46 protein-coding genes, 7 tRNA genes and 1 riboswitch (1 of these 54 running past the window's edge) are annotated in these 57,671 nt (G+C 49.1%); of the genes, 17 read left to right on the top strand and 36 right to left on the bottom strand.

Annotated elements, in window-relative coordinates:
* Positions 1 to 2,388, bottom strand: the 5' portion of a protein-coding gene (locus ACO6V1_RS01850) for a PAS domain-containing hybrid sensor histidine kinase/response regulator (protein WP_422465571.1). The gene continues 1,116 nt to the left of window position 1, outside the view; the window shows 2,388 of its 3,504 coding nt (coding positions 1–2,388); its start codon is at positions 2,386 to 2,388; the stop codon falls past the left edge of the window.
* 363 nt (positions 2,389 to 2,751) lie between these two features.
* On the opposite strand from ACO6V1_RS01850, the gene acs reads away from it, so the two are divergent.
* The 9 genes from acs (at position 2,752) to ACO6V1_RS01805 (ending at position 7,738) form a co-directional block, all read left to right on the top strand.
* A complete protein-coding gene (acs, locus tag ACO6V1_RS01845; protein ID WP_422465569.1) occupies positions 2,752 to 4,701 on the top strand; it encodes an acetate--CoA ligase in 1,950 nt (649 codons plus the stop codon).
* A gap of 124 nt (positions 4,702 to 4,825) precedes the next feature.
* Positions 4,826 to 4,902, top strand: a tRNA-Met gene (locus ACO6V1_RS01840).
* Positions 4,903 to 4,952: 50 nt separating this feature from the next.
* A tRNA-Met gene (locus ACO6V1_RS01835) sits at positions 4,953 to 5,029 on the top strand.
* A gap of 57 nt (positions 5,030 to 5,086) precedes the next feature.
* Positions 5,087 to 5,163, top strand: a tRNA-Met gene (locus ACO6V1_RS01830).
* A gap of 57 nt (positions 5,164 to 5,220) precedes the next feature.
* A tRNA-Met gene (locus tag ACO6V1_RS01825) sits at positions 5,221 to 5,297 on the top strand.
* 58 nt (positions 5,298 to 5,355) lie between these two features.
* Positions 5,356 to 5,432, top strand: a tRNA-Met gene (locus tag ACO6V1_RS01820).
* Between the two features lie 34 nt (positions 5,433 to 5,466).
* Positions 5,467 to 6,348: a patatin-like phospholipase family protein gene (locus tag ACO6V1_RS01815; RefSeq protein WP_422448420.1), complete on the top strand. Its 882-nt coding sequence runs from the start codon at positions 5,467 to 5,469 to the stop codon at positions 6,346 to 6,348.
* A 278-nt stretch (positions 6,349 to 6,626) separates the two neighbouring features.
* Positions 6,627 to 7,205: a DJ-1 family glyoxalase III gene (locus ACO6V1_RS01810; RefSeq protein WP_422448422.1), complete on the top strand. Its 579-nt coding sequence runs from the start codon at positions 6,627 to 6,629 to the stop codon at positions 7,203 to 7,205.
* A gap of 134 nt (positions 7,206 to 7,339) precedes the next feature.
* Positions 7,340 to 7,738 carry a hypothetical protein gene (locus tag ACO6V1_RS01805; protein ID WP_209275073.1) on the top strand — a complete coding sequence of 133 codons (399 nt, stop codon included), beginning with the start codon at positions 7,340 to 7,342 and terminating at the stop codon, positions 7,736 to 7,738.
* Between the two features lie 148 nt (positions 7,739 to 7,886).
* Here the strand turns inward: ACO6V1_RS01805 and ACO6V1_RS01800 are convergent, their stop codons facing one another.
* Positions 7,887 to 9,569: an AMP-binding protein gene (locus ACO6V1_RS01800; protein WP_422448425.1), complete on the bottom strand. Its 1,683-nt coding sequence runs from the start codon at positions 9,567 to 9,569 to the stop codon at positions 7,887 to 7,889.
* 306 nt (positions 9,570 to 9,875) lie between these two features.
* Here ACO6V1_RS01800 and sctD point away from each other — a divergent pair, with 306 nt between their 5' ends.
* Genes sctD through ACO6V1_RS01780 form a run of 4 tightly spaced genes read left to right on the top strand, consistent with a single transcriptional unit; the run spans position 9,876 to position 12,238 of the window.
* Positions 9,876 to 11,312 carry a type III secretion system inner membrane ring subunit SctD gene (gene sctD / locus ACO6V1_RS01795; protein WP_422462220.1) on the top strand — a complete coding sequence of 479 codons (1,437 nt, stop codon included), beginning with the start codon at positions 9,876 to 9,878 and terminating at the stop codon, positions 11,310 to 11,312.
* Entirely contained in the window at positions 11,278 to 11,550 is a 273-nt protein-coding gene (locus ACO6V1_RS01790; RefSeq protein ID WP_163371874.1) for a hypothetical protein, read from the top strand. Before sctD ends, ACO6V1_RS01790 begins: the two co-directional genes overlap by 35 nt.
* A gap of 14 nt (positions 11,551 to 11,564) precedes the next feature.
* The gene (locus ACO6V1_RS01785; RefSeq protein WP_101746242.1) at positions 11,565 to 11,834 is read left to right on the top strand and encodes an EscF/YscF/HrpA family type III secretion system needle major subunit; all 270 of its coding nucleotides are present in this window, start codon (positions 11,565 to 11,567) and stop codon (positions 11,832 to 11,834) included.
* A 29-nt stretch (positions 11,835 to 11,863) separates the two neighbouring features.
* On the top strand, positions 11,864 to 12,238 hold the full coding sequence (locus ACO6V1_RS01780; RefSeq protein ID WP_101746243.1) for a tetratricopeptide repeat protein: 375 nt from the start codon (positions 11,864 to 11,866) through the stop codon (positions 12,236 to 12,238).
* Position 12,239: 1 nt separating this feature from the next.
* On the opposite strand, the gene ACO6V1_RS01775 is transcribed toward ACO6V1_RS01780, so the two are convergent.
* The 5 genes from ACO6V1_RS01775 to guaB all read right to left on the bottom strand — a co-directional run bounded on the left by ACO6V1_RS01775 (position 12,240) and on the right by guaB (position 21,420).
* Positions 12,240 to 15,644, bottom strand: coding sequence for a glycosyltransferase (locus ACO6V1_RS01775; protein ID WP_422448429.1), 3,405 nt, complete (start codon positions 15,642 to 15,644; stop codon positions 12,240 to 12,242).
* Positions 15,645 to 15,700: 56 nt separating this feature from the next.
* Positions 15,701 to 16,123: a CesT family type III secretion system chaperone gene (locus tag ACO6V1_RS01770; protein WP_422448431.1), complete on the bottom strand. Its 423-nt coding sequence runs from the start codon at positions 16,121 to 16,123 to the stop codon at positions 15,701 to 15,703.
* Between the two features lie 72 nt (positions 16,124 to 16,195).
* Positions 16,196 to 17,788, bottom strand: a complete 1,593-nt coding sequence (locus ACO6V1_RS01765; protein WP_422448433.1) for a Na+/H+ antiporter NhaC family protein — start codon at positions 17,786 to 17,788, stop codon at positions 16,196 to 16,198.
* 139 nt (positions 17,789 to 17,927) lie between these two features.
* Positions 17,928 to 18,098: riboswitch (Lysine riboswitch) on the bottom strand.
* 144 nt (positions 18,099 to 18,242) lie between these two features.
* On the bottom strand, positions 18,243 to 19,820 hold the full coding sequence (gene guaA / locus ACO6V1_RS01760) for a glutamine-hydrolyzing GMP synthase (protein ID WP_422462224.1): 1,578 nt from the start codon (positions 19,818 to 19,820) through the stop codon (positions 18,243 to 18,245).
* Between the two features lie 130 nt (positions 19,821 to 19,950).
* Positions 19,951 to 21,420, bottom strand: coding sequence for an IMP dehydrogenase (guaB, locus tag ACO6V1_RS01755; protein WP_422448437.1), 1,470 nt, complete (start codon positions 21,418 to 21,420; stop codon positions 19,951 to 19,953).
* Positions 21,421 to 21,551: 131 nt separating this feature from the next.
* Between guaB and xseA the strand changes: the two genes are divergently transcribed.
* On the top strand, positions 21,552 to 22,913 hold the full coding sequence (xseA, locus tag ACO6V1_RS01750) for an exodeoxyribonuclease VII large subunit (protein WP_422465567.1): 1,362 nt from the start codon (positions 21,552 to 21,554) through the stop codon (positions 22,911 to 22,913).
* Here xseA and ACO6V1_RS01745 read toward each other — a convergent pair.
* The 17 genes from ACO6V1_RS01745 to iscR all read right to left on the bottom strand — a co-directional run bounded on the left by ACO6V1_RS01745 (position 22,903) and on the right by iscR (position 38,029).
* Positions 22,903 to 23,226, bottom strand: a complete 324-nt coding sequence (locus tag ACO6V1_RS01745) for a cupin domain-containing protein (RefSeq protein ID WP_422448441.1) — start codon at positions 23,224 to 23,226, stop codon at positions 22,903 to 22,905. The genes xseA and ACO6V1_RS01745 overlap by 11 nt on opposite strands.
* A gap of 20 nt (positions 23,227 to 23,246) precedes the next feature.
* The gene (gene der, locus ACO6V1_RS01740) at positions 23,247 to 24,671 is read right to left on the bottom strand and encodes a ribosome biogenesis GTPase Der (RefSeq protein ID WP_422448443.1); all 1,425 of its coding nucleotides are present in this window, start codon (positions 24,669 to 24,671) and stop codon (positions 23,247 to 23,249) included.
* 152 nt (positions 24,672 to 24,823) lie between these two features.
* Positions 24,824 to 25,990: an outer membrane protein assembly factor BamB gene (gene bamB, locus ACO6V1_RS01735; protein WP_422462228.1), complete on the bottom strand. Its 1,167-nt coding sequence runs from the start codon at positions 25,988 to 25,990 to the stop codon at positions 24,824 to 24,826.
* A 4-nt stretch (positions 25,991 to 25,994) separates the two neighbouring features.
* Positions 25,995 to 26,696, bottom strand: coding sequence for a YfgM family protein (locus ACO6V1_RS01730; protein ID WP_422465565.1), 702 nt, complete (start codon positions 26,694 to 26,696; stop codon positions 25,995 to 25,997).
* A gap of 77 nt (positions 26,697 to 26,773) precedes the next feature.
* Positions 26,774 to 28,051 (bottom strand): histidine--tRNA ligase, encoded by a 1,278-nt coding sequence (gene hisS / locus ACO6V1_RS01725; RefSeq protein ID WP_422465563.1) that lies wholly within the window; start codon positions 28,049 to 28,051, stop codon positions 26,774 to 26,776.
* Between the two features lie 201 nt (positions 28,052 to 28,252).
* Positions 28,253 to 29,218: a helix-turn-helix domain-containing protein gene (locus ACO6V1_RS01720; protein ID WP_422448451.1), complete on the bottom strand. Its 966-nt coding sequence runs from the start codon at positions 29,216 to 29,218 to the stop codon at positions 28,253 to 28,255.
* Complete coding sequence (pilW, locus tag ACO6V1_RS01715) at positions 29,211 to 29,972, bottom strand: type IV pilus biogenesis/stability protein PilW (RefSeq protein WP_163371854.1); 762 nt, start codon at positions 29,970 to 29,972, stop codon at positions 29,211 to 29,213. Before pilW ends, ACO6V1_RS01720 begins: the two co-directional genes overlap by 8 nt.
* Before the next feature lie 98 nt (positions 29,973 to 30,070).
* Positions 30,071 to 31,234, bottom strand: coding sequence for a 23S rRNA (adenine(2503)-C(2))-methyltransferase RlmN (gene rlmN / locus ACO6V1_RS01710; RefSeq protein ID WP_422465561.1), 1,164 nt, complete (start codon positions 31,232 to 31,234; stop codon positions 30,071 to 30,073).
* 117 nt (positions 31,235 to 31,351) lie between these two features.
* Entirely contained in the window at positions 31,352 to 31,783 is a 432-nt protein-coding gene (ndk, locus tag ACO6V1_RS01705) for a nucleoside-diphosphate kinase (protein WP_101746258.1), read from the bottom strand.
* 339 nt (positions 31,784 to 32,122) lie between these two features.
* On the bottom strand, positions 32,123 to 32,326 hold the full coding sequence (iscX, locus tag ACO6V1_RS01700) for a Fe-S cluster assembly protein IscX (RefSeq protein ID WP_209199592.1): 204 nt from the start codon (positions 32,324 to 32,326) through the stop codon (positions 32,123 to 32,125).
* A 65-nt stretch (positions 32,327 to 32,391) separates the two neighbouring features.
* Positions 32,392 to 32,730 carry an ISC system 2Fe-2S type ferredoxin gene (fdx, locus tag ACO6V1_RS01695; RefSeq protein ID WP_101746260.1) on the bottom strand — a complete coding sequence of 113 codons (339 nt, stop codon included), beginning with the start codon at positions 32,728 to 32,730 and terminating at the stop codon, positions 32,392 to 32,394.
* Positions 32,731 to 34,608: a Fe-S protein assembly chaperone HscA gene (gene hscA / locus ACO6V1_RS01690; protein WP_422465559.1), complete on the bottom strand. Its 1,878-nt coding sequence runs from the start codon at positions 34,606 to 34,608 to the stop codon at positions 32,731 to 32,733.
* A gap of 21 nt (positions 34,609 to 34,629) precedes the next feature.
* Positions 34,630 to 35,172, bottom strand: a complete 543-nt coding sequence (gene hscB / locus ACO6V1_RS01685; RefSeq protein WP_422465557.1) for a Fe-S protein assembly co-chaperone HscB — start codon at positions 35,170 to 35,172, stop codon at positions 34,630 to 34,632.
* 178 nt (positions 35,173 to 35,350) lie between these two features.
* On the bottom strand, positions 35,351 to 35,686 hold the full coding sequence (iscA, locus tag ACO6V1_RS01680; RefSeq protein WP_422448461.1) for an iron-sulfur cluster assembly protein IscA: 336 nt from the start codon (positions 35,684 to 35,686) through the stop codon (positions 35,351 to 35,353).
* A 100-nt stretch (positions 35,687 to 35,786) separates the two neighbouring features.
* Positions 35,787 to 36,191, bottom strand: a complete 405-nt coding sequence (gene iscU / locus ACO6V1_RS01675; RefSeq protein WP_066016291.1) for a Fe-S cluster assembly scaffold IscU — start codon at positions 36,189 to 36,191, stop codon at positions 35,787 to 35,789.
* 46 nt (positions 36,192 to 36,237) lie between these two features.
* Positions 36,238 to 37,452, bottom strand: coding sequence for an IscS subfamily cysteine desulfurase (locus ACO6V1_RS01670; RefSeq protein WP_422448463.1), 1,215 nt, complete (start codon positions 37,450 to 37,452; stop codon positions 36,238 to 36,240).
* A gap of 106 nt (positions 37,453 to 37,558) precedes the next feature.
* The gene (gene iscR / locus ACO6V1_RS01665) at positions 37,559 to 38,029 is read right to left on the bottom strand and encodes a Fe-S cluster assembly transcriptional regulator IscR (protein WP_269673865.1); all 471 of its coding nucleotides are present in this window, start codon (positions 38,027 to 38,029) and stop codon (positions 37,559 to 37,561) included.
* 451 nt (positions 38,030 to 38,480) lie between these two features.
* Here iscR and ACO6V1_RS01660 point away from each other — a divergent pair, with 451 nt between their 5' ends.
* Positions 38,481 to 40,445, top strand: a complete 1,965-nt coding sequence (locus ACO6V1_RS01660; RefSeq protein WP_422465555.1) for a hypothetical protein — start codon at positions 38,481 to 38,483, stop codon at positions 40,443 to 40,445.
* A gap of 92 nt (positions 40,446 to 40,537) precedes the next feature.
* Here the strand turns inward: ACO6V1_RS01660 and ACO6V1_RS01655 are convergent.
* The 3 genes from ACO6V1_RS01655 to ACO6V1_RS01645 form a co-directional block, all read right to left on the bottom strand.
* Positions 40,538 to 40,613: transfer RNA gene (locus ACO6V1_RS01655), tRNA-Val, on the bottom strand.
* Between the two features lie 210 nt (positions 40,614 to 40,823).
* A complete protein-coding gene (cysE, locus tag ACO6V1_RS01650; protein WP_422448469.1) occupies positions 40,824 to 41,669 on the bottom strand; it encodes a serine O-acetyltransferase in 846 nt (281 codons plus the stop codon).
* A 7-nt stretch (positions 41,670 to 41,676) separates the two neighbouring features.
* Positions 41,677 to 42,450: an RNA methyltransferase gene (locus tag ACO6V1_RS01645; protein WP_422465553.1), complete on the bottom strand. Its 774-nt coding sequence runs from the start codon at positions 42,448 to 42,450 to the stop codon at positions 41,677 to 41,679.
* Between the two features lie 466 nt (positions 42,451 to 42,916).
* Here ACO6V1_RS01645 and ACO6V1_RS01640 point away from each other — a divergent pair, with 466 nt between their 5' ends.
* A complete protein-coding gene (locus ACO6V1_RS01640) occupies positions 42,917 to 43,735 on the top strand; it encodes an inositol monophosphatase family protein (RefSeq protein ID WP_269673861.1) in 819 nt (272 codons plus the stop codon).
* Positions 43,736 to 43,778: 43 nt separating this feature from the next.
* Here the strand turns inward: ACO6V1_RS01640 and ACO6V1_RS01635 are convergent, their stop codons facing one another.
* The 6 genes from ACO6V1_RS01635 to queA form a co-directional block, all read right to left on the bottom strand.
* Positions 43,779 to 46,172, bottom strand: coding sequence for an AAA family ATPase (locus ACO6V1_RS01635; protein ID WP_422465551.1), 2,394 nt, complete (start codon positions 46,170 to 46,172; stop codon positions 43,779 to 43,781).
* Positions 46,173 to 46,282: 110 nt separating this feature from the next.
* Entirely contained in the window at positions 46,283 to 47,200 is a 918-nt protein-coding gene (gene secF / locus ACO6V1_RS01630) for a protein translocase subunit SecF (RefSeq protein WP_101746270.1), read from the bottom strand.
* Between the two features lie 10 nt (positions 47,201 to 47,210).
* The gene (gene secD, locus ACO6V1_RS01625) at positions 47,211 to 49,079 is read right to left on the bottom strand and encodes a protein translocase subunit SecD (protein ID WP_422465549.1); all 1,869 of its coding nucleotides are present in this window, start codon (positions 49,077 to 49,079) and stop codon (positions 47,211 to 47,213) included.
* 145 nt (positions 49,080 to 49,224) lie between these two features.
* Positions 49,225 to 49,572, bottom strand: coding sequence for a preprotein translocase subunit YajC (gene yajC, locus ACO6V1_RS01620; RefSeq protein ID WP_101746272.1), 348 nt, complete (start codon positions 49,570 to 49,572; stop codon positions 49,225 to 49,227).
* 187 nt (positions 49,573 to 49,759) lie between these two features.
* On the bottom strand, positions 49,760 to 50,893 hold the full coding sequence (gene tgt, locus ACO6V1_RS01615) for a tRNA guanosine(34) transglycosylase Tgt (RefSeq protein ID WP_194246433.1): 1,134 nt from the start codon (positions 50,891 to 50,893) through the stop codon (positions 49,760 to 49,762).
* Between the two features lie 69 nt (positions 50,894 to 50,962).
* On the bottom strand, positions 50,963 to 51,991 hold the full coding sequence (queA, locus tag ACO6V1_RS01610; protein ID WP_422465590.1) for a tRNA preQ1(34) S-adenosylmethionine ribosyltransferase-isomerase QueA: 1,029 nt from the start codon (positions 51,989 to 51,991) through the stop codon (positions 50,963 to 50,965).
* Between the two features lie 328 nt (positions 51,992 to 52,319).
* Here queA and ACO6V1_RS01605 point away from each other — a divergent pair.
* Positions 52,320 to 52,406, top strand: a tRNA-Leu gene (locus tag ACO6V1_RS01605).
* Positions 52,407 to 52,763: 357 nt separating this feature from the next.
* Here the strand turns inward: ACO6V1_RS01605 and ACO6V1_RS01600 are convergent.
* The 3 genes from ACO6V1_RS01600 to ACO6V1_RS01590 all read right to left on the bottom strand — a co-directional run.
* Positions 52,764 to 54,065 (bottom strand): TniQ family protein, encoded by a 1,302-nt coding sequence (locus tag ACO6V1_RS01600; protein ID WP_422465547.1) that lies wholly within the window; start codon positions 54,063 to 54,065, stop codon positions 52,764 to 52,766.
* Positions 54,062 to 55,192, bottom strand: a complete 1,131-nt coding sequence (locus ACO6V1_RS01595; RefSeq protein ID WP_422448481.1) for a TniB family NTP-binding protein — start codon at positions 55,190 to 55,192, stop codon at positions 54,062 to 54,064. The genes ACO6V1_RS01600 and ACO6V1_RS01595 overlap by 4 nt, the downstream gene beginning before the upstream one ends.
* A gap of 146 nt (positions 55,193 to 55,338) precedes the next feature.
* On the bottom strand, positions 55,339 to 57,671 hold a 2,333-nt coding region (locus ACO6V1_RS01590; protein WP_422465545.1), incomplete at its 5' end, for a hypothetical protein.

Below are 57,671 nucleotides of genomic sequence, written 5' to 3'. Positions count from 1 at the left end.
CTCTGCCTGTGACTTTGCCCCTAAAAGTTGCACATTTAACAATGACAGCTCTTTTGTCCGCTCCTGCACCCGATGCTCCAGGCTTTCATTTGCTTCTTTCAGGGCCTGCTCAACCTGACGGAACCCGGTGATATCGGTGAAAGCCATAACAAATCCACCACCGGGCATGGGATTCCCCTGAATCTGAATCACCCTGCCATCCTGTCGCCGCCTTTCTGAGCGATGGGCCGTCCCATTCCTCATATATGACAGTCGTTTATTGACGTGATGGTCTACATCACCGACTCCGCAAAGTCCATTCAGGGCATTATGCCGAATAACATCTGCAATGGGACGACCCACCTTAATCAGGTCATTCGGGTAGTCAAACAACTGCAGATATTGCTGATTCCAGGCAACTAACTCCAGGTTACGATCAACCACACTGATCCCCATGCTGATATGCTCAATCGCTCCCTGCAGCAGTTCCCGGTTGAACTGAAAGACTTCCGAGGCCTCATCCACCATAGCCTGAACTTCTTCAAGCGCGACATTCCCATGTGCCAGAGACTTCATCACAATACGGGCCGATGACGCCCCCAGCGTTCCTGCAAGCAACCGTTCAATCGCGGCCACCAGTTCTGGCCCTGCCTGCTTATGACCATTCAGCGCTCCGAATAGCAGCCCTCTATCCCCGGACTCAAAGCGTTGAATAACACCCTGCACCCGGTTTTTACTGACAAAGCGGCTGGCCAGCTGTTCAAGCTCTTCTACCGTAATGGCTGCATTCGGGAAAACACCATCTTCAGACAGGACCGCATCAACAAACTTCCGGGACTGCCTTCTCTCTTCAATACCCGGCCTCAGGTAAAGACAGCCACAAAGATAGACAAAGGTATTCAGCGACAGCGCAACCAGTGTTGCTCCGGTGACCGTACCGGTAATACCCAGACCAAAAAGATTATCCGGCTTAAGCCACTCATAACCAAAAACACCTTGCTGAACAACACTGGTACCCAGCCATGAAACATCAACCAGCACAGGTACTATCAGGCAGAAAAGCCAGACCATAAAACCCACTAACAGGCCACCGGCGGCTGCCCGGGCATTGCTTTCCCTGATGTAGAGACTACCCAGCAACACCGGGGCGAGTTGAGCAACGGCCGAAAATGACATCTGACCGATAGCAGCCAGAGAACCAGCGCCTTCCAGCAGTCGATAAACAACCCATGACAACATCAATAAAATGACAATCGTCGTACGTCTTACCGTCAGCAACAGGCCACTGAACCGGTAAAAGTCATTACTGTCGCGGTAACTGTGATTATTTCTGCGCAGCAGTAATGGCATTAAAATTTCGTTGGATACCATGGTGGTCAAAGCCAGTGTTGCCACAATCACCATGCTGATGGCAGCAGACACGCCCCCCAGAAAAGCCAGCACAGCCATGGGTAAGTTGCCCATCAGTTTTGGCAGTTCAATCAAATAGGCATCACCGGGCACAGTGCTGCCCAATAGCTGATTGCCAGCCAGCGCCAGTGGTATCACAAACAGAGCCAGTAACAACAAATAGGCAGGAAACAGCCATCGAGCCTTATGGAAATCATCAATGCTGCTGTTTTCTACCACCGTGACATGAAATTGTCGGGGCAGACACAGTATGGCTGCCATGGCCATTACCGTAGGCATGATAATACTATCAAACCAGCTGACCCCGGCATTCCCGTCACCCGGCTGGATGATGGCATCAAGATTAATATGATCCACAGCAGCCCACGAAACCCAGATTCCCACCAGCAGGAAAACCGAGAGCTTAACCAGAGACTCAAAGGCAATAGCCGTCATAATGCCATTCTGGTGCTCGGTAGCATCCAGCTTTCGGGTACCAAACATAATGACAAAAACACTCAGGGTTAAGGTGATGGCTAATGCCAGATCTTCCCGAGACCATCGGCCAGACTCTGGACTGTCATCCGTCAGCTGAGCAAAGCCCATCACAATAGCTTTTAGCTGCAGCGCTATATAGGGAAGCACACCAATGACCAGAATGAGGGTCACCAGAATTGCCATAAAGTGGGAGCGACCATGCCGGGAAGCGATAAAGTCGGCAATTGACGTAATGTTCTCCTGTTTACTGACAGTAATCAGCTTGACCAGAAGCTTCCAGAAAAGAACAAAAACCAGGATGGGACCAAGATAGATGGGAATAAATGACCACAGGTTTTCACTGGCCTGCCCCACGGCACCGAAAAAAGTCCAGGAAGTACAGTAAACAGCCAGAGAAAGGCTGTAAATCAAGGGCTGCCAGCGCTTCCTGAAAGTAGCCCCCCGATAATCACCAAACCAGGCAGCAACAAAAAGGCAGGCGACGTACACTGTGGCAATAAGTGCCAGTATCCATCCAGACATAGCTATTATTCTTATAAGTCATTCCGCCGAAGCAGAATTTTCTGTGGCGTTTCTCAGCGAAATATACACCGGTGCCCGTGGAATGTCGCCCTTGATCGTACGTTAGTCAGAAGGCTGATACTTTCGATATCAGTCAAAATAGTGATAGGGTTATTAAATGCACAAAACCGGGACCAGATACTTTATCTGATAGAAGTTAAGACCAAAGTCTAATACCAGAAATCCCTGCAAATCCTAAACTGAGAACACTTCAATAAATACGTTCACAGTCGTTTTATTGAGCAATCACTCAACCTCAACAAAATAACAACCGCCCTGAGTCATTTTGAACTAAATAATAATAACAACACTAAGGGAAGTGATATGTCTGACACCTCCGTTTATCCAGTTAAACCTGCTGCTCTTGAGAACACACTGGTTAACAACGACCAGTATCTGGAAATGTATCAGCAATCCATCATTAATCCTGAAGGCTTCTGGCGCAAACACGGTCAACGCATCCACTGGTTCCAGCCGTTCTCCAAAGTGAGAAAAGTCTCTTTTGACGACCACTTCGTCAGTATCAACTGGTTTTATGATGGTACCACCAATGCGTCCTACAACTGCCTTGACCGGCACCTGGAAGAGCGAGGTGACCAACTGGCCATTATCTGGGAGCCGGATGATGAAGGTGAAGCCAGAAAGGTGACCTACCGGGAACTGCATGAACTGGTATGCCGCTTCGCCAATGCATTGAAGAGTCAGGGTGTTCGCAAAGGTGATGTGGTAGCGATCTATATGCCCATGGTCATCGAAGCCACCGTCGCCATGCTGGCCTGCAGCCGTATCGGGGCCATTCATTCCGTGGTGTTTGGCGGATTCTCACCGGAAGCACTGGCAGGAAGAATCATTGACTCAAAAGCAAAGATTGTCGTGACTGCCGATGAAGGTGTTCGAGGCGGGCGCACAGTCCCTCTTAAAAGCAACGTCGATGAAGCACTGACACACCCCGACACACACACCATTGAGAAGGTCATTGTTCTCAAACACACAGGCGCTGATATTGCCTGGCATCGTCACCGTGACGTCTGGTGGCAGGAGCTAACCGCACTCACTTCGCCACACTGCGAAGCCAGGGAGATGAATGCCGAGGATCCACTCTTTATCCTCTATACCTCAGGCTCTACCGGAAAGCCAAAGGGTGTCATGCATACCACAGGTGGCTACCTGGTATACGCTTCCATGACCCATCAATATGTATTTGACTATCAACCCGGTGAAGTCTTCTGGTGCAATGCTGACGTTGGCTGGATTACCGGACACTCATACGTCACCTATGGCCCTCTGTTGAATGGCGCAACCATTGTGATGCACGAGGGTGTGCCTAATTATCCTGAAACCAATCGCATCAGCAAAATCATCGATAAACACGCTGTGAATATTCTTTATATTGCACCAACAGCTATCCGCTCATTAATGGCCGAAGGCGATGCGGTGGTCAAAGACACTCATCGAAACTCACTGAGATTGCTGGGCTCTGTCGGGGAGCCCATTAACCCGGAGGCCTGGAGCTGGTACTACTCAACCATTGGTGAGCAGCGCTGCCCTATCGTCGACACCTGGTGGCAGACCGAAACAGGCGCTGCGATGCTGACTCCACTTCCGGGAGCCACTGACCTTAAGCCAGGTTCAGCCACGCGACCATTCTTTGGTGTACAACCTGCCCTGGTAGATAACATGGGTCGTCTGATCCATGGCCCCGGAGAAGGCAATCTTGTCATCCTGGATAGCTGGCCCGGACAAGCGAGAACCGTCTATGGAGATCATGAACGGTTTGTTCAAACCTACTTCTCATCGTTTAAAGGTATGTATACAACAGGTGACGGAGCCCGAAGGGATGAAGATGGCTATTACTGGATCACCGGTCGTGTGGATGATGTCATTAATGTTTCCGGCCACCGTATGGGAACGGCAGAAATAGAATCGGCAATGGTAGCCCATCAGCAGGTGGCGGAAGCTGCGGTTGTCGGTTTCCCACACCATATCAAGGGCCAGGGGATCTATGTTTATGTCACGCTCAATAGCGGGACAGACAGCAGTGAAGACCTGAAAAAGAACCTGAAGGAATGGGTAAGGAAAGAAATAGGGCCAATTGCTACCCCGGATATTATTCAGTGGGCCCCGGGACTTCCCAAGACCCGGTCTGGAAAAATCATGAGGCGGATTCTTCGGAAAATAGCTGCTGACGAGTTCGAAAACCTTGGCGACACATCAACGCTGGCAGATCCTGAAGTCGTGAACCAGTTGATCGCGAATAAAGCGGTGGCCAGCTAATAATTGTCAATTGTCGTGCGGTATCCGTGCATAACCAATACCGCACTCACTTTCACCCTCTCCTTTTGCCGCAGGTAATCCTTGACATTATAACCAGCGTCCCTATAATTCGCCTCTCTTTCGACGCGGGATGGAGCAGTCTGGTAGCTCGTCGGGCTCATAACCCGAAGGTCGTTGGTTCGAATCCAGCTCCCGCAACCACTTTTGTAAAGCAGTTGATGTTTTTTAAAGAATCAGCTGAACAGTTTTGTCGCGGGATGGAGCAGTCTGGTAGCTCGTCGGGCTCATAACCCGAAGGTCGTTGGTTCGAATCCGGCTCCCGCAACCACTATTGTAAAGCAGTTGATGCTTCTTTATTTTTAAAGAATCAGCTGAACAGTTTTGTCGCGGGATGGAGCAGTCTGGTAGCTCGTCGGGCTCATAACCCGAAGGTCGTTGGTTCGAATCCGGCTCCCGCAACCACTTTTGTAAAGCAGTTGATGCTTCTTTATTTTTAAAGAATCAGCTGAACAGTTTTGTCGCGGGATGGAGCAGTCTGGTAGCTCGTCGGGCTCATAACCCGAAGGTCGTTGGTTCGAATCCAGCTCCCGCAACCACTTTCATAAAGCAGTTGATGTTTCTTTATTTTTTAAAGAATCAGCTGAGCAGTTTTGTCGCGGGATGGAGCAGTCTGGTAGCTCGTCGGGCTCATAACCCGAAGGTCGTTGGTTCGAATCCAGCTCCCGCAACCATCTTATCTCAATTAAGAACCTCATCACTCCAACCATGCAACACATCGCCCCCTCCTCATCCATAAAAAGAGCGCTGGTTGTTGAAGGTGGAGGTATGCGTGGCATTTTCACCGCTGGTATTCTGGACGCTTTTCTTGATAAACGAGTCCAAGCTTTCGATGGCTACTATGGCGTCTCGTCTGGCGCGCTGAATCTCAGTTCATTTATTGCGGGTCAACGTGGACGCAATCTTGATATCTATACCAAGCTATGCCTTGACTCTGAGTTTATCAGTATTCTGCGCCACATCAGGGGTGGGGATCTGTTTGATCTTGACTGGTTTTTCCAAAAGCTTTCACAACAAAACGCTTTAAACTTTGACCGTTTCAGAAAGAGGCTGAACACTCAACGCTTTACCGTTGTCAGCACATGTATTGAAAGTGGAAAACCCGTTTATCACAGCATTGACAGCAACACACCAAATGAGGTCATCAACGACACATTGAAGGCAAGCAGCGCCTTACCCATGATTTATCGAAAGCCGGTATTGGTTAATGACCACGCCCTGACCGATGGCAGTTTATCAGACCCCTTGCCAATACAAAAAGCGATTGATGACGGCCATAATCAGATTGTTGTACTTAGAACCAGGCAAGCAAACTTTCGTAAAAGCTCAGCGACCGGGTCAAAAATTTATGCCTGGCAAAATCGTCAAATGCCAGCCGTGTCAACGCTGATAAAAGATCAGAACATCATTTACAACCAGGCGGCAGATCTTGCGGAATCAGTTGCACAAGACTCAAGCGTACATCTGGTTCATATCTCGCCACTGAAGCCACTGAACACCTCCAGAGGAACAAGACACAGAAACCACCTTGTGTCTGATTACCACAGTGGCTACACCCTCGGCTATAACCTTGCCGGGCAACTGGCATAATACCAATTCATTATCAAATTTATCTCACCAGCCCTAACTATCTGCTAGATTAAAATTCTGTCGGCATAAGAGCCTGTTTAAATATCTTAATGCGAACTGAAAGCGACGATAAAACAATCCTGTTATTCATTTTTTCTCATTTTGTAGTCTGATTCTGTGCAGAAGAGAGCCAATATACAGAAGCTTTATCTCTCAGTTTTAACTACCCGCACAAGATCCCATACGGCCTTAAGCTGCAGACATTTACTTAACACCCCACCTTCTAAATAGGGTCTACCATGCCAAGACAGGTTCTCATCCCAATTGCTGATGGCTCTGAAGACATTGAAGCTGTGACCATCATAGATACACTCAGGAGAGCGGGCGCACAAGTCACTGTAGCCAGCTGCCTTCCTGATGGCAAACAGACCATCACCACCTCACACAAAACACAGATCACAGCAGATGTGCATATAGAAGCCTGCACAGGCAAGCCGTTTCACCTGATCGCCCTTCCTGGTGGCATGCCCGGTGCCGACAACCTGAAGAACTGCAAAACGCTGATAACACTGCTGCATGACCAGCAAAAAGCCGGAAAATGGTATGCCGCTATATGCGCCTCGCCTGCGGTTGTTCTTGCTCATCACGGTTTACTGGATAACGTCCACGCGACTTGCTACCCCAGCTTCATGGAGCAAATGGAAGGTGCCCTGACACATCCCGGAAACACCGTAGTCGTGGATGAAAAGAAACGGGTTATAACAGCCCAGGGCCCGGGCAATGCCATGGGATTTTCATTTAAATTAGTTGATGCACTCTATGGAAAAGATGCTTTTCGGCCGATAGCCAAACAGATGATTGCTGACTGGGCCTTGTGATCCTTCTCCAGTAAAAACCCCAACCTCATCAGCGATGTTAATTGAACGTAGTTGTACAAATGCGTATAGAATACATATAAGGGTTTTCCGAAGCCGCAGGGAAGCCCAGTGCATTAACCCACGAGGTATGAAAAATGGAAAGCTTTATCCTGATTGTGGCTGGCATTTTTGCACTGTATTACCTGAGTCAAAAACAGGACATTATGGCAAACAAGATGTTTGGTCACGAATTCAACCGTTTCGAGCGGATCTACCACAACACCACCTACTCTTGTCAAAATTCCACCATTGTCAGAAAGCAACTAACCAGTGGAATGCCCCTGCCCTTCATTCCAGCGACCAGCTATTCAGTAAGAGCCTTATGCCTTACCGAAGACAATCACTGGTTCTGGTTTGATGCCTCTATACATCGCATGAAACTGGATCGCACCAGCATTACCCCCACCGATGCCAAAGACGCATTTAACGCCTTGAAAGACGACCCTGAAATACTGCACCGTTACTTCTCAAACCATGACCAGCAATCAGCATAACTGACTGCCAGAAACGCCTTGACATATAAACGACAGATAAAAAATATCCTGTAACCCTGATTACCAGGGATTACAGGACTTGTGATAAAGAGACCACCCTTCCGAATGGATCCCACCAAAGCATAACAGGTTAACTCACAACCTATGACTACCGAAGGTCTTTGCGCAAAATCTTACCAACCGGTGTCATCGGCAATTCATCACGAAATTCACACACTTTGGGCACTTTATAGGCCGTCAGATAATCACGACACCAGTTTAGTAACTCGTCAGCTGTAAGACTGTCATCTGACTTGATAACAAACAACTTGACCTTCTCCCCGGTATTCTCATCGGGCACTCCAATGGCTGCACAGTTTGCCACCTTCGGATGGCCGGAAACAACATCCTCAATTTCATTCGGATAGACATTAAAACCGGAAACCAGAATCATATCCTTGATGCGGTCAACAATTCTGACAAACCCATCTTCCTGGATCACAGCGACATCACCGGTTTTCAGCCAACCATCCGTACTGAGTACTTCGGCTGTTGCTTCAGCTCTCTGCCAGTATCCGGACATAACCTGCGGCCCCCTGACACAAAGCTCCCCAGGCTCACCTATCGCAGTCTCACCACCATTCTCGTCTATGGTTTTCAGCTCTGTGGAAGGTATTGGCAGGCCCGCTGTACCTGGCTGTGACAAATCACCGGCTGGATTCATACAAACGGCGGGAGAACACTCTGTTAACCCATAAGCTTCAGAAATAATACACCCGGTCTCTTTATGCCACCTTTGAGCCGTTGCCTCCTGCAGCGCTGTCCCTCCGGATAAAGTTACCTTTAAACCTGAGAGATCACATTCTTTAAATTTGGGATGATTCAGCAAGCTGGCAAATAGGGTATTCAGGCCAATAAAAGCAGTAAAACGCCACGGTTTAATAAACTTAATAAATGTATCTGTATCTCTCGGGTTAGCTATCAGAATACTGTGATTCCCCATAAACGGCATACACATTAAATGCACTGTGAAGGCATATATGTGATAAAGCGGTAAGGGTGCGATAAGCGTTTCGTGCCCTGTTTTTAAAATTTTCTGCCCCTGTTCATCCACTTGAGACAGCATCTCTTTGGACTGAAGCATATTTGCTATCAAATTCCTGTTAGTCAAAATGGCACCTTTGGCCACCCCGGTAGTACCACCAGTGTATTGAAGTACCAGGGGATCAGAGAGCTTACCCTCCGGAATCGGTTGATAGTCAGAGGCTTTTGCAGCCCTGAAGGAGTCAAGCAGCGGAACTGCTTGGGGTAAGGAATACCGTGGCACCATCTTCTTAACATATTTGACCAGGAAATTAACCACCTGCCGTTTCGGAGCCGGGACCATATCAGCAAGCCGGGTCACAAAAAGATGCTTGATTTCTGTCTGACCAACCACCTCTTCAACGAGATCACCAAAGTTTTCAAAAAATACTAACGCCTTTGCTCCCGAGTCCTTGAACTGGTGCAACATTTCCCGGGCAGTATAAAGCGGGTTGGTATTTACGATAACCAATCCGGCTCGCAACGCGCCATAAACGACAATCGGGTACTGTAGAAGATTGGGCATCTGAATCGCAATTCGATCCCCCGGTTGCAGATCAGTATTTCTTTGGATGTATGCTGCAAACCGCTGACTGTAAAGATCAATGTCAGCATAAGTCAGTGTATGTCCTATGCCTGTAAATGCGGGGAGCGAGCCATTCTCATTTAAAAAAGCATTGATCACAGATAAAGCACTGGAATACTCATCAGGGTTAACAGAATCACCAACCCCAGCAGGCCTTTTACCATTCCAGAATGATGCATCCATAACACTGCGCCTCTTATTTTATGGTTATTGTTATCAGGGCTATTTAACCTTTTCAGGGAATTTTACCCAATATTTTAACGACAGGCATCTAATTAGTGACGAATTTGCCGAATAATTATCATGTAATCTCTGGCAATGACGTTTTTTTTACCTTAATCTATTTTTTAAGACACAATTTACGCAGATAGTCAGAGCACGTAAAGACACCAGTACTAACTACGGACAGAATCAACAGGATGTTGACCATAAAACCGTCTACGAGCCCAGTCAGATCATTTTCTGCTTTACCATGGCAGGAGGTCATTGATGACTGAATTTTACCTGAAAATACTCTCCGGCAACCATATTGGTGCCGAGATCCCCATCGAGCCGGGCAGGTACTCCCTGGGTAAAGATGATGGTTGTGACCTGGTATTAACCGACGACAACCTGAATGATATCGAGCTCATTATTGAGATTTCCAATGATGGCCAGATCAAAATCCAATCAAGCACAGCGGATACGCCTTTATATGTAAATGGCGAGCCCGCAGGCTCGAGTATTCAGTACCGCCACTTTGATATTGTTACCTCAAGCAGCCTGTTTATAGCTATCGGCCCCGCTGATGCAGAGTGGCCACCTCTGGCACTGCCGAACATAGCCCCTCCCCCAACACAGGAACTGACTGTCAGCGAGGAAGAGCTGCCATCCCCTGACCCAGATGAGCTGGATCTATCTGGATCTGACTTTCAGCAGCCACTGTCAGATGAGGATGAAGAGGATGACGAAGAAGATGAGGACGATTTTGATGATACATCCTTTTTAGCAAGTATTGATAAAAGATGGCTTGCCGCCATTCCAGTCATACTGCTGATTATGATAGCCGGCGTGAGTCTGATGATTTCCAACACGGATACCGAAGTACAAAAAGTAACAAGCATCCCGGGAGTTCTCGAAATCTCGGCAAAGGCCAGGGACCAGCTTGGACTTAAAGAGGTAAAGTTCAAACAGCTGCCCGATAAATCATTACTCGTGTCGGGTTATACACCAACGCTTCAGGACAGACTTGAACTGCAAAAATTTCTCAGAAAGCAGGGCATTCCTTTTAATTTGCAGATCATTGTTATGAATGAAATGCGTGATAACGCTGAACTGCTTCTCAGAGACCGTGGTTATGACAAACTTGAGCTGGAGCTGGATAACACGCCCGGATCTCTGGTGATAACCGGATATGTTTCAACTTCTGATGAGCTTGATAACATTATCAGCATGCTCAAACAGGAGATTTATGGGCTTACGTCAGTTGTTGATCAGGTTGAGAACCAGATTAGCCGGGTCAATACCCTCAAATCCATGCTGCGGGAAAAAGGGTTGATACCAAGAATTCATGTCGTCACCCGGGATCAAACGGTGATCCTGAAAGGGCACCTGCTGGATGAAGGACAAGTTTATGACCTGCAAACGGTAGTAGCCAAATTTCAGAAAAAATACGCCAACAAACCATCCATTGAATTAGCCACCAAGTATGCAGGAGGTACAATAACGGACAGTCAATCACCTTTATCGTTAAATATACGCGGTATCAGTATGGGCAAAGTGCCTTACGTGATACTGATCGATGGTTCCAAGTACCTCATAGGAGCAAAACTTTCTAATGGGTATATAATTGAAGATATCAACCTTGAGTATCTTTTATTAGCTAACGGAACTGACAGAATCAAATACCGTCTTGGAGGGAACCGTGACGGACAAACCGAAAAATGAAGAGAATATTCTTCTCTCAACAACTGAAGAACAGTTGATTCAAGATAAGGACGGCTCCTACCGGGATCAGATCCTTAACCATTTACTCTCTGAAGCGACTCGCCTGAAAGGATTAAAAGATAAAGGCGCAGCTCCGGAAGATTTTTCAAAAATCGACAGCCTGCTCACCGCTGTAGTTGCGGCTATGGAGGTCGTTGATAAGAGCTGGAAACAGCATCACGGTCAATCAAAAGCCTGAGAGGGAACTCAGCCATGGCATACCAGGATACCTACAACCCGAATTACAATCAGCCAGGAAGCGCCGGTTTCAGCTTTGACAAAGTATCTGAAACATTCGGAAGCCAGGCAGAAGCGCTCGATACAGCACTGAAAACCCGTGTCGCCAATATGGATCCTAACAGTACCAAGGATATGGTTGAGTTCCAGGTAGAGTTCAACAAGTACATGATTGTTGAAGGTCTTCGTTCAAGTATCGTCAAATCCATCAAGGATACGATACAGAGTATTATTCAGAAGCTCTAAACTAATTTTATGGATGGAGATAGTCAGCAATGATTGATGACAAACTTTTAAAAACTCTGGCGGATATTGGCTTTATGGCCAGCGGAACCGGGCTGCCAAAACATGCTTTTGGCATTTTCAACGGTATTGAAGCCGCCAGGCCTGACAGCCCGCTTAGCACCATCGGCTTTGCCCTTGAGTTTATGAATCGAAAACGTCATCAGGAAGCTATTGACCTGTTGCATAAGGAAGGTCTGGCAAAGCACCCTGAAGATCCTACTATCAAGGCCTTTCTGGGATTAGCTTTGATGTTTGAGGGACGTAATAAAGAAAGTGAAGACTATCTTAAACCACTGCTGTCTTCAAAAGAGGCAGAACCCGCTGAAATGGCCAGAGAACTTCTTGCCAACATCCACGGCCAATAGCTTATTCCGGAAGCTTACCTCGCAAAGCTTCCGGGAAGTTTTTCCCCGGCACCGCTTTCTCAATCATCCACTGCTTGACCACCGCCGTAAGAAAGATTAGAAATTGCTCCAGTTGCTGAGGGTTCTCAGCCATAGTCTGCACCAGACGGACAGACTTGCTTAACGTATCAACTGAAAAATAATGGTCAGAAATTACCCTTTCAGATAGCCCGGAACCAGACTCACTGAATACTCCCTTCCCTCCAACTTCACGCCTGAACTCAGTAATTGAGCCAGAAAGCAAATTCTTCACCAACTCATCTGACAGCGTTGTTGCAGGTTCAAACCACTCAGGTTCACCCCAGCGTTGAATCTCTTCTGCCCCCTGACATAATCGACTTACCACCCTGTCAAAATACCCCTTGAGACGCTTTCCTGAGAATGCCTGAAAGCCATGAAAGGTCCATAGATTCACTTTCTGTTGCCAATAGAACTCCTGATCTAAACGCGGTAAGTGACAAACAGTCATTCCTTTACAACGCTCCAGAAGCGCACACCAGTCATCGTGATGATCCACAACAACCCTGAACGTAGCATCGAGGCCTTTTTCAAAAGCACTGGCATATTGACTGCAAAGGAAAGGCTTGATGTTCGATAACGTGTCACTCGCAGCGGTCCGGACCAAATTATTGGTCACCAGACTCTCTTTCACCGGCGGCATCTCAATCAATTCACCATTAACCAACTGGAAGAGGCAATCCCGATAACCATTAAAGTGGAACTGTTCAACAACGCTCCAGAGAGACGTGAGCATAAAGCTGTTATCCGTGCCACAGAAGGCTCCCCGGGGATCATTCAACTCAGACTCGAACGCTTTTATAACACCAGGGCAGAAAGCAGCTTTAACATCCACAAGATGAGGTATGCCATTTCTGGATACGACATTCCGATTATGAACATCCCCCATTCCCAACAGGATCGATAAACCAGCAATAACTCCCAGGCGCTGGTAATAATCGTTTATCTGCTGATCATCCAGCACCTCATTGAGACCTCTATCAACAAATTCACTATAACCGTAAGCGCCTTGAAAAGATCCTGACAATATCCTTATGGTCGCCAGCCCAGGTTGCTCACCCAGCCACTGGTTAAGCTTACCGGCGATATTACTGTTATCAGCAGTATGCCCGATAATCTGCCGCTCGACAGCCAGATCCCTGTTTTTATAAACCAGCTTCTCGCCATTATCGCAAACGATAATGGCAATCATGCAAGAAGACGAAGTACTTAACGGAAAATCAAGGCGGGCAATACTCTGCGCTGGCTGTTGCCAGCGATCAGAAAATAGCTGATTGACACCCCCAAGATCTCTGTAAAACCGGGCAAATAATTGTTTAAAGTCTTTCAGTGCACGGATAATCCATAAGCGATTCAAACGATACCACAAAGGAAATTCAGCACTCAGGAATACCAGCCCGCCCTGCTCAACGACAGAGTCCAACACATCGGTATATTGCACAGTCCCTTTCATCTCAGCAACCCAGCCAATTGCCTGCAACAACTGACCATCCAGCTTTGCAGCAAAGGGCTTGAGCAGGCTCGCTCGAAATTCAGGGCTTTCTGACTGGTTATGGTAGAACGCCAGCTGCACATCCAGCCAGCAAAGCAAAGGCTCCAGAAGCCTGAACCGATGAGGCTCGACACAATCCAGATGCAGCATCACCTCAGCCGGGAGCCTTTGCTCTTCAGGCCACCATCTTTTTTGATGGTCAGCCTGATTTATTGACGGTTTATCGGTCAGAGCCAGCAGTTGATATTTACACATCCACATAATATTCAACAGAAGTGCCGGTTCCTGAGGAAACTTCGCCTTCAGGTCCGTCACATGGCAACCGGATAGACAAAGACGGGCTACCTGGTCAATCAGGTCCGTTTTTAACAATGAGTCCATTTCGGTATAGTGAACAAACTGCTCGGATCTCAGCAGCAATCTAACACCTCGATCCGTTGTCGTAAGGAACTGGTCATCTGTCAACTGACTGGCTGGGTAATGCTCAAATATCTGATGATAAGGAAGCCCAACTGGCCTTTTATTTAATCGGGAAATCTGATCAGCGTCTTTATTCAGACCACTCACCAACTGATGATACTCATCAACAACGGCTTCCCATCGATAATTCTCAAATACTCTCTGCCTTCCCTGCTCTCCCATGCCAGACAGAAGTTCAGGCTCCTGAATCAACTGATGAATTTTCTCTGAACATTGGCTTAAATTAACCGCTGTCCCCTGGGCTTGCAGCATATGGGCATGGTCCGTCAATAATGAACCAAGTGGACGGGCGAGATCATCCAAATCTGTCGATACGGTTTCAATCAAACAGCCACTGACCCCATCATCAACCAATTCCGAATAGCCATTCCAGTCGGATAAAACAACAGCCTTGCCATTAACCATTGCTTCCAGAGGTACGATGCCAAAACTTTCCTGAATATTATCCGAAAGCGTCAGAACCAGATCACAGGCTGACAGCCATTGATGTTTACGGTCATCTGCAATTTCCAGCTCAAAGCGGACACTGCCTTCAAGGTTTAAATCATAAGCTTGTTTTAACAGGGACTGCACCGTTGGATTGCCAGCATCTCCTGCACCCGCAATAATCCATTTGATATTTCGGTGCCCATAACCCTCCACCAGATCATTCATTACCAGCAATACCGGATGGAGGTCCATCTTGTTTGAAGGAGCAATCCGGCCAAGGGTTAAAATGACAAAAGATTCCTGAGCAACACCCAATACCTCTCTGGCTTCCTCTTTACTTCCTGCATAACGCTCATCAGGATCTATCCCCAGGGGCAGCTTTGCAACACTCCCCTTGTAAGGTATAGCCACACCAATATGATCTGAAATACTGGAACTTGCAGCAGACAACAGACGCATCATCACTTTTTTCTGCGCTGCGCTGCTGCATAAAATTGCGTCACAGCTTTTTAGCGGTGACAACAATAAATCACGGGTATTTGACATATTTGAGTCTGTACTCAGCGTATGAGCCCGACCCGTAATAGGAAATGGTTCCACACAGTACGCATCACGAAGCGCTGCGAGATGACCAACCCAGGGATCACCCTGATGAAAAACCTGGTACCTGACCCTGGAAAAATACCGGTTTAACTCATGAGCCGGCAAGAAATGGATGGCTTTATCACTGCCATAATGCTGAAGAAAAGATTCCCAGCCGGTTCTCAACTCCGGCAATAACGACTGAGGGGAAAATATATGTATCTCTTTGAATCGACTGTAACGAATGATGGCTTTCAGAAATCCGTCATTGGCACGCCGGAGTCCATTGAAATAGGCAGCTTCAGTACTGGCAACCAGGCAACCAAATATTGAGGAACCAGTGGATTGCTGCTTTTTCAAAGGCATATCGAACAACTCTAATCATTGACATACCTTATATATCGAACTGACAGCAGCTTCTATTAGGACATGAACATCATGGCTGGGCCAGGGGGGGCACTTTGCTCAACCCAATTGACAAAAAGTGCATGATTATTGGCCAATGCTGCAATGACCTCTTCAATACCATCAACATTCAGGCTCTTTATCGGAGCAGAAGCATATAGAGCCAAAGCATCGACATCAGGGTCGATACACAATGAAACACGCTCATGGGCAACCAGAGCCAGGTTTTTTCCCAGCAGCCTGATCAACAATTCTTCACGCTTACTATTATCCCCGGGCAGCCTGGCAATGATGCTATAAGCATAAAAGCGACCATTGGCCTGAAAACAGGCAACCTCTATCCGACCATCAACCAACAGAGAATATCTGTCGTTTTCATACTCCAGCTCATCTATCTGCTGACGAGCAGCGTATGAATTCATCAATTGTTCAAAGCTCATAGCATCCATGCCCTTGATTTAAATAAGTTCAAAAAGGCGTCCCTGCCTCTCCTTAAGCATAGTGCAGCTTAATTACTTGGCCAGATGACCGGAAGCGGGTGCCAAAAAGCGAGATTTCAAAGAAATCCTTCTGAACAGAATAATAAGACCTGTAAACGCCACGAGTGATGCAGCAAAGCCTAAGGAAATCGAGTGAGTAATCCCCATGACCAGATACCCGAACATGGCTACAGCCGCTATGCCAAGCGCGTAAGGAAGCTGAGTATTGACGTGATCCATGTGGTGACAGGATGCCCCGGTGGACGAAAGAATTGTGGTATCAGAAATCGGGGAGCAGTGATCACCAAACACAGCACCTGCCAGCACAGAGGCCAACATGGGCAGCATCATGGCTATGTCCGCTGCTGCCGCCATATCTCCGGCAATGGGCAGCATAATACCAAAGGTGCCCCAACTGGTTCCGGTAGCAAAAGCCATCACACCAGAGACAATAAAAAGCATCATTGGCAGAAAGCTGGGAGAAATATTCCCACCAACCAGACCAGCCAGATACTTACCGGTCTCCAGCTGGCCAATTATTCCAGTCAGAATCCAGGCAAACACAAGAATATAAATAGCTGGCAACATTGACCTGCTGCCCTCAGCGATCGCCTTCTTCCAGGTGTTTCCGGAAATATTTCGACCCAACAACCGGGCCATCGCAAACAGAAGACCAATCATACCGCCACTGATCAGTGATAACGTAACATCGGTATTCTCAAAGGCACCCAGAATGGAAAATGCCTGATCATCACCAGCAAGAGCGGTATACCCCGTCCAGATCATGGCAGCGATCGTTGCCAGCACCAGTACCAGAATCGGTGACACCAGATCCGCCACACGGCCATTTTCATCTTCTTCCAGAGCTGGAGCACCCGGAGGGTTACCCTTATTGGCATCAAACAGATTGCCAGCAAGCGCTGCACTCTCGTGTCTGGCCATGGGGCCAACATTAAGATCCATGGCTGCAGTAAAGAAAACCAGCGCCAGCGCAAAAATTGCATAAAGGTTCATGGGAACCATGGCCAGGAATGAAAAGACCGGGCTATCGCCAACAACACCGTGGGTCGCCATAATAGTACCCACCAGAGCAATGATATAAGCACCCCAGCTTGAAATTGGCATAATTACGCAGATTGGAGCAGCGGTCGAATCAATCAAATAAGCGAGCTTGGCTCTTGAGACTTTGTGCCGGTCAGTGAGTGGCTTACTGATACTCCCCACGGCAAGGCTGTTGAAATAATCATCAATAAAAATGATAACACCGAGAAAGACCGTCAGTACCTGCGATCCCTGACGTGTCTTGACACGCTCACGAGCCCACTCACCAAAGGCCCTGGCTCCTCCAGAAATAGTGATCAGGCTGGTGATCACACCCAGAACCAGCAAAAACAACAGAATATAGAGATTGCTAAAATTAAGGCCTTCATCCCAAAACACACCAACAAACCCATCAAAAATACGATGAACGGTGATAAGCGGGTTCAAGCCGGTCAGCAGTAACGCACCGGTGACAATACCAGCGCCCAGAGACCACAATACTTTCCGGGTTATGACTGCCAGAATAATTGCGACGGCTGGGGCCAATAACGATAACGACGAATCACTGAAACTGGTTAATTCCATAAAAACTGATCTCGTTTATTGATCACCCATGCCCGTTATTCCAATGCTTATCAGGATGAGTGAACCAGTTGTAATTAGATCAGGAGGCAAGCGTACATGGAGGAAGCGCGAATAAAGAAAACCTCATCAGCGCTCTCTGGTACCCGTTAGCTCTCCACAGTAAAAACTGTGACAGTAGTACACCTGTTCGATGCACTACCAGTGAGACTGGTTGACCACCAGGCTCACTTCGGCACCATTTCCTTTCAATCGGACTACGGACGTCACCCTATTCCGATTTACTGATAAACAGCGCGCCTCTAACTAGGGAAAGAGGATCACAGGCAGGAATGTAGCAAGAGGATACTCACTACATCACCCCTGAATGGGCGCATTATGCACCATTGCTCCCGATATAAATACCCAAAGCAAGTATAAGTAAAGGAATCAGATATTACATTTAGTAATAACTGTATCACTCCCACTCAATCGTAGCCGGTGGCTTACTGGATACATCATAGGTCACCCTGGAAACATGCTCAATTTCATTGATGATCCGATTAGAGACTTTTTCCAGCAGATCATAGGGCAGGTGGGCCCAGCGAGCGGTCATAAAGTCTATGGTTTCCACTGCTCGCAGGGCAATCACATACTCATAGCGGCGACCATCACCCACCACGCCAACGGATTTCACCGGCAGGAAAACAGCAAAAGCCTGGCTGGTCTTTTGATACCAGTCGGCCTTACGCAGTTCTTCAATGAAAATAGCATCCGCCTGGCGGAGAATATCCGCATATTCCTTTTTGACCTCGCCCAGGATGCGAACACCGAGGCCCGGCCCCGGGAATGGGTGACGGTATACCATGTCATAAGGCAGACCCAGCTCCAGACCTATGGTTCGAACCTCATCCTTGAACAGCTCACGCAGCGGCTCAACCAACTCCATCTTCATCTCTTCCGGCAGCCCGCCCACATTATGATGGGACTTGATGACATGGGCCTTACCGGTTGTTGAACCAGCAGACTCAATAACATCCGGATAGATGGTGCCCTGGGCCAGAAAAGTGATGTTGTCCAGGGCACTGGCATGTTCATCAAACACTTCGATAAAGGTATTGCCAATAATCTTGCGCTTGTCTTCAGGATCCTGAACACCGTTCAGGCGACCCAGAAACAGCGCTTCAGAGTCCGCACGAATAACCCGAACCCCCATATTTTCTGCAAACATGGCCATCACCTGATCGCCTTCATGAAGGCGGAGCAGACCATTATCAACAAAAACGCAGACCAGCTGATCACCAATAGCCTTATGCAGCAGCGCCGCTACGACACTGGAATCAACACCACCGGACAGTCCCAGCAACACCTTCTGTTCACCCACCTGCTCACGAATACGGGCAATAGCGTCATCGATGATCTTGCCTGGCGTCCACAGTTTCTGACACCCGGCAATATCAACCACAAAACGCTCTAGAATTCGTAATCCCTGGGTGGTATGTGTCACTTCAGGGTGGAACTGGACACCGTAATACTGCTTTTCTTCGCAAGCCATGGCAGCAATCGGGCAGGAGCCAGTGGAAGCAGCAACCACAAAGCCTTCAGGTATGGCGGTCACTTTATCTCCATGGCTCATCCAGACATCCAGAGTCAGACGACCACCTTCACAGACATGGTCTTCAATGCCATCAAAAAGGCGCACTTTCTCTTCCAGCTGAACCTGGGCATAGCCAAACTCACGCAGATCAGAGGTACTGACCTTGCCACCCATCTGCTCTGCCATGGTCTGCATGCCATAGCAGATACCCAGCACAGGCACACCGAGTTCAAAAACAATATCTGCGGCTTTTGGAGAGTTGTCACCGGTAACGGATTCAGGGCCGCCGGACAAAATGATCGCTTTCGGGCTGAACTCCCGAATAGCGGCAGCATCCATATCATAGGGATGCAGTTCACAATAAACACCGATCTCACGCACTCTTCGGGCAATGAGTTGGGTGTACTGGGAACCAAAATCAAGAATCAGAATGCGGTCTGAATGGATATCCTGGGACATGATTAATCTCTAAGTCCTGTGATCAGCAAGGCCGGGAGGCTTACCCTTACTGAAAGTAAACAGCCGGTCAGAAGCTATCTCATTTCTGTCCGGCTGCAGGTGTCAACATGAACAACGCTGTGAAGCAGTCTTAACCAACACGGTAGTTAGGCGCTTCCTTGGTAATCGTTACATCGTGAACATGGGATTCGGCCATACCGGCATTGGTCACGCGAACAAACTGTGGCCGGGTGCGCATGGTTTCCATATCAGCAGAACCGGTATACCCCATCGCGGCACGCAAGCCACCCACCATCTGATGGATAATGGCATGGAGAGGCCCCTTGTAAGGTACACGCCCTTCAATACCTTCTGGAACCAGCTTTTCAGCACCCGCTTCGGCACTCTGGAAATAACGGTCACTGGAACCGGAAGCCTGGGACATTGCCCCCAGAGAACCCATGCCACGATAAGCCTTGTAGCTACGCCCCTGGTAAAGCTCCACTTCACCCGGCGCTTCTTCAGTACCCGCCAGCATACTGCCCAGCATGACGGTACTGGCACCGGCAACAATCGCTTTTGCCATATCACCGGAAAAACGGATACCGCCATCAGCAATAACAGGCACTCCGGTGCCTTTCAGCGCTTCAACCACATTGGCTACCGCAGTGATCTGAGGCACACCAATACCGGTCACAATACGGGTAGTACAGATAGAGCCCGGACCGATACCCACTTTAACACCATCAGCACCCGCTTCGACCAGAGCTTTGCCAGCCTCGGCGGTGGCTATATTTCCACCGATCACCTGAACCTGCGGGTAGTTTTCCTTTACCCACTTCACTCGCTCAATCACACCACGGGAATGGCCATGAGCAGTGTCGACGATAATGACATCAACGCCAGCAGCCACCAGGGCAGCGACACGATCAGGCGTTTCCGCCCCGGTACCCACCGCTGCCCCGACGCGCAACTGTCCCTGACTGTCTTTCGATGCATTCGGGTACTGCTGGGCCTTTTTAATGTCCTTAACGGTCATCATACCGGTGAGATTGAACTGATCATCCACCACCAGCACTTTTTCAATACGATGCTTGTGCAGAAGCTTGCGAACGGTCTCCGGATCAGTACCTTCCTGAACCGTCACCAGACGCTCTTTCCGGGTCATGATCTCGGAAACGGCTTTATCCAGATTAGAAACAAAGCGGACGTCACGACTGGTAACAATACCCACCAGATCGCTGCCAGAAAGCACGGGAACACCGGAGATATTATGTCTGGAGGTCAGCTCCAGAAGATCTCTGACAGTGGCACTGGCATCAATGGTAATCGGGTCTTTGACCACACCACTTTCGTGCTTCTTAACCTTGCGCACCTCAGCGGCCTGCTGCTCCGGCGTCATATTCTTGTGAATAATCCCGATTCCGCCTTCCTGGGCCATGGCAATAGCCAGAGACGCTTCGGTAACGGTATCCATCGCCGCAGAAATCAGCGGAATATTCAGCTCAATACCGCGGGTCAGTTTGGTTTTCAGGGAGACATCTTTGGGGAGGACTTCGGAGTAGCCGGGCAGGAGGAGGACATCATCGAAGGTGAGTGCATCTTGTGCAATTCTCAGCATTGCCTGTTACCAAGAGTTTATTTTATGGGAAAAAAATTCGGACAAGTATACCCTATATTTCAACTTCAGCTAAACCACTTATTCAGGCAGAATACCAAAAAAACCGACAATCCCCCTGCCAGGCTTGATCCATGCACCACTTTACAGACAAACCGACGCAAAACGCTGAGGCATCCGCAAAAGCCCTCTCTGTTACGGAGTTAAATGGTAAAGCCAGGCGATTGCTGGAGATGAACTTCAATAATGTCCGTGTTGAGGGCGAAATATCCGGACTGGCCCGTCCCAGCTCCGGGCATTGGTATTTCACCCTGAAGGACAAACAGTCACAGATCCGCTGCGCCATGTTCCGCAACCGTAACCAGGCGCTTAAGTTTGTCCCGACTGAAGGCATGCTGCTGATGGTCAGGGGGCGCGTAAGCCTGTATGAAGGAAGAGGCGACTATCAACTGATTGTTGAACACATGGATAATGCCGGCACCGGTGACCTGCAAAAAGCCTTTGAGGTTCTCAAGGCAAAACTGGCCGCTGAAGGCCTGTTCGACATCACGCGCAAACAACCCCTGCCCGCTCACCCAAAGCATATCGGGGTGATCACCTCACCCACCGGCGCAGCCATTCGGGATATCCTCACCGTACTGAAGAGACGCTTTCCTGCCATACCGGTCACCATTATTCCCAGCTCGGTTCAGGGAGAGCAGGCAAAACACGAACTGGTCAATGCGCTAAAACTGGCAACAAGTGCCAACCGGTTTGATGTACTGATTATTGGTCGCGGCGGTGGTTCACTGGAAGATTTGTGGCCATTCAATGAAGAGTTGGTGGCCAGGGCCATAGCAGACTGCCCTATCCCCATAGTCAGTGCCGTTGGTCATGAAATTGACTTTACCATTGCCGACTTTGTGGCTGATCACCGGGCCGCAACCCCATCAGCAGCGGCAGAAATCCTCAGCCCGGATCGCCAGGCCCTGTTAAATCAGCTTAACCTGATCAGCAGAAAGCTCACGACACTGACTCGTCATAAGCTGCAGTTAAGCCAGCGAGAGCTTGATAACCTGCAAAAACGGTTAAGACACCCCGGGGATCGTCTGAGAGACAACAGCCAGCGGCTGGATGATCTGGAAATCCGGTTAAAACAGGCCATCACCCTGAAACTGGAACGGGCTCAATCAAGCCTGGGTCGGCTCAGAGACCGGGCAAATCAACAGAACCCCCAACGTAAATTGGAGCTGCTGAAAAGCCGTAATGAATATATGGGGCAAAAGCTGATTCAGCTCATATCCAGCAGCCTGGAAAGACGTCACCTGAAACTGGAGAAAGTGTCTGGAGAATTGAACGCCGTGAGCCCTCTGGCAACACTTTCAAGGGGCTATGCCATCACCATGGCTGGCGATGCCATTATCCGAAGCAGCCAGCAGCTCCGGGAAGGCGATCAGGTAACCACACGATTCTTCAAGGGCGAGGCAATCTGCAAAGTGGAAAAAATCACAAATTAATATGAACCGCTAACCAGATGGTATCAACATCGGGTTGAGTCCACGCAACCCGATGCCTGCACCCGGCAGGCAGCATGATATAATCACCGGCATGGAGAGTGACAGAGGCTCTTTCCCCATCAAACTCCAGTACAGCTGAACCCCTTAACAACACCACCCACTCATCCCGGGACTGGTCATACCACTCTCCTATCGGCGTCGTATGACCACGGGAAACAATCCGCTCTATTTTCACGCCCCCGGATTCCTGCAGAGTCTCAAACAACTCTTCAGGTAATTCGTCAGGTATGTGTTCGAACAGATTGTTTTTCATTGATTACTCACCTGAACCAGTCAGGAACGCTTTGTCTTACGCTTCTCTTTGGCAAACTGCGCCGATTTTTCAACTCTGCGCTTACGGTGAGCCTGCCTCTGATCAACCTCTTTGGTTTCCGCATAAGGGTTATCACCTGAGCGGAACTCAATTCGAATAGGCGTTCCCATAATCTTCAGCACTTTACGGAAGGTATTTTCCAGATAACGTCGATAAGCTGCGGGCACCCGCTCAGTCTGGTTACCATGAATAATAATCGTTGGCGGATTCATGGCTCCAGCATGGCAGTAACGCAGCTTAATACGGCGATGATTGACCATGGGCGGCTGATGCTCCTTAACAGCATCTTCCAGAATTCGCGTCAGACGATTGGTGGACAGTTTACTCGTCGCCGCTTCATACGCCTCTTCAATAGAGTCATACAAATTGCCAACACCGGTACCGTGTTTTGCCGAAATCATGTGAATGCGGGCATAATTGATAAACCCGAGTCGACGCTTCAGCTCTGTCTTTACCTGGGTTTTCTGCTCTTCTTCCATGCCATCCCACTTGTTCAGTGCAATGACCACAGCACGCCCCGCGTCCAGAACAAAGCCCAGCAGATGCAGATCCTGCTCCACAATACCTTCACGGGCATCCAGCACAAGAACCACCACATTGGCATCTTCAATCGCCTGCAGCGTCTTGATGACCGAAAACTTTTCGATGGATTCGGACACCTTGCCTCTTCTGCGGACACCTGCCGTATCAATCAGCGTATAGTCCTGACCAAAACGCTCATAAGGAATGTAAACACTGTCACGGGTCGTTCCCGCCTGATCGTAAACAACCACTCGTTCCTCGCCTAACAGGCGGTTAACCAGGGTAGATTTACCCACGTTAGGGCGACCAACGATACCAATCTTGATACCTCTGGGCCTGGTTGACAGCTCATCAGACTCTTCTGCCTCACCGTCAGTACACTCCAGCAGCACGTCATTGATCATGTTGCTGACACCCCGACCATGCACGGCAGCAATATGATAGGCTTCGCCGATACCCAGGGAAGCAAAATCCGCCTCGGCCTGCTCAGCATCCACCCTGTCTACCTTATTCAGCACCAGGTGATACTTTTTGCCCTGTTTGCGAAGGTGCAAAGCAATCATTTCATCAGCAGCTGTCAACCCGGCTTTGGCATCCACCAGAAACAGGACAACATCCGCCTCATTGATGGCCGCCAGCGACTGTTCTGCCATGGCAGAGTCAATCCCCTCTTCATCACCGGAGATACCGCCGGTATCCACGACAATATAGGGATGCGAACCAATTTTGCCCTCACCGTATTTCCGGTCGCGGGTTAACCCGGCCACGTTGGCTACCAAAGCATCCCGGGAGCGGGTCAGACGGTTAAAAAGGGTGGACTTGCCAACATTTGGCCGACCCACCAGGGCAATTACAGGAACCATAAGATTTACCAAAATTACAAATTACGCAGCGGGGAAATCATTCAGAACACGCTTTCCCAGCGCATCGGTCATCAGACCGAAATTGAAAACGGGCTGAATCCTTTTAAAGATTCAGCCCGACAACATTCTTAAAAGTCAGAAACCAGCTTCCACTACCCGGAAGCTTTTTCCTTCAAAGCAACCAGCTCACCATCAGCTGACAAGACCAGGATCAAGTCACCATCCACCAGAGGCTGGGTTTTAATTGCAGAAGAGTCAGCCTTGAAACGTCCAGCCTGACTGCCATCAACCTGCGACAACAGGTGCACATAACCCTCACCATCGCCGACCACAACATAACTGCTGAACGCTGCGGGTGCAGACAGCTGACGGAACTCAAAATCTTCCTGTCGCCAGTTAGCGGCACCGGTTCTCTGGTCAATGGAGCTGACATAACTCTCTTCACTGGTCAGGTAGATAGCACCAAACCCTTCTGACATGGATTCATAACTGGACAGCTCTTTTGCCCAGCGAACCCGGCCACTGTAAAGGTCCAACCCGGCAACATTGCCCTGGAAGCTGACAAAGAAAATGGAATCTCCAAGGATCAGCGGAGCCCCCTTGATATCAACCATCCGTTCCAGCTCAGTACTGCCCTTGGGGGCGGCAACCCGGGAACTCCACAATGGTGCACCGTTTTTCAGACGGAAGGCTTTTGCTTCGCCGCTGGCAAACCCGGCAAACACCGCTTCGCTGAAGATCAGTGGAGCAGCTGAACCTCTTAACGTCAGCGCCGGCTGCAGCGCTTCCTGACGCCAGAGGTACTGTCCGCTCTCAGCATCAAGCACGGTCAGACGGTCATCAATACTCTGCACAGCGACATAGAAACCATCAGTTATCGGCGCACTGAGAATCTCGCTACTGACTCGCTCTCGCCAGAGTTCATCGCCATTGTCCTGGTCCAAGGCAATCACTTCACCATCCAGCGTCCCAAGCAACACCATACCCGCTGCGGCACTGACGCCACCACCAACACGGGTATTGAGTTTTTTCTTCCAGACTTCCTTTCCGGTATCACGCTCAAGTGCAAAAACCGTACCTTCTGCGCCAGAAACAAAGACTTTATCGCCATCCAACGCGGGCTTCAGGCTTTCAAATCGCTTGCCAACCCCTTTGCCAACACCCCTGGACCACACTTCAACCAGCCTGACCTTTTCCTCAGCAATCGTCTGGAGAGGTTTGGCCGTTCTCACCTCCTCTTCATCCGATGAAAAAAGACTGCATGCAGAGAGTCCCAGCATCAGCAGAAGAATCAAAGAGCCTTTAAATAACCTCTCCATTGCGTTACCCCTCCTGAGGTGCCATTGCGGCCAGATCGTCCAGCTTGAGTTGCAACAACGGACGGTTCAGGCCGTTGTCCTGTGCGGCATCGACCGCTTTGCGGTAAGCCGTCTCGGCCTGCTTACGATCACCAAGGGCGAGGTAAGCATCGCCTTTTGCTGACTCTACGGTTGCCTCATAGGACTTGCCAGCATTCAGTCGGGTCAGGATATCCAGCGCCTGCTGACCATTCCCGGAAGACTCACTGATCAGTACCCTTGCCAGCCGGACACTGGCCATTGTCTGAATTTCAACTGCGGGTTTCTGAGCCAGAACCCACTCCAGGGAAGCCCGGGCGGCACTTAACTGGTTATCTTGCACCTGCTGCTGAGCCAGAAAAAGCGTTGCAAAGGCGGCATACTGACTGCTGCCATGATCCTTTTGCAATGAAGATACAACGTGACTTACCGTTGCTTTTTGCTCCTCAGTCAGCGGCGCTGATAACTGGGCCTGTTGCTCCAGAGAGGATCCATTGGAAATAATATCCAGCAAGTTCTGATAAAGCGATGAAGCTTCAGCAATTTCCTGCTGCTGCGTCTTCTGCCAGTACTGATAACCGGAAACCGCTGCCAGTGTCATGGCAACACCCAGCACAACTGGCTGACCATAGTCTTTCCATAGATTCTTGAGCAGTTGGACCTGCTCTTCATCAGATTGGTAACTCACCCTTTACTCCTGACTTCTTTCCTGAAGCCGTTAACAGTACGATCGCATCAACGAGCAGTTTACTGAACAGCAGTATTCTATAGTACTTTTTGCAAATGTCCGGCCACATCGGCGATTGGCAGCTGCTGCTGGGCTTCATCCGTCCTCAGGGATTTCACAGTAACCATCCCCGCACCCAACTCATCTTCGCCCAGAATGAGAGCATAGGCAGCACCGCTACGATCTGCACGCTTCATTTGTGCTTTAAAGCTGCCACCGCCGCAATTCATCAGAATCTTCAGCTCCGGCAATCCATCACGCAGTCTTTCCACTAACGGAAGCGCCCGGTGGCCAACACCCTCACCGACAGCAACCACCGCCACATCCACCCGATTAGAAACGGATTCCGGCAGTAACTGCAGCGTTTCCAGCATCAACACCAGACGCTCAATACCCATGGCAAAGCCCACGGCAGGTGTCGGCTTGCCACCCAACATCTCAACCAGCGCATCATAACGACCGCCAGCACACACAGTTCCCTGGGCACCCAGGCTTTCTGTCACCCATTCAAAAACGGTTCTGCCATAATAATCAAGGCCACGCACCAGTCTTGGATTCACGCGATAAGCAACACCCGCCTCATCCAGAATCTGCTTTAACTGCGCAAAGTGTTCCTGTGACTCTTCGTCCAGATAGTCGAACAGCTCGGGTGCACCGGCAACAATTTTCTGTGTGTTTTGATCTTTACTATCGAGAATTCTCAGCGGGTTGATGGTCAGGCGACGACGGCTGTCGTCATCCAGCTCTGACTCATAATCCCTGAGATAAGTCACCAGAGCTTCACGATAACGGATGCGGGCTTCCAGAGTCCCCAGAGTATTCAGCTCCAGCGTGACATGCTTTGACAGACCAAGCTTCTGCCAGAACCGTGCCGTCATCATGATGATTTCCGCATCAATATCCGGACCTGTCATGCCATAGGCTTCAACACTGATCTGGTGAAACTGGCGATAACGGCCTTTTTGCGGACGCTCATAGCGGAACATCGGACCAGAAGTCCACAACCGCTGAATCTGGTTGTAAAACAGGCCCTGCTGAATACCTGCGCGAACAACCCCGGCAGTGGCCTCAGGACGAAGGGAAAGCTTGTCACCATTGCGATCTTCAAAGGTGTACATCTCTTTCTCAACAATATCCGTACCAGAGCCAATACCCCGGCTGAACAGGGCAGAGCTTTCCACAATCGGAACCCGGATTTCCTGATAACCATAAGTGCTCAGGACAGAGCGTACCTGCTGCTCAAGGTACTGCCAGACAGGGGTCTGTTCAGGAAGAATATCATTCATCCCACGGATGGCTTGAAGCTGCTTGCCCAAGTTCAAATGTCCTCTACCAAAAACACCACATAACTTCACCCGGTTCGTCAGGAACAGGCGATTTGGCGGTTCGCAATAAAAAGTAGGCAACTATAACCGTTAACGCCTTTGTGTGACAATCCCACAGCCCTTCCATTAAAGAATGCCCATCGCTGTCGGGAGTTTCTTCACTGAAAGGACATAGTTTTAAGGACTATTGATTTACCCCTGACCACTGCCTGTTAACAGGACACTGGCCACCCGGGTATTCGAGCTGGGTTTGGCTACCGGCTCGCCATCCAGCAGGATACTGTCCACGCCAGAGGTATTACCGAACCGCAAATTCACTGGGGGAAAAACATCTAGATTAATGGAAGACCCGGCTCTCTGCACGGTTGAAATCAGCACTTCACCGGTGGCATCCTTGATTTCAACCCAGCAATCTTCTGAGAAATTAATAACAAGAGGCTGAATCAGATCAACAATTGGTGAATTGGGCTCATCTGTCGTATCAACAACCTCGGAACCGGCCATGGCAATTGGGAGAACCTCTGAAATGGTCTCTTTCAGAACAGGCTGATCCTTTTCCAGGCTTGGGTCTTCTTTTAAAATTGTGGTGTCATCAGCTGGAACAGCCTCTTCCTCCACGCTCTCGCTAATTTCCGCAGCAGAGGGGACAGAGACAACACTGACATCAGTCACCAGAGGCTCAGGCACATCCTCAGATACGTCTTCGATAATGGCCACCTCGACCACTGGTTCGATACCCAGCAAGCTATTCCAAAGGTAATAACCAAACCCTCCCAGCGACACAAGCAGCAAAAGCGCAAGCGCATATACCGGAGAAGGTGCACTGTGAGCTCGCAGCGGCTTCAACTTCTTAGAACCCTGTAAACGCGGAGATTCCAGCCCATCGACACCCATAAAATGGTCAAAGTCCCTGACCAGATCTTCGCCATTAAGCCCCACCAGTTTCGCATAATTACGAATATAGCCACGGACAAATGCCGCCTGTGGCAGGATATCAAACGTGCTCTCCTCAATGGCCTTAACATAACTTTCGGTAATCTTCAGGCTTTCAGCCACTTCAAGGATAGATAGCCCCTGACTGTCACGGGCCCGGGCAAGCACAGCACCGGGAGCAAACGTCTGAATAACTTCTTCCTGCTGAGTATCCTGTTCACTCATGACCCAATCGACTCCGATAATGCTTCAGCTCCACAGAGCCGGGATACAACCTTTCCAGCTTCAAAGCATAACCTGCCGCTTTATCCTGAGCCCGGTTTGCCCTTGCCAGCTCAATACCCAGTAGCAAACTGCGAGGACTCTGCTCCGCCGAACCGGCAAAGGCCTGGTAGTGCTGCCACCCTGTGTAGAGATTGCCCTGCTCTTTGTAGATAGCGGCAAGCTCCAGATTGGCCCTTGGCAAGTTACTGTTCAGACGAAGAGCCCGGGTAAAGTGATCAACCGCCAGGGAAGACCGGCCCATCCGCAAAGCAACAATCCCGAGGTTTTCAAAGGTTCGGCTGCGCTGGGAATATGCAACATCCCCGGAAGCCAGTTGAAACTGACGATAAGCGTCCTGAAGCCGGTTTCTGGAGAACAGGAAAGCACCAAAGTTATTGCGTATGTCCGCGGCATCAGGGTCAATGGCCAGCGCCTTGTTGAACGCCTGCTCGGCAAGCTGATCCTCCCCCTGACGCTGATAAGCCATACCCAGCATGCCATGGACACTGGCCGAATAGGGCTCAATCTCAAGCGCTCTTTCCAGCGGCCTTACCGCTTTTTCCGAGTAACCTTCCTGAAGATAACCCCTGGCCAGATTCATATAGTCCACCACTGCCCTGTTCTCATTAACAGGCCGACTGTCCGTGGTGACACAGCCTGTCAGTGCCAGAGATACAGAAAACAGTAGTGCAATGGGCCTCAATTTGACTCCCATGCTGATCCCCACATTTGCAATTTATAAATATATCCGGGACGCCGTTGAGATTAGCAACCTGCGGGAGCCTGTCGGATAACAGATGCATCCCGGACAGCTTATACCTGTCTGGCTGCTATGTAGCGCTCACTGCGCCGGGTCTTATCCATTACATTGCCCACTAACTGACCGCAGGCAGCGTCAATATCATCACCTCTTGTCTTTCTTACGGTGACATTAAAACCAGCCAGCTGCAAACTCTCCTGAAACCGCCTCACTGCATTATTGCTGGGTCTTTCATACCCTGAATGAGGAAATGGATTGAACGGAATGAGGTTTATCTTACAGGGCAGATCTTTCAGCAAAGCAATCAGCTGCTGTGCCTGTTCAGGTTGATCATTCACACCGGCAAGCAACGTATACTCGATCGTAACGACCCGCTTACTGTCCGTCAAACTGTTCATGTAATGATGGATCGCATCCAGCAGCTGATCCAGCGGATACTTCCGGTTGATCGGGACCAGCTGGTTTCTCAGCTCATCATTTGGCGCATGCAGTGACACTGCCAGGGAGACATTAGATACCTCACTTAACTTTCTCAGCGCAGGCACAACACCGGATGTACTTAACGTCACCCGACGTTTGGAAAGTCCATAGCCAAGGTCGTCCATCATCAGGCCCATGGCATCAACGACATTATCGAAGTTCATCAATGGCTCGCCCATCCCCATCATAACCACATTGGTAATGGATCGATCCATCCTGGCCGGTACATTGCCAAAATGACGGGCTGCAACCCATACCTGGCCAATGATTTCCGCCACCGTCAGGTCAGAGTTAAAACCCTGCTTGCCCGTAGAACAGAAACTGCAATCCAGGGAACAGCCTGCCTGGGAGGAGACGCACAGCGTTCCGCGTCCATTTTCAGGAATAAATACCGTTTCAACACAGCTGCCACTGGCCACCCGCACAACCCACTTGCAGGTCCCATCCTCAGAAAAATGGCTGCTGACCACCTCTGGACCGCGAATTTCAGCATTGGCCTTAAGCCGCTCACGAAGGGATTTACTGATATTGGTCATCTCATCGAAATTATCAACCCGATGATGATGAATCCACTTCAAAACCTGCTCAGCACGGAATTTTTTCTCACCAATAGTAAGAAAGAAGGCCTCCATTTTTTTTCGTGAAAGCCCCAGCAAATTGACTTTGGCTGCCTGAGTGGGCAGCTCGCCAGCCAGTTCACTGGCCTGATCGATAGATGGCTCGATCAATTCTGACATCTTATTAATACCTCAAAGCCATCAGAAGGCCTGCCTCCTGATGGCTTATATTCTCATGTTTACCCCGAACACGGTCAGGCCAGGGCAAACTGACAATTTGTCAGCGGGCTGATTCCGTTAACGTGTTCTGGGGCAAATCTCCGAACCTTCGAAGAAGTAGGCCACTTCACGCTCAGCAGAAGCTACTGAGTCCGATCCATGAACCGCATTTTCATCGATGGTCTCTGCAAAATCAGCCCGAATGGTGCCTTCAGCAGCTTCCTTCGGGTTAGTAGCGCCCATCAGCTCACGATTCAGGGCTACGGCATTCTCGCCCTCAAGGACGGATACCACAACAGGCCCTGACGTCATAAACGCAACCAGGTCCTGATAAAATGGACGCTCTTTGTGCTCAGCGTAGAAACCACCCGCCTGCTCGTCAGAAAGATGGATCATCCTGGTCGCTACAACCTGCAAACCAGCCTGCTCAAAACGAGCAAGAATTTTACCGATGACACTCTTGGCTACTGCATCAGGTTTTATAATGGATAAAGTGCGCTCTACCGCCATTACGATCTCCAGATTGTCATTTTCGAGCCCTTTCGGGATTGTTATTACTTATTAAAAACGTACGACTCTCTCAGCTTTCCATGTCTTGGAGCCTGTCGGACTTAAGCGTCCGTAGCGAGGATTGCGAGAAATTGAGGATAAAAATTTCTGTTTCTGAGGAGAATAGCGGGGCTATTTGACGAAGAAGCAGGAATTTTTAGACCAATTTATCGCAACCGCAGTAGGAAAGTCTTAAGTCCGACAGGCTCCCTGGCTCAGGCTGTCCGTAGCAGGAGTTCTGGCAGCATTGTATACAATAGAGTCGATAGTGTCAGTTCTTTCAGCCTCAACACCAAAAAATCACTCTTCAGACTCTTCAATCCAGGCCATCTGTATGGCCTCAAGCACCTTTTCACCACAACGCTCAGGATCATCTTCAAAACTGTCCAGCGCCAGAACCCAGCTTCTCAGATCGACAAAATTGACATACCGGGGATCCACATCCGGATAAGCCTCATAAAGCTCAATGGCAATATCATAAACATCTGCCCACTTTAAACTCATTACCCCACTCCATGATCATTGCGCTGATCTGTTCGGGAAAACCCCAAACAGACCAGCAACCGACATCAACGACGTTCAGAAACCTGGTTAATGGTGTACCTGGGAATCTCTACCACCAGCTCCTCATCACCCACCACAGCCTGACAGCTCAGCCGGGACTCAGGCTCAAGCCCCCAGGCCTTGTCCAGCATGTCTTCTTCGAGCTCATCCGGCTCTTCCATGCTGTCGAAGCCTTCCCTGACAATGACATGACAGGTGGTGCAGGCACAGGACTTTTCACAGGCGTGTTCAATTTCAATACCATTCTGCAAAGCTGCGTCGCACACTGTGACTCCGGGCTCAACTTCGAGAACAGCACCTTCCGGGCACAATTCATCGTGAGGTAGAAAAACGATACGAGTCATTCAGAACTCCTCCAAATCATCTAACTTCTGTCCGGAAAGAGCCTGACGAATACCCTGGTTCATTCGACGGGCAGCAAATTCTTCACTGGACTTGGCAATACGTTCAATTTCACGGGCAATGGACTTGGCATCACCGGTTTCACGGCACTGTTTCAGCGATTCAACATCTGCCAGCAATGCACCGTATTCATCTTTATCGAGCAGTGTCTGGCCATCCTTATCCAACGCAACTACCAGCGCTTCAACAACCCGATCAGCCTCAACCTGCTGCTCAAGCAGCGCCCTGGCATCACGATCATCACCGGCATGGGCAAACGAATCTTTCAGCATTCGGGAGATATCAGAATCACTGAGACCATAAGAAGGCTTCACCTGAATGCTGCTCTTAACCCCGGTGGACAATTCCTCCGCAGCAACACCCAGCAAGCCATCCGCATCCACCTGAAAGGTCACACGGATTTTAGCACCGCCCGCAGGCATGGCAGGAATTCCACGCAACTCAAACCGGGCAAGGGAGCGATTATCACGAATCAATTCTCGCTCCCCCTGGAAGACATGAATAGCCATGGCCGTCTGACCATCCTTGCAGGTGGTAAATTCCTGAGCCCGACTGACCGGAATGGTGGTATTGCGATGAATCACCTTTTCCATCAGGCCGCCCATGGTTTCCAGCCCCAGGGAGAGTGGAATCACATCCAGCAGCAGCATATCTTCTGCCGATTTATTACCAGCCAGAACATTAGCCTGAAGAGCTGCACCAACGGCCACGACCCGATCAGGGTCAATGGAGGTCAACGGTTGCCTGCCGGAAAATTCCTTAACCCGTTCACGAACCCTTGGCATGCGGGTAGAGCCACCCACCATAACCACTTCATCAATCTCATTCGCCTTCAGCCCGGCATCCCGAAGGGATCGCTTGAATGCCCGAATGGTACGATCAATCAAGGGGTCTACCAGTTCGTTAAACTGCGCGCGGGAAAGCGTACCACGCCACTCACCAAAGTTGACTTCCACTTCAGATCCGTCGGTCAACCCTTCCTTAACCCGACAAGCCTCAACCATCGCTTCCCGAAGCTGCAATGGGTTAATTGAGGACTCATCAACCCCCGCTTCACGAAGCATCCAGCGTGCCACCAGACGGTCAAAGTCATCACCACCCAGGGCAGTATCACCACCGGTGGCCATCACTTCAAACACGCCTTTTTCCAGACGCAAAATTGAAATATCAAAAGTACCACCGCCAAGATCGTAGACAGCGATAACGCCTTCGCCCCCCTGATCCAGACCATAGGCAACGGCTGCCGCAGTGGGCTCATTCAGCAGACGATACACTTTCAGCCCTGCAAGCCTGGCAGCATCTTTGGTTGCCTGTCGCTGGGCATCATCAAAATACGCCGGTACAGTAATCACGGCACCATCCAGATCACCGCCCAGCGTCTCTTCTGCACGACCAACCAGGGAACGGAGAATCTCGGCAGACACTTCAACCGGGCTGACGTCACCACTGCGGGTTTTGATAAACGGCATTCCTTCGCTTTTTCCCGAAGCGTCGGTTACAAACCGGTAAGGCAGCACACCGCCAAGGGCATCAACATCCTCAAGCCCGCGCCCCATCATGCGCTTGACAGAGACAATGGTATTGCCCGGGTCAATCAGCGCACTGGCTTTTGCGCTGTTGCCAACATCAATTCCCTGCTCGCCATAGTGAACAACTGAAGGCAAGGTATGATGGCCATCGATATCAGGAAGCGTCTCAGCAGCACCTGATCGAACAGCTGCAACCAGGGAGTTGGTGGTTCCCAGGTCAATGCCTACAGCACGCTTGTATTGATGAGGTTCCGGAGCCTGTCCCGGCTCGGAAATCTGCAGTAACGCCATATCTGCCTCTTCTCTTCCTGATTAATCGTCCAACAACTCGGATTCCAGCTGTTCCAGTTCAGCCGCCAGCTTTACCATGAACTGCATCTTTCTGACAACCGTTTCTGCCTGTTCAAGATCCTGCTCTGTTCCAGATGACCAGAAGCCTTCAAACCGCTGAAGATATCGAAGAATATCAGCATCCACCTGACTGGCCAGCCTCTCAATTTCCTGCTCAGGATTTGATGCAGACCTGATATCCGCGACAGCCTCACGCAACTCCATCTGCTCCATCAGAAATCCGGGATCCATAATGGTGTTGCGCTCCATATCAACATCACGGCCTGCCAGCTTCAGCAAATAGATCACCCTTGGCAATGGCTGTTTCAGCGTGTCAAAGGCCTCATTAACATGGGAAGCATACTGGATAGAGATACGCTGCTGACGCTCATCACCCCCGGCAAACCGGTCAGGATGGACTGCCCGTTGCAACGCACGGTACTGACTGGACAGGCGTTGCAAGTCAACCTGGCAGGAAACAGGCAACTCAAAAAGCTCAAAATAGTTTTTGGTTAAATCAACCACAATGCAATCTATTCCCAAGTCAGAAATGACAAACCCGGAGCATTCAACAGCAAAAAGGAACACCCCTTAAACAAATAAGGCCCGACCAGTGAGAACCAGCCGGGCCGGAAGGCAGATCAAAAGTGTCAGCCAACTTCTTTAACAGTATTAACGAAGCCGGAAAGCTTCAAAATTACCGTCAGCCAGCATCAGCAACATTAAAGCTTTCACCACAACCACACTCACTGGCAGCATTCGGATTGTTAAACTGCAAACCTTCGTTGAGCCCTTCCTTTACCAGGTCCAGCTCTGTGCCATCCAGGTAAACCAGACTTTTCGGGTCAACAAACACTTTGACTTCGTGATCTTCAAAAACCAGATCATTTTCATCAACTACATCCACAAATTCAAGGACATAGGCCATACCAGAGCATCCCGAAGTACGTACACCCAGCCTTATGCCGAGCCCCTTGCCCCTGCGGGAAAGCTGCCCTTTAATGTGACGGGCAGCCGCAATGGTTACGGTAATTGCCATTTAAAACTCCATCCACTTCCGGGAAACCAAACGATTACACCGGCTATATTCCTGCACTATTTAAAGACAGCACTTCTGCACATGAATACCCGGAACCGCATCAGGCAGCTGGAGCTGCATCATCATGCTTCTGCTTGGCCCGATAGTCATCGATTGCCGCCTTAATGGCATCTTCAGCCAGCACCGAACAGTGAATTTTAACCGGTGGCAGTGCCAGCTCTTCGGCAATATCGGTATTCTTGATGGTTGCCGCTTCATCCAGCGTCTTGCCCTTCATCCACTCGGTTGCCAAAGAACTGGAAGCAATAGCAGAGCCACACCCATAAGTTTTGAAGCGTGCGTCTTCAATAACGCCTTCATCATTGACCTGAATCTGAAGACGCATAACATCTCCACAGGCTGGGGCACCGACCATGCCAGTGCCCACGCTTTGAGAATCCTGGTCAAGCTTACCTACGTTGCGTGGATTCTCGTAGTGATCGATAACCTTTTCGCTGTATGCCATTTTTCTCTCCTCTGAAGTTTTGTTTGTGGCAAAACTTCATAAAAAATCAGTGTGCGACCCATTCAACCTGACTGAGGTCAACGCCATCTTTGTACATATCCCATAGCGGTGACAGCTCTCTCAGTTTTGCAACCGCTTCTCTGATCTCTGCTACGGCATGATCCACTTCAGCCTCTGAAGTAAAGCGACCCAGACTGATCCTCAGGGAACTATGGGCCAGCTCATCACTCAAGCCCAGAGCCCTCAGCACATAAGATGGCTCAAGGCTGGCGGAGGTACATGCGGAGCCAGAGGAGATAGCAAGGTCTTTCAGGGACATCATCAAAGACTCCCCTTCAACAAAGGCAAAGCTGATATTTAAAATCCCCGGAACCCGCTGCTCAAGAGAGCCATTCACATGAACTTCTTCCAGGTCGGACAGCTGGGAAAGCACTCGATCTTTCAATACAGCCAGACGCGCTCTTTCTGAATCCATCTCCGCCGCAGCAATACGGCATGCCTCACCCATACCAACGATCTGGTGAGTGGCCAGAGTACCGGAGCGCATACCCCGCTCATGACCGCCACCGTGCATCTGGGCTTCCAGACGAATTCGGGGCTTGCGGCGGACATAAAGAACACCGATACCTTTCGGGCCATAGAGTTTATGGGCAGAAATGGACAGCAGATCGACTTTCATCGTTGCCATATTCAGCGGAATTTTGCCGACACTTTGTGCCGCATCCACATGAAAGACAATCTTGCGTGAACGGGTCAGATCACCAATGGCGTCAATATCGTTGATCACACCAATCTCATTGTTGACGTGCATCAAACTCACCAGAATGGTGTCATCACGCAGGGCATTTTCCACCATTTCCGGCGTGATCAGGCCATCGCTGTCAGGCTCCAGGTAGGTGACTTCAAACCCTTCTCGCTCCAGCTGACGGCAAGGGTCCAGTACCGCCTTATGTTCAATTCGGGAGGTAACAATGTGCTTGCCCTTTTTGCTGTAAAAATGAGCAACACCCTTAATGGCCAGATTATCGGATTCAGTAGCACCGGACGTCCAGACAATCTCTCTTGGATCAGCATGAATAAGATCGGCAACCTGACGACGGGCATCTTCAACAACCTCTTCAGCACGCCAGCCAAAGACATGGGAGCGGGAAGCCGGGTTACCGAAATTACCTTCAAGAGAGAGGCACTGAATCATCTTCTCAGCCACTCGCGGGTCAACCGGCGTTGTTGCGGAATAATCGAGATAAATAGGTAATTTCATCTGGTACATCTCCAGGCGGTCAGTACGCTCAATACCCTTGATTCGCAAAGGGTTAAAATCATCATGCCACTACACACGCATCTTCAAAGCACTGTAAAAAGATGCCTTACAGGATGGTGTCAGCGGCAATTTTGTTGTCTTGCTGCTCATCCTGACGAATAGCAACACTTTGCACTTCCCTGCGCGCAACAAGATCAGCGAGGCTGATCCCTCCAAGAAACGAATGAATCTGTTCACTCAGGTCCTGCCACAAGTGATGGGTCAGACAGGTTACACCTTTCTGGCAACCGCCTGCTCCCTTGCACTTTGTAGCGTCTACGGACTCATTAACAGCATCGATCACCTGGGCAACATAAATAGCTTCAGTACCACGACTGAGTCGATAGCCTCCCCCGGGCCCCCGCACACTGCAAACCAGATCACCACGACGTAGCTTGGAAAACAGCTGTTCCAGGTAAGAGAGAGAGATTTCCTGACGATCCGATATATCTGCGAGAGAAACCGGCCCCTGATCGGAATGAAGTGCCAGATCCAGCATGGCGGTCACCGCATAACGTCCTTTGGTCGTCAATCTCATACAGCATCTCTCTTGCTATTCAGGCAGAGTTATCACTCTTTATCCGTTCATGATCACCTTAAGCCCAAGATTCTTAACTGTGACTCCCCGGACAGCAGAATATTTACAGACTCAAGGTACTTGCGCGGCATTATGAAATACCCTAGCAAAATAGTCAACTATTAGCGATAAAACTTAAACGAATTGTCAAATAAATCGGAGATGAAAAAGATGTTAAAAAGCAGATTCATATATTTTTTCGGCATTTTATAGAAAGCAGCTCCAACTTTCAAAGACACTTTTCCCAGTAGCTGGCACACCACAATTGACCAGCAAATTCCCCTCCTGCTGAGTTAGTTTCACTGACAACAGCGTTAACCGGGGATCTTTTAGAGAAAATACCTGTCTAAAAATTGCGACTCCCTCACAAAGGAATCAACCGAGAACCATTATTTACCCAAGGATTGCAACAATGGATACTCAACTCTACACAGTCCTGATCCAAAGCTTTTCTGCACAACTCGAGCAACGCCTTTTAGACGATACATATCGACTGGACACTGAAAACACATGCCTGATAAGCAATAGAAGAAAGGTTATCTGCATTGTCAACGAAGAGATTGGCGAACACAAAAACAGCCCACTCAATCTAGCGCTTGCGAAGGCATTTTACGACAAACTCCCTCCACAGATTAAAAGCCTCGCGCAACTCAGGGTTGCACCGCACAACGCCAGCAAATCCCTGGTCAGGCCAGCCAATGATGCAACACTAAAAGAAAAATACCCGACTCCAGGCCCACGAACGGCATCAGCCAATGCATCATCCAGATCTGAAAACCTGCTGACGGATGAACACTACAAAAGACTTAAAAGTCTTCTGGAAAACCAGACAGATAGTGCATACTTTAACGATGATGCCGCAGCCATCACATCGCTGGATGGGCAAATTCACTACATGCCCGGAAAAAACGGTAAGTTCAAAATAGATTTAACCTGCGCCAAACTACCAAATTACAGGGCCATAAAAGAACATTACAATGAATGGGCAACAGCAACATCTGCCGCCCAATGGGACAAATCTGCGTTACGGGGCAAAGATAAGACCTTTCCCAAGAAACATGCCAAGGTGACACCAGGTTTATTAAAAGCATCTCTGCCGCGCACACCCCACAGAAAGTCTCCTGCAACAAAACCCGAAAGCTTACCCATCAAACAAAAGCCCCTTGAACTGCGTGAATATCAAAGCAAAAAAAAGCTGACACAACCGACAATAACAGCTGCACAACCCCCTTCAGGGAAGGTGCAATGGAAAATCCAACAATTTCTGGACAATATTGATGCTGAAATTGATCTGATAAACATTCCCGGCCCTGATAATGCTTCTCGCTGGGACCCCGAGACAAAATCACGTATTCGCAGCGCACTCAAAAATACATTTGCTCTCTACCGCGCGCAATTCAAAAGCGGTCAATGGTGCAATACCACCCAGAAACTGCAGAATGATTTAGACAAATTAAAAGAAATGCAAAGAAGCATGTACCATGCAGCCAGATCACCCGACGCAAAACCAGAAGACCTTCCCCTGAAAGGCATTAAAAACAGAGACTATGATTGCCTGCCAATCTCACAAAATCAGTGTGAAATACATAACCAGAATTATCTCTTTTTCGTCACTGCCTACCAGCTTATTGGCGAGGATGCTCTTTGCCCGGAAACACACCCTATACCGAACGAAGAGATTGAAGAAAAACGTAAAATTCAAAATAGCCTTATAAATCTTCGTAAGGAACGGGCAGATCTTGAAAGTCTAATAAGACAAACAGCCATCGACAATAAAGAAAAACGTGCCACTATTGAAGACCTAAAAAAGGAAGACCCAGAAGCCCATAAAAAAAAGATAAAGGAGAAAGCGGAGTCTATTTTTCTTAATGAACTACTCCTACCGGGACATGAAGAAGATTTAGCCAAGTTGCAAGATAAACTGCATCGTGAGGAAGAAAGAATAAAAGATATAGAAAGCAAAGAACGTGCAAAAGCTATTAACCTGGCCAAGGACTGGAGCAGCTTCTATAAATACCAACTATCAACAAAACAAACAGACAATCGCACCAGACACCTTCCAGAGAAATTTAATAATCCCATTGATCGTGGAAACACTTTCCCTTCATGGTTATTTGGTATTCCAAATGAGCTACACGTAAATTATGACATCATTCCCAAATCATCAATGGCAAAGGTATTGCAACAGAATTGGACGGCTGTCTGTGTCGACCAGAATGCTAAACATTTCTGCACACTGGTAAAACGAACCGATGGATCAATAGCCGAACTCAGTGACAGTTGTGTCAACCCAAAAAGATTTCCAAATGTGCAAGCGATGATTGCGTACTTCATGGCCCCAGACTGCAAATTTGGAATACGAATCCAAAAGGATTGAGAATAGACAACACGAAGTTAAGATTAACAATGCCAATCGTCAAAATGGCCATCGCTGGCTATGCAGAATATTACTGAGGAAAGATAAAAATCTGGTAGTCGGTACTGGACTTGAACCAGCGACCCCCACCATGTCAAGGTGGTGCTCTACCAACTGAGCTAACCGACTGAAGTGCCGCGCATATTATCAATACTTCTAAAAAATGCAATACCTTTGCCGCAACAATTTCAGCAGAAAATGCTGCGGCAATATTTCAGGAACTGCTCACGGGATCGGGACAATCATCCTGAAACAAAGCACCATATATCACTTGCCACCCACTCTAACCAGGAAAAAAGCCAGATCATCACTGGAAAGCCAGTCAGATTAAACTCACAGCTACGGTAGCGATGAAGTAATCTCCTCTTTCACAGGTGCAAAGTCTTCTTTCTTTAACTCTGGCAATGGCCGCACCTTGCACTCAAGACCATGGTCTTTTAACACCTGGCACAAAGTATCAAAGCGGGAATCCACTTCATGGAGATGATCCAGCATAGCCGAGATGGCATGGGCGGTAGGGTCAGGCATTTCAGATGTGACGGCATAGGCATCAAAACCCATTTTCTCCGCCATCTTTTCCGCATTGGCATGACGGCGTTCACCATTGCTATCGGTCACCTCCGACTTCTTCACAATCCTGCCGGGAATACCAACAACGGTTGCCCCCGGCGGAACTGCACGCACAACCACCGCATTTGACCCAACTCTCGCTCCTTCTCCTACCACAAATGGTCCAAGCACTTTTGCGCCAGCTCCCACAACGACGCCATTAGCCAACGTCGGGTGCCGCTTACCCTGGTTCGCCGGATGCTCCTTGCCCTTATTGGGAGAAGTACCTCCCAGCGTCACACCATGATAAAGAGTGACATCATCGTGTATGACCGCCGTTTCTCCAATAACAACCCCCATACCATGATCGATAAAAAAGCGTCGACCAATGGTAGCGCCCGGATGTATCTCAATACCGGTTAACCAGCGATTAAATGTTGACAGCATGCGCCCCAGCCAGAAAAACCCCGACGTCCAGAGTTTGTGCGACACCCTGTGCAGCAATAACGCGTGCAGCCCGGGGTAGTTGGTAACCACCTCGAAGGTGTTCCGTGCCGCCGGATCCCGGTCCATTACTGTTTTAATATCTTCTTTTATTCGCTCAAACATGGTCTGCGCCTGTCTGTTATTATCCATGTCCTGCTCATTCTGTTTCTTTCGTGGCAAGACATCGCTGGGTTTCTGACAGAACCCCCCGAAGAATACTCAGCTCAACACGATCCGGACGAACCCGCCCATAAAGGCGACGCAATTTGGCCATAATCTTCTCGTGGCTGCTGTGATCGAGAAAACCAATCTCCAGCAACACCTGGTACAGATGGTCATAGTAACGCTCCATATCCTCCATATTTGCCAACTCATGACTGCGGGGCTCGGGCATCTCAAGGGTATCAGCACTGAGCAACTGCATCATCCGCAACTCATAACAGAGTACCTGTACCGCCGCCCCCAGATTGAGAGAGCTGAATTCTTCATTGGTTGGGATATGAACCTGCAGATGACAGCGTCGCAACTGATCATTGGTCAGGCCTTTATCTTCCCGGCCAAAAATCAGGGCGACCTTATGGGTCACTGCTTCGTCAATAATACTCCGGGCACATGCTCGGGGGTCCACCAGCGGGAGAGAAACACCTCTTACCCGGGCGCTGGTACCCACCACAAACTGACAATCCGCCAGGGCCTCATCCAATGTTGCACAAACCCTGGCATTTCTCAGGATATCGTCAGCGCCAGAAGCCAGGGCTGTTGCGGTGCCGGATGGAAACTCATCCGGTGCGACCAGACATAACTGGCTTAACCCCATGGTTTTCATGGCACGGGCAGCAGCCCCGATGTTACCGGGATGGGAAGGATTGACCAGTACTATGGAAATGTTCTCGGAAAAATTGTCGAGCACCGCAGGAATCTCTAGCTTCATGTAGTATCAGCCAGTCAGTGTACTCAAATTACGGCCAATGCCAAGCTTATAGTAAAACTACCGACCGGCAGACGCACATACTCCATTGCAAGTTAAAGGGCATCCTGTCAGAATGCGCCCCCACTTTTTCGTGAAAATGTTGCTACCCTCTGAACGACAGGCATTTTCACAGCATAGCCCGGATATTTCATAAACTGCCCCGAATCTCGCGCACGACCACATGGATGTGGGAGATAGGGCGACGCAGGATGCCAAAGCCGAGGACTTTGTCGCTCTAAGGGATTTTGTGAGGGAGCGCCGTACCGGGGAGTACGGTCGACTGAGCAAAACTCCCTTAGAGCGGCAAAGGACAAGCGAGAGCGGGAGCACGTTTATGAAATATCCGGGCCAGGATACAATCGGATCGTTGAATCCGGTACAATCCCATCCCCATACGATCTTTCACATTTCAGATGTAACTAAGCCTATGCAACCGATGGTTAATATGGCGCTGCGTGCAGCACGCCAGGCTGGCGAAATCATAGCCCGCGCCTACAAAGATCTCGATCACGTTAATATCGAATTCAAAAGCCGTAACGACTTTGTAACTGAGGTGGACAAGGCTGCTGAGAAGGCCATTATCGCCTCTCTGAGCAAAACCTACCCTGACCATGGCTTCTACGGTGAAGAAAGCGGACACCGTGAAGGCAAGGGTGAAGGCAAAGATTACCTCTGGATCATCGACCCGCTTGACGGCACCACCAACTTCATCAATGGCATCCCTCATTTTGCGGTTTCCATTGCGGTTCAATACCGCGGACGCCTTGAGCACGCCGTTATTCTCGACCCGCTCAAAGAGGAAGAGTACTGCGCCAGCCGTGGCCACGGTGCCACCCTGAACAGCAAACGTATTCGCGTTGGCAACCGCAGAAATCTGGACGGCGCACTGATCGGTACCGGCATCCCATTCATGCAACCGGGCATCAACCACCTGGACAGCTACCTGAACATGATGAGAACCCTGCTGGGGGATACTGCTGGTATCCGTCGCGCTGGCTCTGCCGCTCTCGACCTGGCTTATGTGGCTGCCGGTCGTCTGGATGCATTCTGGGAAATCGGCCTGCAGGACTACGATATGGCCGCAGGCGTACTGATGATTCAGGAAGCGGGCGGACTGGTTGGTGACTTCAAAGGTGGTCATACCTACATGAAGAACAACCAGATCGTTGCCGGCAACAGTGGCTGCTTCAAAGAAGTACTGAAGCGCATCAGACCTTTCGTTACCGAAGGCATGTTCCGCTACTGACTCCATGTAGAGTGAGGCTATTCCGCCTCACTTCTCCCTCACCTCAGCCAGACCTTCCCTGCCCATGATCAGCAGGCAATATATTTTGCAGCTTCTCCTTACCGATCGTTTTGAACACCAGATCGTCGGGAAACAGGCGGGAAAGAAAATCAGCCCCTCCCTCTTCATGCGCTGTCGCGGTAACGAGCGTGAGCAATTTCCCTCCCTCCAGCCCCTGCAACGATTGCTTGGTATGAGCATCCAGCACAGACACCATGGCACGGTCATAGAAAGCACCATCGTAGTTAATCATGGTATCAAAATCGTCAATAATCACGACATAATGACAGTCAGGATTGGTCTGATGATTAAGCCGCTGTGCAAATACATCATTCAACGGCCTGGTGCGGTCCCTGGATTTGACCACATCAGTGGCCGACACATAGCTGCAAAAAGAACCAAACTCATGGTTCGCCAGGGCAGCCAGTGTTGATTTACCACTACCCTGAGGACCTGTAATAAGAATACGCAGAGTCGAGCGGGAATCATCCCGCTTAAAATCAGCCAGTGTCGTCTTAAGCTGACTGACCATTTCTGGTAAATAGCCCTCGTACTCGAAGGTTTTCCCCGCCAGGGACATGAAATTACTTTTCCCGAACTGCGGCTGAACCCGGGTAAAAGCCCATTTGAAATCAGCCATGCAGACATCCAGTGTCGCTAATTGACTGAGCGCCTGAGGACAAAAAAAAGTGTCGCTCTCTGCCAGCCCCTGCCCCCTGCGCAGAGCCGATTGCATCGCCTTCTCCACCAGGGATCCCAGTTCAGCACCACTGAAGCCGGCGGTATTTTTCGCCAGCTCTTCAAGAGAGACATCCGGATTCAACATCCCGCCATCCGACAGATTCCTGGTCTGAATCTTTAAAATCTGAAGACGCTGGTCGCCTTCTGGCAAATTAAACTTCATCTGCATATCCATGCGCCCGGGGCGCATCACGGCCGGATCAATCAGGTCTGGCCGATTGGTTGTGCCGAAAACAATCAGGCCACTTTGCTCCTCAATTCCATCCAGGCAGGTCAAAAACTGATTAACGACTTTATCCCCGGTGCCATTATCGCCCGCCCTCCCCCTGGCCGGCAGCATCGAATCAATTTCATCAATTAACACCAGACGAATACTCTGTTTATTTTCCGGGTCGTCATCTGAAAAAATCGCTCTGACCCGCTGCTCCGACTCACCGACATATTTGTTAAAAACCTCCGGCCCGGAAATAATCCGCGTCGATACGGTAAAGCCATTTTCCTTGAGTAAGGACTCAATAACCCGGATAAACAGCGTTTTACCCGTACCCGGAGGCCCCGAAAGAATCCCACCCCTGGTCAGTTGACATTTCATGGTATTTTTCAGCTTATCCGGCACTAGTCGTGGACTGATAAACGCATCTATAAACTGTCGAATGGCCTCATTCGCACCACCTATACCGTAAGCTTCACCATTGTAGTCAAACTTTTCGGCAAGCTTCCCGATATTGATAGCCGCGGGAATATCAGTAATGTTCAGTTTTTTTCTTAAACTGGCATTGGCGGTAATGCTTGAAACCCGGGCATCCCTGGCCAGCAGGCCAACAGTCGACTCCCGGACATCGCCAGTGGATCTGAGCGTTACACTGGCCACCAAAAAATGATCACCATCCTTGAATAAATAGGATCGGGAGTCTTGCAGTGGACAACCGGAACGGTGACACATTTGCAGAAATGCCCCTGAAATAGTTTGCCAGGTCTTGGTCACTGGCTCGCGCCCACCGGAGGCCCGGGGAGCACTTTTGGCAGTCGTGAGAAGCTGAATATGGAGCGCCACTGAATCCCAGCAGTCATCAGTGACCACCACCGGCGTTAAATCAATCGTCATCTCAGAGGAAGGAAGTTGGCAATTACTTCTCATCACCTGCGTTAAACAGGCTGTTTCAGGCGCAACATCATTTCGTTTCAATACTTTTACCACCTGGGTGGAACCATTTTTGCCATTCAAACACGCATAGGTAGAATCAAGTGGTGTTCCATTTGCCACAACCACACTGTTCGGTTCTGGCCCGGCAAGCCATTCGTCCCTGTACTTGTCGGTGTTAAATCTGCTGCCACCGGTTTCTTTTGTTGCTGCCTCAGTGCCACCATTCAGTTTTGCCTCAAACCTATCCGACAATATCGGTATGATGCTGTCACGATGCCTGAGACGATCACCACCCTCGCCAGGACAATGCTCAGAACAATGCGCCTGCGGTCGTCCAAACAGTGTTTCCCGATCTTTCATGTATTGTGAATATTGCGAAGCAGAGTCTTGTGAAGGTCTCACAGAGCGGCTATCAAAAGAACCATCTGCCCCTCCACGGGCACCCGAATCTGTTCTGCGATGGCTAACGGTTACATCATGACCACATGGATGAAAATTATTTCCCGTAAACATAGCAACCTCTTTAATTGGTATTTATGGTGCCCTGCCTTGCAAGAAATTTACTATAGACCAAAAAAAAACCGGCAAAATTGCCGGTTTTTTAACCTCTTCAATCCGATGCGTTATGGCATCTGTTCAGAGTCTTCATTTTCCTTCACCGGAACAATCAGATCCTCCCTGCTGATTCTCATGTAGATCAGCATATTGGAAGCGATATAGATGGAGGAATAAGTACCCACACCCACACCCACAATCAATGCCAGGGCAAAGTTATGGATCATTTCGCCACCGAACAGGAACAGGGCCAGCAACACCATCAAGGTGGTACCGGAAGTGGCCAAGGTACGACCCAGGGTCTGGGTCAATGAGACATTGATCACCTCATCGGCATCCCCTTTTCTCAGCTTGCGGAAATTCTCACGGATACGATCATAAACAATAATGGTGTCGTTCAGTGAGTAACCAATCACTGCAAGCAGCGCCGCCATCACCGTCAGGTCAAACTGCAACCCTAACAGGGCAAACAGACCCAGGGTAAAAATCACATCGTGAGCCAGGGACAGAATCGCACCAACGGAGAATTTGAACTGGAAACGAAAAGCGATGTAGAGCGTAATCAGCAACATGGCGAACAGCATACCAAGGCCGCCCTGCTCCCTCAGTCTCTCACCCACCTGAGGCCCGACAAACTCAACGCGCACAGCCTCAACGTTGCCGTCATAGTTCTGCCCCAGAAGGCCGGCAACTGATGCCCCCATTTTCGGATCATCGCCGGGAATACGAACCAGAATATCCTCGGCCGAACCAAACTCCTGAACGACAACGTTGTCATAACCGGCGGTTGCCAGCTGATCACGGATATCAGCCGTTTTCACCGGTTGATCATACACCAGCTCAATCAGCGTGCCGCCGGTAAAATCCAGCCCCCAGTTAATCCCCTTAACCGCAAGAGCACCAACAGAGCCCAGCATTAACAACAGCGACAACACCGAAGCGTAGGAGCGTAGCCGCATGAAATTGATGACTTTCAAATCATTCACCACTGCCACCTCAAATATACAGTTTCTTCAGGTTACGACCGCCATGGGTCAGGTTGACCAGGCCACGGGTCAGAACAATGGCTGTGAACATAGACGTCAGAATACCGATACACAGGGTGACCGCAAAACCTTTGATTGGCCCGGTTCCCACGGCAAACAGGATGATACCCACCAACAGGGTGGTGATATTACCGTCGAAAATGGACACAAACGCCCGGTCAAAACCGTCATGGATCGCCCGCTGCACCGGCCGACCACCGCGAATCTCTTCCCGAATACGGGAAAAAATCAGCACATTGGCATCCACCGCCATACCCAGCGTCAACACAATACCGGCAATACCCGGCATGGTCAGTGTGGCACCAAACAGACTCATCACCGCCACCAGCAGCACCAGGTTCATGGCCAGGGCAAGGTTCGCCAGCACGCCAAACACCCGGTAAACCACAACCATAAAGATCAGCAGCAGAAACAGACCGATAACGGTGGAATGAATACCCATCTGGATATTCTCCGCACCCAGGCTTGGCCCCACCGTTCTTTCCTCAGCGAAATACATCGGAGCAGCCAGAGAACCCGCTCTCAACAACAACGCCAGCTCAGAAGCTTCGGCAGTGGAGTTCAGGCCGGTAATACGGAACTGATTACCCAACGCACTCTGAATGGTGGCCAGGCTGATAATACTCTCTTCCTGCTGAAAACCCGGGATTGTTTCCTTAACCTGCTGACCGTCGACTGTTTTGGTGACCACTTTGGTCACAGGCTTCTGCTCAATAAAGATAACCGCCATGGCCCGCCCCACGTTATTACGGGTCGCGCGGTTCATGACAGCACCGCCATGACTGTCCAGATTGATATTAACCTGCGGCTGACCGGTCTGGGCATCAAAGTTGGACTGGGCGCTGGACACCTGGTCGCCGGTAATGATGATATCCCGCTCAAGATCCACCGCAGGACGACGGGCATCCCGGAAACTGAACGACTCAGTGCTGGCCCTGGAAGCATTGGGCAACGCCTCAAGACGGAACTGCAGGTTAGCAGTCTTACCCAGAATACGCTTGGCTTCTGCCGTATCCTGAACGCCGGGCAACTCTACCACGATGCCGTTACGACCCTGACGCTGAACCAATGGCTCGGACACACCCAGCTCATTGACACGGTTACGGACCGTGGTCAGGTTCTGACGCACCGCATAATCTTCAATCTCTTTAATGGCCGTTTCAGAGTAGCGATAGGAAAGCACAGGGCGACCATTAACGTCAGCGTTCTCAACCGTCAAATCAGGAAAATCTGTGTTGATCAGGCGAACAGCCTGGTCACGGGATGACACGTCATTAAATGCCAGCTGTCGTGCACCATCGGCACGCTCAGGCATGGTGCGATAGCGGAGCTTTTCTTTACGCAGGGACGTTCGAATTTCTGAGGTGGCAATATCCATTTTCAGCTGCAGGGCTTTTGCTGTATCGACCTCCAGCAGGAAGTGAACACCACCTGACAGGTCAAGCCCGAGCTTCATGGGGTAGGCCCCGATAGCAGTTAACCATTCCGGCGTCGTCTGGGCCAGGTTGATGGCGACAATATAGTCATCCCCAAGCGCTTCTTTGATCAGCGATTTTGACAACTGCTGCTGATCAGCACGGTTCAGACGAATCAGCAATGCCTTGTCGTCAAGTTCAACAGACTTGATATCAACATTGGCCGCTGCCAGAGCCTTTTCAGCACGCTGCTGAACACGCTCATCCATCACTCTGGACGAACTGGCACCCGTCACCTGTACTGCCGGGTCTGCGGGGTAAAGATTGGGAAGGGCATAAATAAACCCGAGACCTACGATGACCAGAATCAGCAGGTACTTCCACAATGGATAGCGATTGAGCATGGCTCACCGGTTCCTGATTTAATAGTGATGCGCAATAGCGGCATTGTTATACGGCCTTTACCGGGAAAGTCTTTTCCGGGCTTCAGGCCTATGGCACGGTCCATTTGGTAAAAGAAAGCAGCCAAAAAGGCTGCTTTTCTAAAACTTATTTGATGGCCTTGATGGTACCCTTGGGCAAGGTAGCGGCCACAGAACCTTTCTGGAAGTTCAGTTCCATATTGTCGGCAACCTGCAGGGTCACAAACTCGTCCGTTACATTGCTGACTTTGCCAAGAATACCGCCAGTGGTGACCACCTCATCACCCTTGGCCAGACCGGCAATCAGGTTTTTGTGCTCTTTGGCACGCTTGCTCTGGGGGCGCCAGATCAGCAGCCAGAAGATCAGCACAAAACCACCCAGCATGACCAGCTGCCCGATCATACCCGGCCCAGCTGCCGCAGCAGCCGCACCACCTTCTGCCGCAGCGTGTGCCTGACTGATGAAAGGAATCATTCCAATACTCCTAATCGTATTATTACCGTTGACGCAGCAATTTACCTGAAAAACAACCAGTCCGGAACCCACCCCTTCGCCGAAAGCGGGCAAAAGCGGCGGCGGAGCTCAATTCCAAAAGCATCAAGCCCAGGACCTTATCCGGATTTACACGAACAGACTGTTAGTTGGGACTATCCAGAAAATATCAACCCCAGTCAGGAACATCCTGACCACGCTTGCGATAGAACTCGGCAACAAACGCTTCCAGCTTACCTTCTTCGATAGCGCCTCTCAGACCGGCCATCACCCGCTGGTAATAGCGCAGGTTATGGATGGTGTTCAGCATGGAGCCGAGAATCTCACCACACTTATCCAGATGGTGCAGGTATGAGCGACTGAAATTCTGGCAAGTATAGCAATCACAGTGTTCTTCCAGCGGACGTTCATCCATCTTGTGAGCCGAGTTGCGTATCTTGATCACCCCTTCATCGACAAACAGGTGACCATTGCGGGCGTTACGGGTTGGCATGACACAGTCGAACATATCAACACCACGACGAACCGCCTCAACAATATCCTCCGGCTTGCCAACACCCATCAGGTAACGGGGATGGCTCTCGGGAATTTTATGGGTGATATGGGAGAGAATACGCATCATATCCTCTTTGCTTTCACCCACGGAAAGACCGCCAATGGCATAACCATCAAAGCCAATCTCGGTCAGACCTGCCAGAGACACATCACGCAACTCTTCAAACATGCCCCCCTGGATAATGCCAAACAGGGCAGAAGGACTTTCACCGTGAGCGGCCTTGGAGCGAGCCGCCCAACGCAGAGAAAGCTCCATAGAGGTACGCGCCTGCTCTTCATTAGCATCACCGGGCGTACACTCATCAAAAATCATCACGATGTCCGAACCCAGCTCACGCTGAACCTGCATGGAAATCTCCGGGTTCAGAAACACCCTGGAACCATCCACCGGAGACTGGAAAGAAACACCCTCTTCGGTAATTTTGCGCAACTTGCCCAGGCTGAAAACCTGAAAGCCACCGGAGTCCGTCAGAATCGGACCGTGCCACTGGTTAAAGTCGTGCAGGTCGCCATGCTTCTGAATAATTTCGGTGCCCGGACGCAGCATCAAATGAAAGGTATTACCCAGAATAATTTCTGCACCAATCTCTTTAATGTCCCTTGGCAACATGCCTTTTACCGTGCCATAGGTCCCCACTGGCATAAAGCATGGTGTTTCAACCGTGCCACGGGGAAAGGTCAACCGACCACGACGGGCTTTGCCATCGGTAGCCAGCTGCTCAAACTGCATAAAGCATTCTCTTGTCATGAATTTTGTATAGCTCTTTCTCTTAAACTACAAAGACACGCCTTCTATAAACTCGACAGTGTCTGGGAATCAGTCCGCCTTACGGGTCAGCAACATAGCGTCGCCATAACTGAAGAAACGGTACTTTTGCTCAACGGCTTCTTTATAGGCAGCCAGCACATTTTCCCGACCGGCAAAAGCACTGACCAACATTAACAAGGTGGATTGCGGCAGATGAAAATTGGTCACCATCAAATCCACACTGCGAAATTCATAACCCGGATAAATAAAGATGCTGGAATCCCCCTGGAACGGGGCAATCTCACCGGATGCCGAGGCCGACTCAAGGCTGCGCACCGACGTGGTACCAACCGCAACAACACGATTACCCCTGGCACGGGTTTCCCGCACCGCCTGACAGACGGCCTCAGAAACTTCGATATACTCCGCATGCATCACATGGTCTTCAATCTTTTCAACCCGAACCGGTTGATACGTTCCTGAGCCCACATGAAGCGTCACAAATACTTTCTGAACGCCTTTGGCCTCAAGACGCGCCAGCAACGCTTCATCAAAATGAAGCCCTGCCGTTGGTGCCGCCACCGCGCCATCCTTTGCTGCAAACACCGTTTGATAGCGCAGACGATCACTATCACCATCTTCACGGTCAATATAAGGTGGCAATGGCATGTGGCCGTGTTCCAGCAGCAGCGGTAAAACCGATGTTTCAAACCGGAGAATAAACAGAAAATCCCGACGCCCTTCCACAACAACACGCACCGCGCCATCTGCCAGCAATAACACAGCGCCCGGCTTTGGCGACTTGCTGGCCCTAACCTGGGCCAGCGCCAGGTTATCCTCCACCACTCGCTCAATCAGCACCTCAATTTTGCCACCCGTCTCTTTCTGACCATACAAACGGGCCGGAATCACCCGGGTATTATTCAGCACCAACAGGTCACCGGGCTCAAGCAGACTTTCTATATCAGAAAACTGCTGATGCCGAACCTCACCACTGTTGCCATCAAGGCACAGAAGGCGGCTGCCGGTACGATCCTCTGCAGGAAACCGGGCAATCTGCTCATCGGGCAGATCAAAATCAAAATCACTGACTTGCATGGACAATCCGGTGGTTAATGTCTTCATTCCCAAAAGCAGCCCACGCCACTTATGGGAAAAAAGCACAAAAAAACCAGTCATATTAAAAAAGCACCGAAGGATACTGCAAAACGAAGGAAGTGTCAGGAGGGCTATCCCATGCCACGTTACGGACTTAACTTACTTTTTTGCTCCCACTGTTCAATAACTGCTTGATCTCAATAATCTCTTTGATATACTTCGCCGCACTTGAGCAACCGCCACTTCGCCAGCCAGACTCAACTCTTCACTCGATGAGAAAAAGTTTTGAAATCAGCGAACAGATAACATAAGCTCAGCAACATCAAATGCCAGTGTGATGGAATTGGTAGACATGACGGATTCAAAATCCGTTGCCTTCACGGGCGTGTCGGTTCGAGTCCGACCACTGGTACCAATGATTAATGTTTTATTCCTTCCTGTCCGTGATCACGGATATTGTCCGTTTGGACAACTTCTCCGACAAATCCTTTTATCTCCACATACGCTTTCCAGAAAAGCGGACATTTTCTTGCTCAGATTCCCTCATAATACTTGGGAAAGCGGACACTTTCTCAGAAAAATTCCCGGACAAGTTTCGGCAAAATAAATTTCCCAATAACTGCCTGAAAAATAAGAAAATTCTGTAAACTTACCAAACGACATAGCCCATGACCGCACAATATGTGCAAGCCATAGCCACGTTAATATCCAGGATTTTTCTTACAGAGAAACAGAAAGGAATTTCAGAAAGGAAATCTTTGAATGGATATTTTTACAGCTTTTCAGTTACCTCTCGCCATATTTCAGTAAACTCCCCAAAGCCAAAATTTTTCAACTCATTTTTCAAGGCTGCCCGCACATAATTATGGGAAGGAAAAACACCGCCATCTAATAAATGCTGACAGGCCTCCTCAACCAACGAAATTTTTCTTTTATTTCGAGCCTTCCGCTGCTTTGCCCGAAGCTCATTATTTTTCGCAACCAGTTCGGCAGTTTTTTCCGGAAAGTGATAACGCAGGTAACTCACCCCAACTTTGAGCTGTCCTGCCACCTGATTCACCGAAATAATCTCGCTGTAATCATTTACAATTTTCGTTAACTGACACTCAACCCAATCGAGCTTGTCAGCATTATCGTATGATTGTCGCCCATCCAGTTCTGCAATTTTCGCATCCGGGTCAATCCGCTTATGGTGAAACAGCAGGTCTGCCGGACTAACCTGCACAGCAACACAAAAATTCAGCAAGGTACTCAATGTCGGTCTGGTTCCACGCTTACCATCAGAAAACCACTGACTGATTGTTGCTTTCGAAAAAGAAAGTAATTGCTCAAGCTTTTTTGTCGAAGTCACACCCAGCCTTGACATCACAACCCGAATCCCATCTCTCAATAACTGTTGAAGTGATACACCCTCTATTACCAGGTGTCGACTAGCCACCAGGTCCAAGAGATATAGCTCCTTTTGTGAAAGTGCCTGCCTGTCATCCTCACCACTCGGTTCACCCAGAAATGAACCGCACTCAGGACAATACCCCACGGGCAAAACGCGCTGAACCATATACTGTCTCGCACCGCAATCTGAACAGCTACTTTTCAGAGTACATTGATGAATAGGGCAAGCTTCCAGACTTTGCAAACTCCAGATTAACGGCTCATACAAAACCTCCCCCGCACTACGCCATTGATACAGACACTCCGGGCACCATTTTTTTGAAGAATGAAAGAGCCCTTTGCCCATAGAATCCAGCAATGTTTTCCAGGGAGACATGGATAATAACTCTACGCCACGCTGCCCGGTAAATACTGCCAAAGCACTCACATACACCTCTGCCTTAGGCCGATAGCCGTTCATTGCAGAAAAGCCATAACTTATAAACAGATCATTGGATACCTGCCCCTGCCCGAGAACAGGGTTCAGAAAATGTCTCAGAAAATGATGCGGTGCTTTTCGATGAGCATAGGCCAGCCGAACCAGATAACTCCCCACGGACTCAAACATGTATCCATCACCGGCATCAGCTGGCTCCAAACCAAACAGAACAGTGCGTGGTAATTGTTGAAAGGTTGCCATCATAGTTGCGGCCCCACTGGGTCATGACTGGGTTTGCGCTGCACACCCCTTGGCCCCGATTTTTTATGAATTTGTGTTCCCCCACCCAACAGCATGTCTTCGACATCGAACATCGTAACCCTGGAAAAATAATCTTTACCCATCTTGATTTCTGCGGCAACCCGGTTCAATTCCCGGGGATCCATTCTATTATCCATCAGACTTTTAACGCTGACATAATCCCCACCAGATTCAAGCGTTCTGTACAATGTCTTGGTCAACCAGTCCTTCAGAATGCCGATACAGCCACAGCAGCCCAAATGAATTTCACTGACTTTGTCAAACAAAGCATCAGAAAAGCGTATGGGATAGCGCGCAAGCAATCCATCAAGGGCATAAGCAAAATGATCAAGGTCTTTCTGAGAGCCTCTATGATAAGGCCCCAACTCGATAATCTCCGACCGCCTTCCGAGCTGCGCACTGGTTTCACCAAAGCGCAACAGTCGGTAAGTTCCGACCAAGACAATAATACAGCCACTCAAACTTGCCAGGGACTTCAGCAGCTCCATACATTGAAGCGCTTCCAAGGGTGTTCTGCAGGCATCAATAATATGCTGAGCTTCATCAATAATCAGGTACCTCACTTGCCGCTGAAATAGAAAGTTTTGGATGACTTCCACCAAGTCAGAGACCTTGTTATCTTTCAGCAACAACTTCGAAATTTCTTTCTGGCTGACTCCCTCCGAAAATTCCAGAGCGTAGCTCCCGCTATCAATCAAAGCATCACCACCAGTCCTTAAAATACTCTTTAACAACGGATCCCAGGCAAATTTACCGCCAATCGATGCAGGACATTGCACACTAATAACTGGCACCATACGAGGATCATTTTTCATAGACTCCTGGCTTTCTGCCAATTTATCCTCAACAAACTTTCTGGCAGCACAGCTTTTTCCAGCACCTGTTGGCCCAACCATCTCGATAAATTCAACGCCCCCTATTTTTTTAGCCTTCATCAGAAGCTCATCGTAGGCTTGACTCAAGATCTGATGTTTAATCTGCTTATCCGCAAAAAATTCAACCCTGTCCGTGATGGGTAATTGAAGAATGTCATCGCCGAATTTTCGGTTAGGGTGTAAAGTTTTTGCCATTTCAGACCTTCCTTAATCCTTGTAATTGTTAACTTGAAATAAGCGACTATTTCAGGTGAAATAGTTTCTTGATGAAAACTGGATTGATCTTAGCTACTACCAAGCCCAACTCTGATAAAGCACACCTGCAAGGAACGGTAAAACCACTAAAAATCATCGATATCATTGACACCCGGTTCAATACGCAGCGAAGGAACCCTTTTGCCAGTTTTGGATTTTGATGGCTTTGCCATTTCATCTTCCTGCTGTTCTTTAAGCTCCCGTTCTTTGTCAGCAATTTTCCTGTTGATAGGTACAGCGCGTTCAGCCCTTGCCTTCTGTGAATGAAAAGACCGGGTGAAGCTGCTGGCTTCAGTAATTACTGATCGATCAATCCCCGGATAATAGCGATCCTCAACAGCCACTCGTTTACAACGCTTCCAGCCATTCAGGTTGCAATACACATAAGAATCATCTTCAGGATCGATACGTATCTCAACTTCACGCCCCAACCATTCAGGGCTACTGAATAAATCATGCCCATAGTACTTTCCTTTTCTTTCAACACCTTTTACCGGCTGAATAATACGGGTTCGTTTATGTTTATCGTATGGAAGCATCATGATTTGTAAATGCTCATCATTAATATCAATTTTCCGATTATCCCGATCACCGTGAAGAATCAAACTTTCTGCAAGGACATCATCCGGTATCAACATATGAGCAGGATGTTCTGTTTTGTTGTAATGCTCATAAAAATAATCCTCCAGTAACTGCTTCAAAGATTGAAAATCCCAAAGTGCATTTTGAAAAGGATTGACTTTTGACGTTAATTGTCGTGGATTTTTCATAAGCTTTGTATTTCCGGTCAAGCCGTGTATGACTGCTTCATTGAGCTGCTTGAATACACTCTCAACAGCTGAACCACCACGAGGATTACTTTTTCGGCTATGAATTGTCACTGAAAAAAAAGCACACAACTGCTCAAATACGACGCTTTCAAACTCTGCTCCACCATCAACACAAAAAGATTCTGGAAACCGACCATGCCGTTGGATTAATTCCCGAACAACCATCAGTACAGAATCAATTGACGGACTATTCATTGTGAGATAAACAGCGAGTACATCCCGGGAATAAGAATCTGAAGCAACCGTTAACCATGGCTTTGCTGGTTTCATATTTGGAAACTTTAACGCTTGATCAAGTTGTGTGTGATCAATATGAACATATTCATATGCACGGGCGCCCCGCCTGCTCTCAATTACTCCATCACTTGTGGTGATAGGCATCATTGCTTTGAATTTTTTATGACCTTCCCGTTTACGAACTCGTTTACCAAGATCAACCAATTTAATCAAACGTCTCAACCAGCTATAAGAGCCTGATTCAATATGTTCATCCTTACAAAGACGAACATAATCTCGATAAATAGCTGCAACATTCTTATTTTTTGCTGAGAGATATTCTGAATCAATTACATCATTGGCAAGCTCCAGAGACCTACCACCGATGAATCTTTCGCTATTACCCTTTTCCTGATTTTTATCAACTAACTCAGGTAAACCATTGCCTCTGCGAGTAACACCTTCACTATGACGTTGCAAATATCGTCGAATAGTCCGAGTACTGCACCCTAAATATTGTGCAGCCTGATGGCGATTGATATCTCCTGCAATCAACTGATTCAGAGCAGCATGTCGTTTCAAAGCTCTTTTTTGATTATCCTCGCTAGCAGACAACATAAGCGATGTATGCACATCTTCTTCCTGCTCATAATGAACAACCGATAACTCTCTGGATTGAATGAGACCTCTGACATCCTCTAACTTAAATGGTTTCAATTGAGTCTTTTTTCCCCCAGTAATTTCAACCAACACAGTCTGCTTCGATGACTCAATAGACTGGAGCAACCACTGTTGCTCCCCATGACGACAAATCATTCCCTCTGAAATGGGAATATTAATCGATGACAAGAATTGAGAATTGTTTGAAGGCTTGGCATCCCTGGTTAATGAATAAACCTGACAACTGGCTTCAGAAGTAAATAACTTGCAGGTTTCCAGCTCAGAAAGTAAGTCATTTTCCAAATCAACAAATACCCTCCGATCAGCAACCATTTGCAGAATATTATCTGCCTTTAATTGCGGGTGATGACCCAGAAGTTCACCGATTTCCATGACCGGTGAATTAGTAATAAAATTTATACACTGTCGTTCCATTTCAGTTGGAATATCTTTCTGTTTACTATTTCGCAAGTAATCCATCAGATGACGGATATTAGCCAGAAACCGAGGGTTACAATCAGCATCTGTGAAATAAACGTAACCAATACCAGTCCCGTCGAGCTTCCTCTCCATCACTGGTGAACGAAAGCATTGTTCCTTTTCGTCATAGATATAACGGTCAGGGTATTTCTTACTGAGTTCCAGCAACTCTTCTACTCGTTTACACTCAATAAACTTTACTCCATGTTCTGCAACTCGAAACGCATCCGGGG

It is taken from the genome of Endozoicomonas sp. ALC013 (assembly GCF_049310205.1).
Classification (GTDB): domain Bacteria; phylum Pseudomonadota; class Gammaproteobacteria; order Pseudomonadales; family Endozoicomonadaceae; genus Endozoicomonas.
The sequence above is the reverse complement of the archived record's forward strand: the minus strand, read 5'-3'. Positions and strand labels throughout refer to the sequence as shown.

Excerpts from the sequence above, each read along its gene's own strand:
- acs (WP_422465569.1), top strand. The coding sequence starts at position 2,752 with ATGTCTGACACCTCCGTTTATCCAGTTAAACCTGCTGCTCTTGAGAAC.
- ACO6V1_RS01815 (WP_422448420.1), top strand. The coding sequence starts at position 5,467 with ATGCAACACATCGCCCCCTCCTCATCCATAAAAAGAGCGCTGGTTGTT.
- ACO6V1_RS01810 (WP_422448422.1), top strand. The coding sequence starts at position 6,627 with ATGCCAAGACAGGTTCTCATCCCAATTGCTGATGGCTCTGAAGACATT.
- ACO6V1_RS01805 (WP_209275073.1), top strand. The coding sequence starts at position 7,340 with ATGGAAAGCTTTATCCTGATTGTGGCTGGCATTTTTGCACTGTATTAC.
- ACO6V1_RS01800 (WP_422448425.1), bottom strand. The coding sequence starts at position 9,569 with ATGGATGCATCATTCTGGAATGGTAAAAGGCCTGCTGGGGTTGGTGAT.
- sctD (WP_422462220.1), top strand. The coding sequence starts at position 9,876 with ATGACTGAATTTTACCTGAAAATACTCTCCGGCAACCATATTGGTGCC.
- ACO6V1_RS01785 (WP_101746242.1), top strand. The coding sequence starts at position 11,565 with ATGGCATACCAGGATACCTACAACCCGAATTACAATCAGCCAGGAAGC.
- ACO6V1_RS01780 (WP_101746243.1), top strand. The coding sequence starts at position 11,864 with ATGATTGATGACAAACTTTTAAAAACTCTGGCGGATATTGGCTTTATG.
- ACO6V1_RS01775 (WP_422448429.1), bottom strand. The coding sequence starts at position 15,644 with ATGCCTTTGAAAAAGCAGCAATCCACTGGTTCCTCAATATTTGGTTGC.
- ACO6V1_RS01770 (WP_422448431.1), bottom strand. The coding sequence starts at position 16,123 with ATGAGCTTTGAACAATTGATGAATTCATACGCTGCTCGTCAGCAGATA.
- ACO6V1_RS01765 (WP_422448433.1), bottom strand. The coding sequence starts at position 17,788 with ATGGAATTAACCAGTTTCAGTGATTCGTCGTTATCGTTATTGGCCCCA.
- guaA (WP_422462224.1), bottom strand. The coding sequence starts at position 19,820 with ATGTCCCAGGATATCCATTCAGACCGCATTCTGATTCTTGATTTTGGT.
- guaB (WP_422448437.1), bottom strand. The coding sequence starts at position 21,420 with ATGCTGAGAATTGCACAAGATGCACTCACCTTCGATGATGTCCTCCTC.
- xseA (WP_422465567.1), top strand. The coding sequence starts at position 21,552 with ATGCACCACTTTACAGACAAACCGACGCAAAACGCTGAGGCATCCGCA.
- ACO6V1_RS01745 (WP_422448441.1), bottom strand. The coding sequence starts at position 23,226 with ATGAAAAACAATCTGTTCGAACACATACCTGACGAATTACCTGAAGAG.
- der (WP_422448443.1), bottom strand. The coding sequence starts at position 24,671 with ATGGTTCCTGTAATTGCCCTGGTGGGTCGGCCAAATGTTGGCAAGTCC.
- bamB (WP_422462228.1), bottom strand. The coding sequence starts at position 25,990 with ATGGAGAGGTTATTTAAAGGCTCTTTGATTCTTCTGCTGATGCTGGGA.
- ACO6V1_RS01720 (WP_422448451.1), bottom strand. The coding sequence starts at position 29,218 with ATGAGTGAACAGGATACTCAGCAGGAAGAAGTTATTCAGACGTTTGCT.
- pilW (WP_163371854.1), bottom strand. The coding sequence starts at position 29,972 with ATGGGAGTCAAATTGAGGCCCATTGCACTACTGTTTTCTGTATCTCTG.
- rlmN (WP_422465561.1), bottom strand. The coding sequence starts at position 31,234 with ATGTCAGAATTGATCGAGCCATCTATCGATCAGGCCAGTGAACTGGCT.
- ndk (WP_101746258.1), bottom strand. The coding sequence starts at position 31,783 with ATGGCGGTAGAGCGCACTTTATCCATTATAAAACCTGATGCAGTAGCC.
- iscX (WP_209199592.1), bottom strand. The coding sequence starts at position 32,326 with ATGAGTTTAAAGTGGGCAGATGTTTATGATATTGCCATTGAGCTTTAT.
- fdx (WP_101746260.1), bottom strand. The coding sequence starts at position 32,730 with ATGACTCGTATCGTTTTTCTACCTCACGATGAATTGTGCCCGGAAGGT.
- hscA (WP_422465559.1), bottom strand. The coding sequence starts at position 34,608 with ATGGCGTTACTGCAGATTTCCGAGCCGGGACAGGCTCCGGAACCTCAT.
- iscA (WP_422448461.1), bottom strand. The coding sequence starts at position 35,686 with ATGGCAATTACCGTAACCATTGCGGCTGCCCGTCACATTAAAGGGCAG.
- iscU (WP_066016291.1), bottom strand. The coding sequence starts at position 36,191 with ATGGCATACAGCGAAAAGGTTATCGATCACTACGAGAATCCACGCAAC.
- ACO6V1_RS01670 (WP_422448463.1), bottom strand. The coding sequence starts at position 37,452 with ATGAAATTACCTATTTATCTCGATTATTCCGCAACAACGCCGGTTGAC.
- iscR (WP_269673865.1), bottom strand. The coding sequence starts at position 38,029 with ATGAGATTGACGACCAAAGGACGTTATGCGGTGACCGCCATGCTGGAT.
- ACO6V1_RS01660 (WP_422465555.1), top strand. The coding sequence starts at position 38,481 with ATGGATACTCAACTCTACACAGTCCTGATCCAAAGCTTTTCTGCACAA.
- cysE (WP_422448469.1), bottom strand. The coding sequence starts at position 41,669 with ATGGATAATAACAGACAGGCGCAGACCATGTTTGAGCGAATAAAAGAA.
- ACO6V1_RS01645 (WP_422465553.1), bottom strand. The coding sequence starts at position 42,450 with ATGAAGCTAGAGATTCCTGCGGTGCTCGACAATTTTTCCGAGAACATT.
- ACO6V1_RS01640 (WP_269673861.1), top strand. The coding sequence starts at position 42,917 with ATGCAACCGATGGTTAATATGGCGCTGCGTGCAGCACGCCAGGCTGGC.
- ACO6V1_RS01635 (WP_422465551.1), bottom strand. The coding sequence starts at position 46,172 with ATGTTTACGGGAAATAATTTTCATCCATGTGGTCATGATGTAACCGTT.
- secD (WP_422465549.1), bottom strand. The coding sequence starts at position 49,079 with ATGCTCAATCGCTATCCATTGTGGAAGTACCTGCTGATTCTGGTCATC.
- yajC (WP_101746272.1), bottom strand. The coding sequence starts at position 49,572 with ATGATTCCTTTCATCAGTCAGGCACACGCTGCGGCAGAAGGTGGTGCG.
- tgt (WP_194246433.1), bottom strand. The coding sequence starts at position 50,893 with ATGACAAGAGAATGCTTTATGCAGTTTGAGCAGCTGGCTACCGATGGC.
- queA (WP_422465590.1), bottom strand. The coding sequence starts at position 51,991 with ATGCAAGTCAGTGATTTTGATTTTGATCTGCCCGATGAGCAGATTGCC.
- ACO6V1_RS01600 (WP_422465547.1), bottom strand. The coding sequence starts at position 54,065 with ATGATGGCAACCTTTCAACAATTACCACGCACTGTTCTGTTTGGTTTG.
- ACO6V1_RS01595 (WP_422448481.1), bottom strand. The coding sequence starts at position 55,192 with ATGGCAAAAACTTTACACCCTAACCGAAAATTCGGCGATGACATTCTT.